The sequence below is a fragment of the Litoribacter ruber genome (genome assembly GCF_018449405.1).
GTDB classification, from domain to species: domain Bacteria; phylum Bacteroidota; class Bacteroidia; order Cytophagales; family Cyclobacteriaceae; genus Litoribacter; species Litoribacter ruber.
This window is the reverse complement of the sequence record NZ_JAHCMY010000015.1, coordinates 1-57,671: the sequence shown is the minus strand read 5'-3', so window position 1 is coordinate 57,671 and position 57,671 is coordinate 1. Positions and strand designations below refer to the sequence as shown.

General features: G+C 45.3%; 41 protein-coding genes. 11 read left to right on the top strand and 30 right to left on the bottom strand.

Annotated features, from left to right (window positions below; translation table 11 throughout):
- Window positions 1-141: 141 nt before the first annotated feature.
- Window positions 142-1,218, top strand: coding sequence for a class I SAM-dependent methyltransferase (locus KI659_RS16515; RefSeq protein WP_213946482.1), 1,077 nt, complete (start codon window positions 142-144; stop codon window positions 1,216-1,218).
- Between the two features lie 399 nt (window positions 1,219-1,617).
- Here the strand turns inward: KI659_RS16515 and KI659_RS16510 are convergent, their stop codons facing one another.
- Complete coding sequence (locus tag KI659_RS16510) at window positions 1,618-3,090, bottom strand: BCCT family transporter (protein ID WP_213946481.1); 1,473 nt, start codon at window positions 3,088-3,090, stop codon at window positions 1,618-1,620.
- 160 nt (window positions 3,091-3,250) lie between these two features.
- Between KI659_RS16510 and KI659_RS16505 the strand changes: the two genes are divergently transcribed.
- From KI659_RS16505 to KI659_RS16495, 3 genes are all read left to right on the top strand, one after another.
- Complete coding sequence (locus KI659_RS16505; protein WP_213946480.1) at window positions 3,251-3,637, top strand: PRC-barrel domain-containing protein; 387 nt, start codon at window positions 3,251-3,253, stop codon at window positions 3,635-3,637.
- Between the two features lie 879 nt (window positions 3,638-4,516).
- A complete protein-coding gene (locus KI659_RS16500; RefSeq protein ID WP_213946479.1) occupies window positions 4,517-7,705 on the top strand; it encodes a SusC/RagA family TonB-linked outer membrane protein in 3,189 nt (1,062 codons plus the stop codon).
- Between the two features lie 11 nt (window positions 7,706-7,716).
- A complete protein-coding gene (locus KI659_RS16495) occupies window positions 7,717-9,141 on the top strand; it encodes a SusD/RagB family nutrient-binding outer membrane lipoprotein (RefSeq protein ID WP_213946478.1) in 1,425 nt (474 codons plus the stop codon).
- A gap of 655 nt (window positions 9,142-9,796) precedes the next feature.
- Here the strand turns inward: KI659_RS16495 and KI659_RS16490 are convergent.
- Window positions 9,797-12,739, bottom strand: coding sequence for an FAD-binding and (Fe-S)-binding domain-containing protein (locus KI659_RS16490; protein WP_213946477.1), 2,943 nt, complete (start codon window positions 12,737-12,739; stop codon window positions 9,797-9,799).
- A gap of 629 nt (window positions 12,740-13,368) precedes the next feature.
- Window positions 13,369-14,067 carry a hypothetical protein gene (locus KI659_RS16485; protein ID WP_213946476.1) on the bottom strand — a complete coding sequence of 233 codons (699 nt, stop codon included), beginning with the start codon at window positions 14,065-14,067 and terminating at the stop codon, window positions 13,369-13,371.
- Window positions 14,068-15,779: 1,712 nt separating this feature from the next.
- Between KI659_RS16485 and KI659_RS16480 the strand changes: the two genes are divergently transcribed.
- Entirely contained in the window at window positions 15,780-16,715 is a 936-nt protein-coding gene (locus KI659_RS16480; RefSeq protein ID WP_213946475.1) for a lysylphosphatidylglycerol synthase transmembrane domain-containing protein, read from the top strand.
- A 630-nt stretch (window positions 16,716-17,345) separates the two neighbouring features.
- Here KI659_RS16480 and KI659_RS16475 read toward each other — a convergent pair.
- The 7 genes from KI659_RS16475 to KI659_RS16445 all read right to left on the bottom strand — a co-directional run bounded on the left by KI659_RS16475 (window position 17,346) and on the right by KI659_RS16445 (window position 24,792).
- Window positions 17,346-17,984 carry an FkbM family methyltransferase gene (locus KI659_RS16475; RefSeq protein ID WP_213946474.1) on the bottom strand — a complete coding sequence of 213 codons (639 nt, stop codon included), beginning with the start codon at window positions 17,982-17,984 and terminating at the stop codon, window positions 17,346-17,348.
- Window positions 17,985-18,210: 226 nt separating this feature from the next.
- A complete protein-coding gene (locus KI659_RS16470) occupies window positions 18,211-19,338 on the bottom strand; it encodes a hypothetical protein (protein WP_213946473.1) in 1,128 nt (375 codons plus the stop codon).
- A 261-nt stretch (window positions 19,339-19,599) separates the two neighbouring features.
- Window positions 19,600-19,974, bottom strand: coding sequence for an endonuclease domain-containing protein (locus KI659_RS16465; RefSeq protein ID WP_213946472.1), 375 nt, complete (start codon window positions 19,972-19,974; stop codon window positions 19,600-19,602).
- A 230-nt stretch (window positions 19,975-20,204) separates the two neighbouring features.
- Window positions 20,205-20,579: an endonuclease domain-containing protein gene (locus tag KI659_RS16460; protein ID WP_213946472.1), complete on the bottom strand. Its 375-nt coding sequence runs from the start codon at window positions 20,577-20,579 to the stop codon at window positions 20,205-20,207.
- A 243-nt stretch (window positions 20,580-20,822) separates the two neighbouring features.
- The gene (locus KI659_RS16455) at window positions 20,823-22,376 is read right to left on the bottom strand and encodes a helicase HerA-like domain-containing protein (protein WP_213946471.1); all 1,554 of its coding nucleotides are present in this window, start codon (window positions 22,374-22,376) and stop codon (window positions 20,823-20,825) included.
- A 335-nt stretch (window positions 22,377-22,711) separates the two neighbouring features.
- Window positions 22,712-23,152, bottom strand: a complete 441-nt coding sequence (locus KI659_RS16450; protein WP_213946470.1) for a DUF937 domain-containing protein — start codon at window positions 23,150-23,152, stop codon at window positions 22,712-22,714.
- Window positions 23,153-23,688: 536 nt separating this feature from the next.
- On the bottom strand, window positions 23,689-24,792 hold the full coding sequence (locus KI659_RS16445) for a polysaccharide deacetylase family protein (protein WP_213946469.1): 1,104 nt from the start codon (window positions 24,790-24,792) through the stop codon (window positions 23,689-23,691).
- Window positions 24,793-24,841: 49 nt separating this feature from the next.
- Here KI659_RS16445 and KI659_RS16440 point away from each other — a divergent pair, with 49 nt between their 5' ends.
- Complete coding sequence (locus KI659_RS16440) at window positions 24,842-25,006, top strand: hypothetical protein (protein ID WP_213946468.1); 165 nt, start codon at window positions 24,842-24,844, stop codon at window positions 25,004-25,006.
- A 154-nt stretch (window positions 25,007-25,160) separates the two neighbouring features.
- On the top strand, window positions 25,161-25,337 hold the full coding sequence (locus tag KI659_RS16435) for a hypothetical protein (RefSeq protein WP_213946467.1): 177 nt from the start codon (window positions 25,161-25,163) through the stop codon (window positions 25,335-25,337).
- Here the strand turns inward: KI659_RS16435 and KI659_RS16430 are convergent.
- The 18 genes from KI659_RS16430 to KI659_RS16345 form a co-directional block, all read right to left on the bottom strand.
- The gene (locus KI659_RS16430) at window positions 25,334-26,485 is read right to left on the bottom strand and encodes a hypothetical protein (protein ID WP_317195984.1); all 1,152 of its coding nucleotides are present in this window, start codon (window positions 26,483-26,485) and stop codon (window positions 25,334-25,336) included. The genes KI659_RS16435 and KI659_RS16430 overlap by 4 nt on opposite strands.
- A gap of 64 nt (window positions 26,486-26,549) precedes the next feature.
- Window positions 26,550-27,359 (bottom strand): wbuO protein, encoded by an 810-nt coding sequence (locus KI659_RS16425; protein WP_213946465.1) that lies wholly within the window; start codon window positions 27,357-27,359, stop codon window positions 26,550-26,552.
- Window positions 27,352-28,029 (bottom strand): haloacid dehalogenase-like hydrolase, encoded by a 678-nt coding sequence (locus KI659_RS16420; protein WP_213946464.1) that lies wholly within the window; start codon window positions 28,027-28,029, stop codon window positions 27,352-27,354. The genes KI659_RS16425 and KI659_RS16420 overlap by 8 nt, the downstream gene beginning before the upstream one ends.
- Window positions 28,016-29,146 (bottom strand): glycosyltransferase family protein, encoded by a 1,131-nt coding sequence (locus KI659_RS16415; RefSeq protein ID WP_213946463.1) that lies wholly within the window; start codon window positions 29,144-29,146, stop codon window positions 28,016-28,018. The genes KI659_RS16420 and KI659_RS16415 overlap by 14 nt, the downstream gene beginning before the upstream one ends.
- 68 nt (window positions 29,147-29,214) lie before the next feature.
- Window positions 29,215-30,315, bottom strand: coding sequence for a glycosyltransferase (locus KI659_RS16410; RefSeq protein WP_246535448.1), 1,101 nt, complete (start codon window positions 30,313-30,315; stop codon window positions 29,215-29,217).
- A gap of 66 nt (window positions 30,316-30,381) precedes the next feature.
- Entirely contained in the window at window positions 30,382-31,530 is a 1,149-nt protein-coding gene (locus KI659_RS16405) for a glycosyltransferase family 4 protein (protein WP_246535447.1), read from the bottom strand.
- Between the two features lie 23 nt (window positions 31,531-31,553).
- Window positions 31,554-32,498 (bottom strand): glycosyltransferase family 2 protein, encoded by a 945-nt coding sequence (locus KI659_RS16400; RefSeq protein WP_213946460.1) that lies wholly within the window; start codon window positions 32,496-32,498, stop codon window positions 31,554-31,556.
- A gap of 12 nt (window positions 32,499-32,510) precedes the next feature.
- On the bottom strand, window positions 32,511-33,443 hold the full coding sequence (locus tag KI659_RS16395; RefSeq protein WP_317195985.1) for a glycosyltransferase: 933 nt from the start codon (window positions 33,441-33,443) through the stop codon (window positions 32,511-32,513).
- A gap of 69 nt (window positions 33,444-33,512) precedes the next feature.
- The gene (locus KI659_RS16390) at window positions 33,513-34,376 is read right to left on the bottom strand and encodes a glycosyltransferase (RefSeq protein WP_213946459.1); all 864 of its coding nucleotides are present in this window, start codon (window positions 34,374-34,376) and stop codon (window positions 33,513-33,515) included.
- Window positions 34,373-35,341 carry a glycosyltransferase family 2 protein gene (locus KI659_RS16385; RefSeq protein WP_213946458.1) on the bottom strand — a complete coding sequence of 323 codons (969 nt, stop codon included), beginning with the start codon at window positions 35,339-35,341 and terminating at the stop codon, window positions 34,373-34,375. Before KI659_RS16385 ends, KI659_RS16390 begins: the two co-directional genes overlap by 4 nt.
- A gap of 66 nt (window positions 35,342-35,407) precedes the next feature.
- Window positions 35,408-36,226, bottom strand: coding sequence for a hypothetical protein (locus KI659_RS16380; protein ID WP_213946457.1), 819 nt, complete (start codon window positions 36,224-36,226; stop codon window positions 35,408-35,410).
- Window positions 36,227-36,379: 153 nt separating this feature from the next.
- On the bottom strand, window positions 36,380-37,276 hold the full coding sequence (locus KI659_RS16375) for a glycosyltransferase family 2 protein (protein ID WP_213946456.1): 897 nt from the start codon (window positions 37,274-37,276) through the stop codon (window positions 36,380-36,382).
- A gap of 59 nt (window positions 37,277-37,335) precedes the next feature.
- Complete coding sequence (locus KI659_RS16370; protein ID WP_213946455.1) at window positions 37,336-38,049, bottom strand: O-methyltransferase; 714 nt, start codon at window positions 38,047-38,049, stop codon at window positions 37,336-37,338.
- Window positions 38,050-38,086: 37 nt separating this feature from the next.
- Window positions 38,087-39,880, bottom strand: a complete 1,794-nt coding sequence (locus KI659_RS16365) for an ABC transporter ATP-binding protein (RefSeq protein ID WP_213946454.1) — start codon at window positions 39,878-39,880, stop codon at window positions 38,087-38,089.
- A gap of 588 nt (window positions 39,881-40,468) precedes the next feature.
- Window positions 40,469-41,812, bottom strand: coding sequence for a hypothetical protein (locus tag KI659_RS16360; RefSeq protein WP_213946453.1), 1,344 nt, complete (start codon window positions 41,810-41,812; stop codon window positions 40,469-40,471).
- A gap of 3,501 nt (window positions 41,813-45,313) precedes the next feature.
- A complete protein-coding gene (locus tag KI659_RS16355; RefSeq protein WP_213946452.1) occupies window positions 45,314-46,300 on the bottom strand; it encodes a GNAT family N-acetyltransferase in 987 nt (328 codons plus the stop codon).
- A 1-nt stretch (window position 46,301) separates the two neighbouring features.
- Entirely contained in the window at window positions 46,302-47,258 is a 957-nt protein-coding gene (locus tag KI659_RS16350; protein ID WP_213946451.1) for a hypothetical protein, read from the bottom strand.
- Window positions 47,258-47,677 (bottom strand): sugar 3,4-ketoisomerase, encoded by a 420-nt coding sequence (locus KI659_RS16345; RefSeq protein ID WP_213946450.1) that lies wholly within the window; start codon window positions 47,675-47,677, stop codon window positions 47,258-47,260. The genes KI659_RS16350 and KI659_RS16345 overlap by 1 nt, the downstream gene beginning before the upstream one ends.
- 685 nt (window positions 47,678-48,362) lie before the next feature.
- Between KI659_RS16345 and KI659_RS16340 the strand changes: the two genes are divergently transcribed.
- Together KI659_RS16340 and KI659_RS16335 are read left to right on the top strand one after the other, a co-directional pair.
- The gene (locus tag KI659_RS16340; protein WP_213946449.1) at window positions 48,363-48,950 is read left to right on the top strand and encodes a hypothetical protein; all 588 of its coding nucleotides are present in this window, start codon (window positions 48,363-48,365) and stop codon (window positions 48,948-48,950) included.
- An 829-nt stretch (window positions 48,951-49,779) separates the two neighbouring features.
- Window positions 49,780-50,133, top strand: a complete 354-nt coding sequence (locus KI659_RS16335; RefSeq protein WP_213946448.1) for a TM2 domain-containing protein — start codon at window positions 49,780-49,782, stop codon at window positions 50,131-50,133.
- Between the two features lie 589 nt (window positions 50,134-50,722).
- On the opposite strand, the gene KI659_RS16330 is transcribed toward KI659_RS16335, so the two are convergent.
- Window positions 50,723-53,767 (bottom strand): histidine kinase, encoded by a 3,045-nt coding sequence (locus tag KI659_RS16330; protein WP_213946447.1) that lies wholly within the window; start codon window positions 53,765-53,767, stop codon window positions 50,723-50,725.
- A 5-nt stretch (window positions 53,768-53,772) separates the two neighbouring features.
- Window positions 53,773-54,492: a LytR/AlgR family response regulator transcription factor gene (locus tag KI659_RS16325; protein ID WP_213946446.1), complete on the bottom strand. Its 720-nt coding sequence runs from the start codon at window positions 54,490-54,492 to the stop codon at window positions 53,773-53,775.
- Between the two features lie 633 nt (window positions 54,493-55,125).
- On the opposite strand from KI659_RS16325, the gene KI659_RS16315 reads away from it, so the two are divergent.
- Together KI659_RS16315 and KI659_RS16310 are read left to right on the top strand one after the other, a co-directional pair.
- Complete coding sequence (locus KI659_RS16315; protein WP_213946444.1) at window positions 55,126-55,674, top strand: helix-turn-helix domain-containing protein; 549 nt, start codon at window positions 55,126-55,128, stop codon at window positions 55,672-55,674.
- A 216-nt stretch (window positions 55,675-55,890) separates the two neighbouring features.
- The gene (locus KI659_RS16310; protein ID WP_213946443.1) at window positions 55,891-57,309 is read left to right on the top strand and encodes an SLC13 family permease; all 1,419 of its coding nucleotides are present in this window, start codon (window positions 55,891-55,893) and stop codon (window positions 57,307-57,309) included.
- The last annotated feature ends 362 nt before the right edge of the window (window positions 57,310-57,671 follow it).

Below are 57,671 nucleotides of genomic sequence, written 5' to 3'. Positions count from 1 at the left end.
CAGGGGACTCGGTGATTTTTAGATAGATTATTGGGTATCATGTAGTTACTTAAAGTATTGTTTTGTATTTTTATAAAGGCATATAATTATAATATCTTTTCACTATAAACATCTTAATCTTCACACGCAAGCTAAGCAGCCATGGAAACTACAGCACAGTTTGACCCGGCAAAAGCGGAACAGTTTGCCGGAAATCTAGCGGATGCCTTCAACAAGGCCTCCCTGACGATGATGATATCTCTGGGGCATAGGTCAGGCTTGTTTGATAGCCTGGCAGAAAACCATCCCTCCACTTCCTCCCAAATAGCCCAAGCTGCCAACTTACATGAGCGGTACGTCAGGGAGTGGCTGGGTGCAATGGTAGCTGGCGGGGTCATCGAATTTGAGACCACAAATGGAACCTATCGGCTACCGGCTGAACATGCCGCCTTCTTAACGCGTAAAGCCGGTCCGGAAAATTACGCTGTGTTTGCCGAGTTCATTTTCTCATTGGCAGCCAATGGGGACCAAGTGCTGGATTGTATGAAAAACGGGGGCGGCATTTCCTATGACGCATACCACCGATTTTATCATGCCATGGATGAGGACCAGTCAATTATCGGCACATTTTTCCAGCAGCTCCTTCCTTCAATCCCTGACTTGACTGCAAAGTTGCACCAGGGGATCTCGGTATTGGATGCGGGTTGCGGCACGGGCGGCTTGCTGTTACGATTGGCCTCGGAATTTACCAACAGCCATTTTACCGGAATCGACCTCACAGAGTTTGCGATTAATATGGCCAGGTCCCAAGCAGAGAAATCGGGCTTGGCCAATGTGGAATTTATCTGCAAGGACCTCACCGAATTCCATTCGGAAGCTATAGAGAACCGGTATGATTTAGTCATGAGCATTGACGCCATACATGATCAGAAAAGCCCCATGAATGTATTAAGGGGAATCTATAAAACCCTGAAACCGGATGGGACTTACCTCATGGTGGATATTAACGGTTCAGGTCATCTCCATCAGGATAAAGACAACCCCTTTGCCCAGCTGCTTTATGCCATTAGCTGTATGCATTGTGTTCCCGTATCGTTGGGACAGGGTGGCGAGGGATTAGGCGCCATGTGGGGCGAGACTAGAATCAGGGACTACACCAGGGAAGCCGGATTTTCCTCCATCACCCCTTATCAATTTCAATCGGATCCTTTAAATACCTATTTTATTATTGGGAAATAACATTATAAGAATTTACATCATTCAGGTTCCGTGGCGGGCTTGACATATTCTTCGTACCTCGTACTTCTAATTTCGTACTTATTATTTGGGTACCAAGTACCAGGTACCAAGTATTTTTAGGACAAGGCGCTTTTCGGAGTAGTTTGGAGGTCCTTCTGATATTAACCGTTTTTATTCCCGTGTCCCTCCCTTGAGCTGCGCTCTTCGGATGGGGTATCAAAAGATGTCTCGAGGCTGTGCCTCGGGACGATAGAATTGGAGGCCTACCATTGCCTGTAGGTAGGCTGTGCCTCCCAAACGTGCACCTCTGCCGCGAATACCTGGTACCAGGTACTTCGTACTTGGTACCCTTACCGTGACTGACTTAACACAAGTGACCAATTTTGTTTGCTTCTTACTTCATCTTCCCCTCACCACAAAGTACCCCATCATCCCCAGAAACAAAAAACTAAAGGGCAATGCGAAAAGGATCAGCAGGTTGCTCACAGCGTTGAGCAGCTCATCTTTGCCTAATATGATTACAGTCACTGTCACTGCCACCAGGGTTATGGCCCAGAAAACCCGCAGGGACTTTCGGGGTTCGGACCGGCCATGGTCGGTAAACATGCCCAGCACATAAATGGCCGAATCCACCGAGGTGACCAGAAAGGTGCAGACTAGGAAAAGGGACAACCAGCTGGTGAGTTCCGCCTGGGGAAGGAAGTCAAAAAACCTGAAAATTGCCGTGTAAAGGCTGTCAAACTCATTCCCCTGCAGCTGCCCGCTTCCCAGAAGGCGGAAGGCGGAGCTGCCAAATACTGAAAACCAGAGAAAGGTACCCAGCGAAGGGACCAAAAGTGCACCCAAAATAAACCCACGGATTGACCTCCCCTTGCTGATTCTGGCTATAAAAACCCCGGTAAACGGTGCCCAGGCTAGCCAGAATGCCCAATAGAAATAAGTCCAGTTTTTGAGAAATGGCCTCCCCACTTGGAATTCACCAAGGTTTAAACTCATGGGAAAGAAACCTATGAGGTATTCATATAGGGCAAGAAAAAAGTTCTGGAATATTTGGCCAACATTGCCCACCCAAATAGTAAAAAGCATCAACAGCAGCGCCAGGGCAATATTGAGGTTGGAAATTATCCGAATGCCTTTGCTTACGCCTAGGTAGGCCGACATCCCTGCAATTATCCCAATTGCCAATACTACCCAAGTCGCCGAGTGGGAGTCGAAGGGTTTCAACCCGCCCAAAAAGGACAACCCCTCCAAGACCTGCCTGCTCCCCAACCCCACTGCTGCCACCACTCCCAGCATGGTGCTGATCACCGTCACGCTGTCGATGGGCGCTGTGAAAACAGGTTTTTGGAATCTGTCTCCCAGAATGGAAGAGCTCAAAATTGTTTTCTTTTTACAAAATAGCTGATAGCCTACTATCAAACCAAACATGGTATAAAATGCCCAGGGAGTGAGGCCCCAGTGAAAAAAGGTATATTGAAGGGCGAAAACCTCCAAAGCATAGTCACCTTCCCTGGGTGGATTTTGAAAATAAAAGGCAGGTTCCTGCACCGCCCTAAGCAGCAGTCCCGCCCCCATTCCGGTGCTATACATCATGGCTATCCAGGAATACCAGGAATAGGCGGGCTTATCCTGACCGAACCTGATTTTCCCGAAGGGAGAAAAGGCCAAAACCAGCAGGAGCAGAACCGTAAGCAGTCCCAAAACAAGGTAAAACCCTCCAAACCAAGTCAGGACCACATCGGTGCTGGCCGCCAGCATTTTCTGAAGATTATCGCGCTGAATCCCCGCAAACACCAGAAAAACCAGGCAGGTCGATCCGCTCAGTAAGAGGGTTGGGTTGGCGAAAAGTTTTGGTGGTAGTTTTGGATTCAAATGTTTTGATGTTAGGGTGTTGGATGTCGGATGACCGATGTCGGATGGAAGACCGGAGACCGAAGACCGGAGACCGAACTGAATAATGGATAAACAATTAAAGTGTTGAGCTGTTCTAATAGCAACTTTAACTATTTTAAAACCACAAACCAAAAAAATTATGGACACTTCGAATCCAAACCCAAAAGTGATGGTTTCCAGTTCGGACGTAGTAGGCACCGACGTAAGAAATCTTCAGGATGAAAGCGTGGGGTCAATTGACCATTTGATGTTTTACAGTGAGACAGGCGAGATTGCCTATGCAGTTTTGAAGGTGAACACCGGCTTTTTGAACATGGATAGCAAGTATTTCGCCATTCCATGGAGAGCGTTGTCATTTACCAGAGCTTCCAGTTCCGGTGAAGACGTGATCACCTTGGATGTAGACAAGGAAAAACTAGAAAACGCCCCTGGCTACGACACTGACAATCCTCCATTGGGTCCGCAAACGGAGTTTGTCAACGAGATCCACCACTATTACGGAATCGAGTCACATCACAGAATGTAACCCCAAAAGCCTCCGAGAAATCGGGGGCTTTTTTTTTTTGCTGAGCTAGGGTAAGATTTCACGCCACGGCGCAACGGGAGCGCAACGATCGCAGCGTTTTCTCACTCCACCTTCCTTCGTACTTCGTCATTTCGTACTTTACTACGTGGTTGTCGGTCCGAAATCGCTCCGCTCTTCGGACTGTTGTCCCGCCGTTGTTCGGCTTCGCCTCACCGGCTCAGTTGTCGGAGTTGTCATTGTTCCGTGTCAGGTCAGCCACGGGCGGGGCTGAGAGTTCCTTAACGAGAACGCTTACGTACATCGTCCCGTGGCTGCGCCACGGGACGGCGGAGGCGCGGCTTTTAACGACGACGCCTAGGGTGTACTCAGGACCATCGTCCCGAGGCGAAGCCTTAGGGACGGCCGATTGCGTACTCTACGTTGCTGCGGCTGAAACGGAGATAATCTCCTGCTGGGCGCGAATGTAGAACAATGACAACCATGACAACCCAGGTCCCGCAGGGACCGAGACAACAGCCCGAACAGCGAAGTTTACCTCCCGGGGGAGGCGCTTTCGGGCGGACAACCACGTACGTACACAATAAAACGGACCTAGACTCCTGCTGGGCGCGAGAACCATGATACATATATACTATCGGAAATGTAATTTAAAAACAACTAAATACCGTTAATTTACATTTTCACACATTAACAAGTAGTTAATTTTTGATTCAAAGAAACTTATTAAAAGTTAGTTGAAAACATAATCCATTTATAACTATAAATTACCATAAATAATTAACATTTAACCATTAGAATAAACAGGTTGGAAACTGTCCGCTTTTGCAACAGTGCTACAAAATTTTGTCCCTATATTTTTTGCAAAATTTAACAACTTATATGAAACACAAATTACTAATCTTAACCTTCTTAGTTCTCTTTTCGCAATATAGTATTGCGCAGAGCAGGCTAATCTCAGGGGTGGTAAAATCCTCTGAAGATGGGCTCCCCATACCTGGAGCCAGCGTTATTGTACAAGGTACTACAATAGGTACCGTCACCGGTATGGATGGAGAATTCTCCCTGAGTGTTCCAGATGGTGGCACTTTTTTGAGAATCTCTTTTGTAGGTATGGCACCAAGGGAAATCGAAATAGGAAACCGCACAAGTTTCGATATTTCTCTCGAACCTGAAATTTCGGCATTGAATGAAGTGGTTGTGACCGCCCTAGGTGTTTCCCGGGATGAAAGGTCCATTGGCTATGCAGTGCAGTCAATCCAGGGCGATAAATTATCTTCCGTGCGCGAGCCTAATGTGGTCGGAAGCTTGGCCGGTAAAGTGGCCGGTGTACAAGTGATCGGCTCTTCAGGTGCAGCCTTGGGTGGCACCCAAAATATTCGACTAAGAGGAATAAATTCTCTTGGGGGCGGTTCCCCGCTTTTTGTAGTGGATGGAACTCCGATTTCCAATCAAAGCTTTTCCCCTAACAATGACAGCCCTGGAAGAGATTACGGAAACTTGGCCGCTGACATCAATCCAGATGATATCGAAAGCATTTCAGTGTTGAAAGGCCCATCTGCTGCCGCACTATATGGCAACAGAGCGGCTAATGGGGTAATCATCATTACGACTAAAAAAGGAACCTCGAAAAAAGGTATAGGTGTAGAATTCAATCAGAGCACCACTTTTGACCGGGTATATGTTCTGCCTAGCTATCAAAACGAATATGCAGGCGGTTATACTCAGGATCTTTTGACATTCAACTTCAACCCAGATGTGCATCCAGCTTCTTGGTCATCTTTTAATGGTCAGCCTATGCTGAACTATGCGGCAGATGAAAGCTGGGGACCTAGAATGGATGGCACTCCTGTGAGACACTGGGATTCTTGGTATCCAGGTGAAAACTTTGGCGAAATGCGTCCTTTGACCCCACAGCCCAATAACGTAAGAGACTTTTTCAACACTGGTGTAACATACAATACGGGTGTAGCTCTTTCTGGAGGAGACCAAGAATCGAATTTCAGACTTTCCCTCAATAATGTTTCCCAATCAGGTGTGATGCCTAACAGCTCATTGATGAAAAACAATGTGAGCTTTAACGGCTCCCATGCCCTTACTGACAGGTTTACAGCTGGCATCAATTTTAACTATACAGGAACGGAGGGTACAGGGCGTCCTGCCTCCGGCTACACAGGTAGAAACCCTGTTAACTCTTTCAATCAGTGGTTTCAAAGACAAATCGACATGGATAGACTTTCCAATTATAGAGCACCTGATGGAAGCTTTAGAACCTGGAATATCCGAGCTCCTAACGACCTTCGTCCTCTATATTGGGACAACCCGTATTACGAAGTAATGCAAAATGCCCCTGAAGATAAAAGAGACAGAGTGTTTGGTAATTTCAACTTGGGCTATCAAATTAATGACGATTTGAAAATCACAGGTTTTGCAAGAACAGATTTCTATAATCAAAAAATTGAGGAAAGGATTTCCTCTGGAGGACTGGACTTGGATCAGTACAGTGTGAGACAGATTGTAGGTCGAGAAGACAATTATGAACTTTTGGTCCAGTATAACAAAACCTTTGGCGACCTATCCGTTTCGGCAAATGGTGGTGGTAACATCAGAAGGGATTTCTATGATTTCATGTATCAACAAACTGTTGGTGGTCTTGCTGTTCCAAATTTTTACAATATCGAAGCTTCAGTTGACAGACCGGTAAACCAAAGTTTCAGCAGCAGAAAAACCGTTCGAAGTTTATATGGAAGCATGTCCTTGGGATATCAAAATACCATCTTCTTGGATGCGACTTTGAGAAATGATTGGTCTTCTGCACTTCCGGTAAACAACAATAGCTATATCTACCCTTCCTTATCTACAAGTTTTGTATTTTCAGAGCTAATGAGCAGAAGTGACAAGACCTTTAGCTATGGTAAAGTAAGATTGAGTTATGCCCAAGTAGGTTCTGATATCGATGCCTATCAAATTGCCAACATCTACAATGTGGGTTTGCCGTACCAGTCTTTGCCAAACCTATCAGTTCCAACGACATTTCCTAATCCAACCCTTCGCCCTGCCCTTTCTTCATCCTATGAGGCTGGTGTAGACTTAAGGTTCTTCAACGGAAGAGCTGGATTGGATGTGACCGTTTACAGAAATGACAACACTGACCAGATCATGACGCTAACTGTACCTGGGTCAAGCGGGTATACGGGAGCAATTGTCAATGCTGGTAACATCCGAAGCGAAGGCTTAGAGGTAATGTTAACGGGTACGCCTATTCAAAAACGTGATTTCAGCTGGGATGTAAGTCTAAACTTCTCCCGCTTCCGCAATGAAGTAGTGGAACTCGCAGAAGGATTAGAAAACAGACTTTTACAGTCGGCCTACTGGGGAATGACGCTGAATGCAAGAGTTGGAGAGCCATGGGGTACTTTGATTGGCAACGGGTTTACCACCAATGAGGCTGGGGTGCCGGTAATTAGAGAGGACGGTTCTTATGTTATGACTCAAAACAAGCTTTTGGGAACTGTATTGCCAAAAGCGACAGGTGGTTTTTCCAATACCTTCCGATACAATAACTGGGACTTGACCGCATTTACGGAGTTCCAGTTGGGCGGGAAGTTTTATTCAGTAACCAAAATGTTCAATGCCTATTCTGGACTTTCTGCTGAAACTGCAGGATTAAACGATTTGGGCAATCCAATGCGTGACCCTGTAGATCAGGGCGGTGGTATCCGAGTAGATGGAGTTTCTGAATCAGGACAACCATTAACCGTTTATATGGATCCTTATGACCACTTCAGTGGCATGTTTGGGCTACACGAAAGGTGGATCTATGATGCTACTTTCTTTAAATTAAGAGAATTGAGATTGGGCTATACCCTACCCTCGTCCATTATTTCAAGAACCCCATTCCACACAGCCAATGTAGGAATAATTGCCAGAAACCTTTGGTTGATCCATACCAATGTTGATGGATTGGATCCTTCTGAGTTCGGGTCCGGTGCAAATGGTCTTGCCTATTTTGAAAGCGGCCAGTTGCCGGGTGTTAGATCATTAGGTTTCAACATTAGACTAGGACTATAATCATGTATAAGATGAAAAAATTTAAATATATAGCTATGGGCTTGATCTGCGGTTCCTTAATGTTGGGAAGCTGCGGAGAGTTTGGAGACCTTAATATGGACCCCAATAGGCCTTCTGATCCACTTACTTCAAGTTTGCTCACCGGATCCCAAAGATTTATCACCAATGTGGTCGGTGATGCTACCAGTGTGTTGTATTCCCAACATCTTGCTGAAAAGCAATACACAGAAGCTTCCAGGTATCAGACAATCTATTTTGACTTTAATGCTTTCTATTCTGGTCCCTTAATGAATCTACAGAGAATCATTGAGCTAAACACAGATGAAGAAACCCGATTAGATGTCTCTAGTGCTGGTAGCAACAATAATCAAATTGCAGTAGCCAGAATCCTAAAGGCATATTATTTCTCTGTGCTTACAGACCGATGGGGAGAAATACCTTATAGCAATGCACTCCAAGGAGCCGCTAACTTTGCACCTCAATATGACACCCAAGAGTTCATATACAATGATTTGTTAAAGGAACTGGAAGAGGCTGCTGCTCAAATTGATGAAGGCCAGTCTGTACAAGGAGATTTCCTTTTCAATGGAAATATGGACAACTGGAGACGATTTGCCAATTCCTTGAGAATGGTTCTTTCCCTGAGGCTTAGCAATGTAGCTCCGCAGGTGGCGCAATCCAATTTTGTAAGTGCTTATCAGGGAGGTATTTTAACCGCTGACTTTATGTATCCATATTTGGCAGAAGCCAATAATCAAAACCCTTGGTTTGCCAGATATCTGACTAGAGTGGATTATGCCATAAGCAACACTTTACATGACTACATGGCTCCGTTGAATGACCCTAGGCTGCCGGTATATGCGGATCCTGCCGCCGAAAGCGGAAGCATAAACCCTATGCCTTATGGAGTAACCAATACGGTAGCTGGATCTATCACAAACGCGGAAGTATCCTATTTGGGCTCCTTCTATCGTGGACAAAGTTCCCCGCTACCTATCCTTACTGTTTCGCAGCTGAATTTCTCATTGGCGGAAGCGGCTCACAGAGGATGGATTGCGGAAAGCGCCGCTGACCTATATGAGGATGCCATCAGGGCGTCTATGGAAGCTAACGGCGTATATGATCCAGCCAGATTCGACGCCTTCATGGCCCAAGCTGATGTAGCTTGGAGTGATGCAAGAGCGTTAGAGTTGATCGGAAATCAGAAATGGGTAGCGTTGTTCCTGCAAGGTTTCGAGGCTTGGTCAGAATGGAGAAGATTGGGTTATCCAGAATTGTCCCCAGCCCCTGATGCTCTCAATCAAAGTAGGGAAATCCCCAGAAGACAGGCATACCCGACAACTGAAAGGGACATTAACACGAGTAGCTGGAATGAGGCTGTCAGCCGTCAGGGTCCGGATGAACTAGACACCCGTATTTGGTGGGATGTGAATTGATATAAGGTTTAATAGATAAGTTAAAAGCTCCAGCCGTTTTGGCTGGAGCTTTTTTTTTGATAGGGTTCACGTCACTCCTCCCATCATTTCGCCCAGTCCCGAGCAGCCCCGAAAACTTTCGAGGGCGAATCGGGAACCGACCGGAGGGAGCGCTTGCCCGCCGTGGCGGGGAGAAATCTAGATACGTTACACCTTTGGTGAGCGACGTGCCCGCCTGCCCAGGCAAGGCCGGCAGGGTTGTCATGGTTGTCCGCCCCGAGGGTCGGCTACGCCTCTCCGGGGCTGTTGTCATAGTTGTCATGGTTCTACCTATTTGCAGCCACGGGCGGGGATGAGAGCCGCTTAACGACAACATCCACGGGTTGGATTCTCGGGACGGGAGTACGTAAGTTACTTACGAGGATCCTTTGCAAGCGCAGCTTTGCAAAGACCAACGTACTTGTTCCCGTCAAGGCACCCTCATCAAATTCCCGTTAAGCGGCCTTCAGTCCAGAACGTGACTGACTTGACACGGAACAATGACAACTATGACAACTAAGTCCCGCAGGGACGGACAACCACGTCGCACTTACGTACGTAAGCACCTGCTGGGCGCGAAACCCCACCCTGACCCAAAAACTTCGTACTTCCAACTTCTTGCCTCTTACTTCCCCACTTAACCCCTATACGCTTCCCACAGCACCTCCACCGGATGCAGGGCTTTCCTTCCCGTACCGTCGGCGATCTGGTGGCGGCAGCTGGTGCCTGGGGCGGCGATGATGGTCTCCTCGGTGGCTTCTCTTACGGCAGGGAAAAGGACCATCTCCCCAATCTGCATGCTCAATTCGTAATGCTCCTTCTCATACCCAAAAGACCCGGCCATCCCGCAACAGCCCGAAGGAATGGTTTCCACCACATAATTCTCCGGCAGGGATAACAGTTTGTGGCTCCAACTCACGGCAGAAAGTGCTTTCTGATGGCAATGCCCGTGAAGCTTGATGGTCTTGGGCTCGGAGGTGAAATCTTCCGCCTTGATGTTGCCGGCCACTATCTCACGGCCAATGAACTCGTCCAGCATCAGGGTATGGAACTTCAGTTTTTTGGCATCCTCCACCAGGCTTTTGTCCACCAAGCGGGGATATTCATCCCTGAAACTCAAAATCGCTGAAGGCTCAATCCCGATCAAGGGATGCTCCCCGTCCACCAAGGGTCCAAATACCCTCACATTGGCTTCCGCATGCTTTTTGGCTTTGTCCAACAGCCCTTTCGACAGGGCAGACCGCCCGCTTTCCTCATGCTCGGGCAAGACTATCTCATAACCGAGTTTCTTAAGTAGCTGCACAGCCTTGATCCCTATCTCCGTATCGTTGTGGTTGGTAAATTCATCGGCAAAGAGGTAAACCGTCTTGATGGCCTTCTTCTTTCCCGGCAGGGAATCATAATTCTTCTTAAACCATGTCTTCAAACTCACCTTGCTGATCGCAGGCAGTTCCCTCTTTTCGGCCACCCCTAAAATAGTCTTCAGGGCCTTCCCTGTAATTTTATTGTCCAAGAAAAAATTGGACAGCCCGGCCATCTTTCCACCCAAATCATTTAAGGTGGCAATGTTGGCAAAGGCTTTTGACCTGAGCGGAATGCCGTGGGTTTTATGGTATTGATGCAGGAATTCAGCCTTCATGGAGGCCATGTCCACGTTGGAAGGGCACTCAGCGGTGCAGCCCTTGCAGGAAAGGCAGAGATCCAAGGCCTCTTTGATTTCGGGATGGTCAAAAGGATTTGGCTGGGTATCCTTGGTCAAGAACTCGCGCAAAGTATTGGCCCGGCCCCTGGTGGTGTCCTTTTCGTTGCGGGTGGCCTGGTAACTTGGGCACATGGTGCCACCTGAAGCAGGTAGCTTGCGGCAGTCCCCAGACCCGTTGCATTTTTCGGCCATGCGAAGGATGCCCCCTACCTGGCTGAAATCCAGTTCGGTTTTATGCACAGGGGTTTCCATATCTTCTTCGTACCTCAAAAAGGTATTCATGGGAGCAGCGTCCACGATCTTGCCGGGATTGAAAATGTTTTTCGGATCCCAAGTGGATTTTACCCTTCGGAAAAGCTGATAATTGGCCTCTCCTACCATCATGGGAATGAATGGCGCCCTTACGCGCCCATCCCCATGTTCCCCGGAAAGGGAACCGTTATATTTTTTCACCAATTCGGCCGAGGCCTTGGATATCTTGTAAAACTCCTCCCGGTCCTCTTTTTTCTTAAGGTCCAAAATGGGCCTCAAATGTATCTCCCCTGCTCCCGCATGGGCATAATGCACCGGCTCCTGCTTGAAGCCTTCCATGGTGCGGTCAAATTCATCTATGTAATCCGCCAGATCCACAATGTCCACCGCGGTATCCTCCACACAGGCCACCGCTTTTCTGTCTCCTGGGATATTGGCCAGCAGGCCTAGGCCCGCACTTCTCAAAGACCAAGCGCTGGCCGTTCGGTCCGGCTCGATAATAGGATAGGCATATCCGAGTCCAGCTGCCTTCAGGTCATCGACCAAGGCCTTTCCCTTGCCCAGGGCCTCTTCCAGACTCTGCCCCCTAAACTCTATCATCAGCAGGGCCATAGGATCTCCCTCTACGAAATAGCGGTTTTTGCTATACTCAATGCTCTCCTTGGTGCAGTCCAAAATGATTTTATCCATCAGTTCCACCGCCGTGGCCGGATGCTTCATGGCCACTTGGGAGGCCTTCATACTCTGGTGTATGCTCTCAAAATGGGCGGCAACCACAATGTCCACAGGTTCGGGAAGCGGATCCAGACTGATCTTGATCTCGGTGGTAAAAGCGAGAGTCCCCTCCGATCCGGTCAGCAATTTACAAAAATTGAACGGCTGCCCGGAGTCGGCAAACACCTCCGACTCCACCAAATAGTCCAGGGCATAGCCTGTATTTCTGCGGTGGATGGATTTTTTGGGGAAATGCTTATGGATATTCTCCTGGTTCTTTGGATCTGAAAGTTCCTTTTTGACCTGTCTGTAAAGGTCCCCCTCCAAACCGGTCAGGGTACACTTTTCATCAAATGCTTTCTTATCCAGCTGCCCAAATACAGTAGGTTTGCCATCACTTAATAGCACCTTGAGCTCGAGCACTTTTTCCCTGGTGGTGCCATATACGATGGAGGTTGTCCCGGAGGAATTGTTTCCCACCATGCCCCCGATCATAGCCCGGTTGGCTGTGGAAGTGACGGGGCTAAAAAACAGTCCGTGTGGCCTGAGAAAGCGGTTGAGTTCATCCCTCACCACGCCAGGCTGCACGCGTATCCATTTTTCCTCGGCGTTGAACTCGAGGATTTGGGTGAAATGCTTGGAGACATCCACCACTATCCCGTTGCCCACGCATTGTCCGGCCAGGGATGTTCCTGCCGTGCGGGGAATGAGGGAGGTTTGGCAAGCATTGGCAAAATCAATCAGGAGCTGTATGTCCTGTTCGGTCTGTGGAAATGCCACGGCCAAAGGGATTTCGCGGTAAACGGAGGCGTCGGTGGCGTAAAGGGTCTTGGAAAGGGAATCGAATTTCAGCTCCCCCTGCATGCGGGCAGCGAGTTTTTCCAAGTCAGGGATTAGGTTTGATGAACTCATATCCAAAATTAACCAATATCGCAGGACTTAGGGTCACTAGTTTCAGGGAATTTTTCGGATAAGATTTCACGCCACGCCGCAACGAGGGCGCGGCGATCGCAGCGGTTTCTCACTTCGTATTTCGTACTTCGTCATTTCGTACTTTAGCAACGTGGTTGTACGTAAGTTGTTACGTGGTTGTCATGGTTGTCCGTCCCGTGGCCCTGCTACGCAGGTCCGGGACCGTTGTCGTGGTTGTCATTGTTCCGTGTCAGGTCAGCCACGTTCATTACTGAGAGCATCTTAACGGGAACAGCTGAAAGTCCATTAACGACAACAATCACGGCTGTGCTATCGGTAAGGATTAACGTAAGTAATTCTCGGTTCTGCCGAAGGTCCTTTGCTAAGCGCAGCTTTGCAAAGATGCTCGTAAATGTTTCCGTTAAGGTACCTTCAACCCGCCCGTGACTGAAAATAGATAGAACAATGACAACAATGACAACTGATTCCGCGAAGCGGAAGAGACAACCAGTCCCGGTGAGCGGAGCGAACTCGGGACGGACAACCCTGCCGGCCTTGCCTGGGCAGGCGGGCACGCCGCACTTACGCAGGTAAGCTCCTGCTGGGCGCGGACACCCTCACCTTAATCCTCACTTTTTCACATTCACCTTAACGGAATTATAATACAGCTCCGTGAGGCCTTCAAACCCAGAATCAGTACCAAAAATAAGCCATAGGGAACCTTGATCGTCCGTATTGACACGCAAAGGGCGGTTGATGTTTTGGCGGGAGATGAGGGTGTAGGCAAACTCCTCCCCTTCTATGCCTACCGTCCCCATGTCGTACATATCCGCGCCATCGGCGGCCTGGTTGCCTTTGTCGAGATTCATCTGGAGGTAACCGTCGGCATCGGGTTCGGCGAGGGGCTCATAGTTTACCGCCCCGGCCTTGAGGAAGACCGATCCGCCTGGACTGCCCCCAATTCCGAAAGACTCCTCGGGATACTGGCTGGCGAGTTCGATTTCAAAGCTCACCTCATATTGGGTGTTGGGCTGGAGGCCGTTGATTTGGCGTTTGAAAAACATGAAAAGGTCATCGCTCCTGTTGTGCCCCTGAATGAAGAGGGCATTACCCTGCTGGCCCGTTTCCTCGGGAAGCGGTCGGTGGCCGTAATCGAGTTCATAGATATCCTGTCCCTCGGTAGGCAGGTCGGAAAAGCCGCCCTGCCAACCCTCCATGTCCTGTTCAAAAGTATAATTCAGTTCCATCCTCTCCTCCCCCTCCGGCACGGGAGTCTCCGTGCAGCCCACTGCTGCCAATAACATAAATACACCAATCATGCTTTTCATATTGAGTTCTTTAAGCATATGTATCAAAAATTGGGCTAAGGAATTTGGGTACTAAGTACAAAGTACCAGGTACCAAGTACAGTACAACAGCATCGGGTCAGTCACGGAATTAAATGATGAATGTTGAATGATGAATGATGCTTGCCCGCCGGGGCGGGAATGATGAAGTAAATTCTCGTTACACTGATACCCCATCTGAGGAGCGAAGCTCCGAAGGAGGGATACGAAAACAAGAACGGTGAATAACAGAAAAGCCCCCAATCTTCCCCGCAAAGCGTATTGTCCTGCGGTGTACTTGGTACTTGGTACCTAGTACTTGGTACCCATTCGTAAGTACGAAGTTAGAAGTACGAACATGGCAGGGCAGCCACGGGTTGAAATTAAGAATTAAGAATTAAGAATTGAGAATGGAGAATGATGCTTGCCCGCCGGGGCGGGAATGATGAAGTAAATTCTCGTTACACTGATACCCCATCTGAGGAGCGAAGCTCCGAAGGAGGGATACGAAAACAAGAACGGTGAATAACAGAAAAGCCCCCAATCTTCCCCGCAAAGCGTATTGTCCTGCGGTGTACTTGGTACTTGGTACCTAGTACTTGGTACCCATTCGTAAGTACGAAGTTAGAAGTACGAACATGGCAGGGCAGCCACGGGTTGAAATTAAGAATTAAGAATTAAGAATTGAGAATGGAGAATGATGCTTGCCCGCCGGGGCGGGAATGATGAAGTAAATTCTCGTTACACTGATACCCCATCTGAGGAGCGAAGCTCCGAAGGAGGGATACGAAAACAAGAACGGTGAATAACAGAAAAGCCCCCAATCTTCCCCGCAAAGCGTATTGTCCTGCGGTGTACTTGGTACTTGGTACCTAGTACTTGGTACCCATTCGTAAGTACGAAGTTAGAAGTACGAACATGGCAGGGCAGCCACGGGTTGAAATTAAGAATTAAGAATTAAGAATTGAGAATGGAGAATGATGCTTGCCCGCCGGGGCGGGAATGATGAAGTAAATTCTCGTTACACTGATACCCCATCTGAGGAGCGAAGCTCCGAAGGAGGGATACGAAAACAAGAACGGTGAATAACAGAAAAGCCCCCAATCTTCCCCGCAAAACGTATTGTCCTGCGGTGTACTTGGTACTTGGTACCTAGTACTTGGTACCAAGTACTTGGTACCCATTCGTAAGTACGAAGTTAGAAGTACGAGGTACGAAGTGAACATCGGTCAGGGTCAGTCACGGAATTAAATGATGAATGATGAATAATCCACGGTAAAAACCTTTCAGGTCCGATGAAAAAATCAGGAAGACCTGAAAGGTTGTATGTGGTGTTGCGTCGACTCGCGCTAAACCCCTAAACCTCCCGATCCCCGCAGGGATGATCGGGAAATAACCTTCTAAACTGCGGAGTTAATTGATACCCCATCTGAGGAGTGAAGCTCCGAAGGAGAGATACGAAAACAAGAACGGTGAATAACAGAAAAGCCCCAAATCTGCTCCGCAAAGCGAATTGTCCTGCTGTGGTGTACTTGGTACTTGGTACCTAGTACTTGGTACCCATTCGTAAGTACGAAGTTAGAAGTACGAACATGGCTAAGGGCAGCCACGGGTTGAAATTAAGAATTAAGAATTGAGAATGGAGAATGATGAATGGAGAATTGAGAATGATGAATAATGAATAATGAAGTAAAAACACGGTAAAAAGTATAACTTTGCCCACGACCAAAATTGAGAAAAAGAAGCAAATAAAGGTGAGTGAACAGGTAAAGAACAAATTGAAGCTGATAGTCAAGCTGGCCGTGACGGGGCTGGCCATGTGGCTGGTGTCCACCAAGGTGGATCTGGGCGAGGTGGCGGTGGCCATCACCAAGGCCCATCCGGGGTACCTTCTCCTGGCGCTGCTCTTCTTCGTGCTATCCAAGGTGGTCTCGGCGGTCAGACTGAAGTATTTCTTCCGGGAAATCGACGTGCACCTTTCCCATATCTACAACTTCCGCCTTTACCTGATCGGCATGTTCCACAACCTCTACCTTCCCGGCGGTGTGGGCGGGGACGGATACAAGGTTTACCTCCTGAACAAGGAAAGTCAAAAGCCCGTCAAAAAACTAGTCAGCTCCGTACTCTTTGACCGCATCAGCGGTCTGGTGGCCCTTATATTCCTGGCCCTGGTGCTTTCCTATATCAGTTCCATCCGGATGATTTTCAACGAATTTGAAGTTTACGGCCTGATTCTGCTCATTCTAGCCTATCCGGGCTATATCATCATCACCAAAAAGCTTTTCCCCGGGTATCACAAGAACCTCTACAAAACCTCAGCCCTCTCCCTTTTGACGCAAAACATGCAGCTGGTCTGTACTTATTTTCTTCTGAGGAGCTTGGGAGTGGAAAACCAAATTCTTGAATACCAGGCCCTATTCATGCTGGCCTCTATTGCCACCATTGTACCGATTACTTTCGGCGGCATAGGCGTACGTGAGATGGTCTTTATCGCAAGTTACCAAGTCTTGGCCCTTGACAAGGGAATCGGGGTGAGTTTCAGCTTGCTGTTTTTTGCCATCACCGCGTTGGTGTCTTTTTCGGGTGCGTTTCTCAAAGCCACCCCGAAGAAGGAGACGGATGTGGAGACCGCACAGAGTATCCATACCTAGGGGGGTGGTGGTGGTTCCGCGCCCGGCAGGAGATTACCTGCGTAAGAGCTGCGTGGTTGTCCGTCCCGAGTTCGCCTCCCCCGGGAGGTAAACTCTGCTCACCGGGACTGGTTGTCTCTTCCGCTTCGCGGAATCAGTTGTCATTGTTGTCATTGTTCCACCTTAGGTCAGTCACGTCTTGAAATGAAGGCCGCTTAATGGGAACAGGTACGGTGATCTTTTCGAGGCTGCGCCTCGAAAAGGACCTTCGTGTGTACTGAGAGTAACTTACGTACACCCGTCCCGAGAATCCAAACCGTGAATGTTGTCGTCAAACGGCTCTCATCCCGCCCGTGACTGTAAATAGGTAGAACCATGACAACCATGACAACCTAGCCGAGGAGGCGGAGCCGACCAACGGCGGGACAACAGCGCAGCGGACAACCACGTCGCTCACCGTTGGTGTAACGTATCTAGATTCCTCCGCTCCCTCCGGTCGGTTCCCGATTCGCCCTCGAAAGTTTTCGGGGCTGCTCGGGACTAGGCGAAAAGACGAGAAGGGCGAGGTGAAGGCGCCCCTCGGGGCAGACAACACGAGAAAAGTAATGGTCAACGGGAATTTGAGGAGAACTCCTAACCGGAAACAGGCCTTTACACCCAGTTAAGCTTGATGTTATCAATTTTCAGCCTTCTAATGGTCGCTTTTAGCTCAGCTACTTTATCTATGTGTCCGGGGATTTTGGTTTCGTGGGTTTCCACTAAAAGAATACCTATTTTTTTGTAAGTTTCATTTTGGATAAGCTTGTGCAGGATTTCAATCTCGGCACCCTCCACATCCATTTTAAGAATATCCACCGGCTGATCCAAATTGGAAATAAAACTGTCCAGATCGACTGTTTCTATCTCAATGCTGTCTTGTAGGTTAATATTTTTCTTATCCCCAATGATGGAGGAACTGACGGTAAAAGCTGAATTGCCACTTTCCTGTTGGTGCATATGAAAATATAGCTTGGCCACGCTGTTTTGATGGTCAACTGCCTTATTGATCAACTGCATATTTTTTTCATCCTTAAATCGGGTTTGCAGCATTTTATAGGCGATGGGGTCTGGTTCGAAGGCAATGACTGAGGCTTCTTTCTTCAAAAACAGCGCACTGATATCCCCTACATTTGCCCCACAGTCAATTACCAAAGAAAATTGGTTCACTTTTCTTAGTATAGGTATGAGTTTGATGTAACTTATCCAAAAGGCGGCTTTGTTAAGGACTCTACGTTTCAATAGTCCGGTCATGGTGATTGTTGGCTAAATTTTGGGAATGAATTAATCTTTTAATATACCGGAAATTTTGGTAAGCGCCAAATAGAAGTACATAGGACGTTTTACTCCGTAGTGTAGAAGGTTAATCCCGGCGCTGGCGCGCGGCGGGAGGGTTAGGAGTTTAGGTAGCTGAAAGTTGCCACCCCGTATCCCTTGGCGTCGCTAGGATCTATAAACCATAAGCCTTAAACCATAAACCTTAAACCTTAAGCCTAAATTGTATACAGCTCAAATAAAACACCACACAAAAACTCTTCATGCGCATCATGATGCCCAGATTGCCCAGGGAATTGGCGAAGAGGAAGGTGGTGGTGAGGAAGAAGAGCAGGGCGATCCAGTAGATGGGGGGAATGGAGGGGAAACCTGATTTTTTCCAGGTGTACATGCCATACCCGCTCAGCCCAACAAAAAGCAAATTCTCCACAGAGGCCAAATAGGTCTGCAGGTTGTAGGCATCAAAAAACAGGGGACGGAAAAGGTAGGTTCCGAGGCGCTGCAGGAGGTTGTATTGCTGCATGTCCACAGCGGAACCCACTTCGGCCCCGTGCAGGAAATCAAGTTGGAAGTCCATCAGAGTTTTCAATGAGGACCAGCTGAAATCCTCGATCACGAGGTAGCTTGTCAAAATGGGATATAGCAATCCCAGCCCCAACACCCCTACCCCTGCAATCCCGGTTTTCCAGCGCCGGTCAAGGGTAGGTTCCAGGAGGAAGAACAGGAAAACCAGCCCTGCCATCAGGAAACCTATATGCGGTCGGGCAAGAAACAGGAAGCCTAGGGCGAGGGGTAATTGCCAGCCGGAGCTCTTCCAAAACCTCAAGCCAAAAAACACCCAGCCCAAACCCAACAAAGTCAGGGCCTCCTTGCTGAGCCCGGCAGTCCAGAAGTGCATGTTGGGTAGGAAGAGGACCAGCCACCAGTTTCGGGAAAGGAAGCTGCCCGGTTTGTCATTTGGGATTGGGCTCTGGAACAGGGCCAGGTAAAGCAGTTTCACCCCCCTAAAACCCATGAGCCCGTAAATAAGATTCATCCCCAGAAAGGACCAGCCCCAGTGGTGGGGCCAGAAGTTGAGCCATTGCACAAACCTGGTGCTCAGCCCGAAATAGTCCATCCAGCGTTCGCTTGGGGCATCCATCACGTTGGTGCTGAGCTGCCAGTAGGCCAGGGCATCCCCGCCGTGCTTCAGGATGAAGTAGGTGAAAACGAAGGTAAACACCAGATGATACCCCATCAAAGCATGCAGCACCCTCCGCTCCTGCTGCGGGCGGGAGTGGTTGGTATAGGTGGTGCGCCCATAGGCAAGCGCTATGATTAGGGGTTCAATCATGTACAATTATAGGGAAAAATTGTCGGATGTTTCACGGATATAATGCCCCCTTCGAAGCTACAGTCCCGAGTAGCGCAGTGGATCGGGAGGGATTAAGGGGGATGTCGAGACGTGAACAATTCCCCCTTTAAAGGGGGTTAGGGGGATGTCGGGACGAGGATCTTTATCCCCGTTACACATCCCCCCTGCCCCCCTTCCAAGGGGGAGTTATTTACGGTGCCCCCTCAAAGGGGGAGTTGTTTACGGGGGGGAGCAAGGACATTACCTTCCATGCAATTCTTCAATTTTATTCCAAATAATATCCAGGCAAGCATTCATATCCCTTTTTACAAAGGAATCATTCAACCTTAGGAACCTTACTCCCATCATTTCCAAGATCCGCTGTCTTCGGGTATCATTTACAGCCACTTCCTCATATTCGTGAGTATTTCCATCTATTTCTATTGCCAACATTAATTCATGGCAATAAAAATCCACTATGAAATTATCAATGGGAACCTGTCGGTGGAATTCCACGCCCAACGCTTTGTTCTTAATCTGGATCCAGAGCAGTACCTCGGACAAAGTACTGTTCTTTCTGAGCTCTCTTGCCAGGGCTTTAAGTTTCGGGTTGTAGGGAAGAATTCTATTTTTCATATTTAAAAAGTTTACTTCCGAGAACAATTCTCTCAGCCGCACTCAATTCCCCCTTCGAAGCTACAGTCCCGAGTAGCGCAGTGGATCGGCAGGGGATTAAGGGGGATGTCGGGACGAGAATAATAATCCACTTTATTACCGTTACACATCCCCCCTGCCCCCCTTCCAAGGGGGAGTTATTTACGGTGCCCCCTCAAAGGGGGAGTTGTTTACGGGGGGGAGCAAGGACATTACCTTCCATGCAATTCTTCAATTTTATTCCAAATAATATCCAGGCAAGCATTCATATCCCTTTTTACAAAGGAATCATTCAACCTTAGGAACCTTACTCCCATCATTTCCAAGATCCGCTGTCTTCGGGTATCATTTACAGCCACTTCCTCATATTCGTGAGTATTTCCATCTATTTCTATTGCCAACATTAATTCATGGCAATAAAAATCCACTATGAAATTATCAATGGGAACCTGTCGGTGGAATTCCACGCCCAACGCTTTGTTCTTAATCTGGATCCAGAGCAGTACCTCGGACAAAGTACTGTTCTTTCTGAGCTCTCTTGCCAGGGCTTTAAGTTTCGGGTTGTAGGGAAGAATTCTATTTTTCATATTTAAAAAGTTTACTTCCGAGAACAATTCTCTCAGCCGCACTCAATTCCCCCTTCGAAGCTACAGTCCCGAGTAGCGCAGTGGATCGGCAGGGGATTAAGGGGGATGTCGGGACGAGAATAATAATCCACTTTATTACCGTTACACATCCCCCCTGCCCCCCTTCCAAGGGGGAGTTATTTACGGTGCCCCCTCAAAGGGGGAGTTGTTTACGGTGGCCCATAAAGAGGGCAACCACTACATTTATTTCTTCCCGGTCAGGGTACCCATAAAACTCCTGGTCAGCTCCCTGAAAATGGTTCTTCCGATCTGCCGAACCATGGTGTTTTTGCTGATCTGCTCGGCCATGGATTCTTTCTTCTTTGGCCGGGAGCTGCTGGGCTGGGACCGGGACGGCTGGGGCTGGCTCTGCTGTTGCTCCTTCTCTCTTTGGGCGGCCTCCTCGGCACGGAGGATCTTTTGGTCCAGGATTTCTTTGGCGCTTTCACGGTCCAGAGACTGGTTGTATTTGCCCACAAGTTCCGAATTCCTTACCTCCTCCTCTATTTCCCCATCAGAGAGAATGTCCATCCTGGAAACAGGCGCCCGCAAAAGCGTATGCACCAGGGGTGCCGGGTGGCCTTTTTCACTCAGGGCCGTAATCAGGGCCTCCCCCGTGCCCATGGCCGTGAGGATATCCTTGGTGTCGTAAAAGGCAGAAATCGGATAGTTTTCCGCCGTTTTGGTGATGGCTTTCCTGTCCTTGGCCGTAAAAGCCCGAAGGGAATGCTGTACCTTCAGGCCAAGCTGCCCCAGCACCGAATCGGGCACATCCGTCGGGGACTGGGTACAGAAAAACACCCCCACCCCCTTGGAGCGGATGAGTTTGACGATGGACTCAATCATCTGGACAAGGTCCCTGGAGGCATGGGCAAACACCAAATGGGCCTCATCAATAAACAGACAAAGCCTTGGTTTGTCCTGGTCTCCCACCTCGGGAAAGGTCTCATATATTTCGGAAAGCAGACTCAGCATAAAAGTGGAAAAAAGCTTCCGCCGGTTCTGTATATCGGTCAGCCTGATGATGGACAAAACCCCTTTTCCATCCCTGACACGCACAAAATCCTCCACCTCAAAGGATCGTTCCCCGAAAAACTCCTCCGCACCGTGCTGCTCCAGCTCAATGATCTTGCGCATGATGGTATTCACCGTGGCGCCCGAGACCGCGCCGTATTCCTTTGTGATTTCCTCTTTACCCTCATTGATAACATATTGAAGCACCTTTTTGAGGTCGCGCAAATCCAGCAGGGGAAGATGGTGGGTGTCACAATACCTAAAAGTCAGGGCGATCACCCCCTGCTGGGTGGCATTGAGCTCAAGGATCTGGGAAATCAAAACGGGACCGAACTCGGAAACCGTGGCCCGGAGCTTTACGCCCCTCTCCTTGCTGATAGTCATAAATTCTACCGGCAAGCCCGTGGCCTCAAAAGGCACCCCAACAGCCCCGCTTCTCCAAACAATATGATCGTTGCTGGCTCCCGGTCGGGCCAAACCGGAAAGATCACCTTTCAGGTCCATGAGCACACAGGGGACACCTTTTAGGGAAAGCTGTTCGGCGATCACCTGAAGGGTTTTGGTTTTGCCCGTGCCGGTGGCACCGGCGATGAGTCCGTGCCGGTTGAGCGTCTTGAGCGGGATCTTCACCTGGGTATCAGGCACCGCCTCCCCCCCCAGCATCCCCCCTCCGATCACAAAATAATCCCCTTTGGTGGAATAGCCTTGCTGAATATGCTGATGGAATTGTTGAGATTGATCCATGGTTTTTGTTGTACCAAGTACTAAGTACCAGGTACCAAGTACTTTTTGCCATTGAGGTTGTTCTTAGCCCTCTTATGTTTTAAATATTTCCATTGTCCTTACTACTTACCGGAGTCCTTTTCTCCGTGCCCTCAGCTTCTCTGCGGTTATTTCCCCCGGTCTTCGGTCTTCGGTCTCCGGTCTATAAGTTCTGTCGTACCAAGTACTATGTACCAAGTACTTCTTCTTTTCTCCGTGCCCTCTGGTCCTCTGTGGTTTTTTTCACTTCTGTGGTTATTTTTCCATTTCGCACCTGTTTGCTTTGCGGTTTCCCCCTTCAGTTCCCAGTCTCACACCTACTTTCCAAAGCCTTTCAAAAACCCTCCTACTTTATCCTTCACCGAACCCATTGCAGCCCCGCCGAGCAATTTGGTGAGATCGGCTTTGTCCACTTTGCCGCCGGTTTGGCCGGTGAACTTATTCAGGATAAATGGCAGGGCAAAACCTGTCATCTGTTCGGCAATGCCGTCGGGGAGCCCCAGTTTCTTGACATAATCCCCGGTCAGGTTATTGGCCATGTTGGCAAAAACAGTGTTTCCGGCCGCCCCGCTACCCTTGTTCAGCACCGAGAGTAACCCGTCAACATTTCCTTTGGTGAACTCACTGACCACAGAACCCTGAAGGGATTCCTTGGTCGTCTCCACCGCCTTCCCCGCCTGGTCGGCATTCAGCCCAAACTGGCTGGTGAATTTCCCCAGCAGCTCGGGACTCACTTGTTGTATCAATTTGTATATCATAGTGTTAGCTGTTTAATAGGTAATGAATTCAGGGGGAGAAAGTTTTGGGTTTTGTGGGTTATTTTTGGATTTCCGCGCCCAGCAGGAGAATTACTTACGAATGAAAAGACGTTCCCGCCTGCCCAGGCAAGGCCGGCAGGGTTGTCCGTCCCGTGTTCGCTCCGCTCACCGGGACTGGTTGTCCCTTCCGCCACGGCGGACTCGGTTGTCATAGTTGTCATTGTTCCACCTTAAGTCAGTCACGTCTTGGACCGAAGGCCGCATAATGGGAATTTGATGAGGGTCTTTTAACGGGAACAGGTACGGTGGTCTTTGCAAAGCTGCGCTTGCAAAGGAAATTCGTAAGTAACTTATGTACACCCTTCCCGAGAATACAACCCGTGAATGTTGTCGTTAAGCGACTTTCAGCAGTAAACGTGGCTGGCCTGACATGGAACAATGACAACCATGACAACTTAGCCGGGGAGGCGCAGCCGACCAATGGCGGGACAACAGCACAGCGGACAACCACGAAGCTAACCGAAGGTTGTACGTGTCTAGATTTCTCCCCGCCACGGCGGGCAAGCACTCCCTCCGGTCGGTTCCCGATTCGCCCTCGAAAGTTTTCGGGGCTGCTCGGGACTAGGCGAAATGACGAAAGAGGTTTCGCTTCTTGGCGTCCTTTGCGGTTCCAATTGTGCCTCAGCCACGAAATCACGCATGTTGCGGGACTGCATGGCGAAGGATTCGTGGAGGAATTGGAAATGCTGGAGGATGGCCTCGAGGTCGCGGAGGTTTTGCTGGGGGTGGTGGCCAAAGTTGTGGGGATGCCACCAGAGGTGGTAGGTTTCGCCAAACCTGGCCGCACGGGTCATTTCGAGGATGATGCGGGAAAGCCTCCAATGGTTCAGAATCCCCCTGCCCGGATGGTGGGGACGGAAGAAGCGGCTGGCGGGCAGCTGAAGAGGCAAAGCCGGATGGCTGGGGCAGAAATCCGGCACATAGCTGTTCCTGCCCCCTATGGGAAACAGGGTGTCTGCCGTGCGGAATGCCTTTTTTGCCCAGGTTTCCCGGTAGGTATCCTGCCAGAACCAGTCCTTGGGGTTGCTCCGCACGCAGGTAAAGCCCTCCTCGGCACAAACGGGCAGATAAAACTCATTGAGCTGGTTGCGGGGGAAGACCAGGGAGGTGAGGTCAAGGCCAAACTTGTCCATGGCAATCCTTTTGGCGGCCTGCAGGTCCGCCCTAAACTGTTGGGCCGTTTGACCGGGTTCGCAACCGTAATAATGGGAAAAGGTATGGCTGCCCAGTTCCTGGCCGGGAACGGCAATAATTTGCTCAACCATCTGAGGAGCAAACAGGAATTCCTTCGGGAAGTCATGGGAAAGAAACCAGGCGTAGGCGGAGTACTTGGATTTGGTATATAGGGGGAGTTCGTCGGGCATGTAGGTCCGCCACTCCTTTACGTTTTCGGCCATGAGCATGCCCACGGTTGCCCAGGTGGCACGGATACCGTATCGCTCGAAAAGCCCGAGGATATGGGGGATGTTTTCCAGGGTATTACGGTAGTACTGGTCAGCTCTCCGGCCGGCCACCTTCTCAAACCGCCCCCAGTGCAGTTCAAAATCCAATGAAACGACAAATTGCCCTGAGGAATCCATATATGACCTGTGAAAAAGTTTATATTACGTAGGTAAAATAGGGATAAATTTGGGAAATACAAATATAGAGGGGGAAAAAGAATGGGGATGGAAGAATGGAGACCGAAGACGGGAGACGGGAGACGGGAGACCGAAGATGGGAGACCGGGGAGTAGATGGTTGGTGGTTTAGGAGGTTATTTCCCGATCATCCCTTCGGGGATCGGGAAGTTTAGGAGTTTAGGCGCAAAGCGTCGCCAGGGGGATGCGGGGGCAACCTTCATCTGCCTTCTTCTGCCTTCATCCCTAAACTTCTAAACCTCCCGCCGCGCGATAGCGCCGGGAAGTAACCTCCTAAACTTCCAAATTAATCCCTAATGCAAATGCATATTGCTCAATGGAGGTTTGGAGGCCGAAGAGGGATTGGGTATTGGGGGTGGGGATTCTGTTTGGGGAGGTTGGGAGGTTTTGGATCCAGTGGATTGCTTCGGAGATGCGGTTGAGGTTATTGTGATCGTAGAGGTGGGCTTGGGGGATGTTTTGGAGGAGGGATTCGACCCTAATTAAGTAGCGCTTTTCAGCTCTAACCTTTCCTTTATTTTCATTAACCTTATGATCTTTTTTATTTTTTGTTCCTTTAAAAAACTATAATAAGAAAACAGTAAAAAGAACAAAAAGTAAATAAACGTCATGTTTTTCATCCTAACCATAATTCCAAAATTACTCATAGATCCAGCAAATGCCAGGGACGCTATTACAAATGTTATTAACATAATTTTGATGGCGTTGGGAGAGTTTTTATAGGTTTTAATTAAATTGGTTTTCATCCCAATGTGAATAGCCAAAAATAAGCATATAAAATTTTCAATTGAATTTAAGAAACTGGAGAAGTTATGTGCATCAAAAAACAAAGGCCGAAACAAAAATGTAAATACCTTTAAGGGATATGGGTACCCCGACATATCCACAAATGAACGCCCATAACTTAAATTTCCACTTGTGGTATTAAACAGTGCATCAATATTCTCTGTGCTCAATTCATCAATTTTCAAAAACTTCAATACCTCTCCATAAATTAAAACAAATCCAAAGACAGCAATGGTGAAAAAGATAATCTTGTAGGAGAAGTGCAACTTACTGTCCAATAATAACATCATGGAGGCGGAAAAAAGAATCACAAAGGCCATGTGAGGCCTTACGTGATAGATTAACAATGAGCTAATTGCCACTAAAACCACATATTTCCTTAGATCCCTAATGCCATAGAAGAACATTACCATAAAGAGGAAAATCAGAGAGTCCTTGCCTATGCCCGAGGACCAAAAATGTAAACTCGGCAATAATAGGATTCCGGGCCATATGCCAATCCCCAGTATCCGCATCTTTATTTTTTCTTTGAAAAAACCCTCACCAATTAAAAACAACAAGATAAATGCCCATGAAGAGACGCTGGAATAAAGAAATGTTCCTGTCCAGAAATCCAGTCCTAGAACACGTGAGAAAGGATAGTTTAAGAAAAACACAAAATAATTATGTGTGCCGTATGCATCAAACCACGACTCAAAATTGAATTGTCTAAACTTATCTCCAAGATTCCAATAAAAACTGGTATCGGTACCATAAGCAAACCAGCCATAGTAGAAGCCCATCAAGACATGATAATGATAGAGTAATATAGAAAAGTTAAGGCCTCTTACGCCCGTTCTCGGTTTCACAAACTCAGAGATAAAAACCAAGCTCAGAATATAAAGCAAAATGGAAAAGAATATATCCAGCATACTAAGAAACTACCCTCCTATAGGCTCCAGACTTGATCAAAAGAAATATCCCCGCGCGGAATAGAAAAAAATAGGTAAAAACATATAACCAGATGGGGTTCATCTTTAAGAAAAACCCTGCTATAAAAACTGATAATAAGCCTGATCCGTAATAAATAGCGCGGAAGGTATCGAGGGGTCCTATTATTGCCTGCCAATTTAACAATTCATACTTTGGCTTAACGGAATGTTCTATCGTACGTAGTACAGGAAATGAAAACAACAGAATGATATATGGCTCAAAACCAAATTCGAATCCCAGTATAAAATATACTGGGAACCAATATTTTAAAACACAAAGGACAAAGTAAGTTAATACATTGTACCTTGATCTGATCCTATTATGAAATTGAAAAGCAATACTTACTAGTGCCAGGTATATTCCACAATAAACCATTTTGGTCCACTCCATCAGGTTTGTAACCATAATTACCCCCACTATTGCTCCCAGGAGGCCAAATCTGATTAACATAATTGAAGGAAGATTCTTCCTAATGAAACTAACGTCATTTTGAGAAATTCTCCGGTTAGGATATTTTTCATAATCGACTGTAATAGAGTCATTAATCATATACCCAACTTCATAAGGCAACATCCACATGACTAGCAATAAAATAAATAGGATACCCTGCTCAGAAATGCTCTGTCCGTAAAACCCAAATAAATAAACAGCTAGAGCCAAGGGATAAATATATATGAGAGAATAAACTTCTGCTTTTATCCTCAACCTCGAAAAATAGAGATAATTGAAGGGAGCTATAAATCTAAACATGTATCAATTTGCTGTTGGGATAAGATTTAAGTTTTTTTTCCCAAAAATTAATATTTCGCTTTTTAGAAATCACAAAAGCCGAATCACAGCGTTCAATCAAATCCATATCATCTTTATTATCTGTAAATACGCTGGTCTTTCCCCATTCAATGCCTACCCCTTCGTTGGCAATATTCGCCTTATTCCCTTTTATATCTTTCGAGAATTTGCCTGTGAAGAAATTCTTCTCCATGACTTCTAATGTGGAACAAACAAAGAAACCAACACCTAAATCCTTTGCTATTGCCTTTATCACTGGGTCTATTGAAGCACTAACTAAAAGCACCTTCTTTCCCTCTGATAAAGAGCCTTGAAGCATACCATGGACGGCATCAATTTTTCTATGGCATAAAATTTCCTTAACAAACTTCTCAGCTTCCACCTCTACTTCATTCAGCCCTGTTCCTTCTAATAACCCAACCAAATAACTCCTCAGGGGCAAGTTCCACCCAATTTTATTTAAAGCTACTATAAACACTTTTACAGGAATCGAAAGAAGGAGGCTAATTTTCATATAGTTAACATAATTATTCCTTAAAAAGAAATATTTTAAAAAGTCATAAGTAGTATTAGAATGATACAGCGTACCGCACACATCAAAAATATACATTTCCTCCTTATCCTTCTCCATATTGCAAAGCTTGGTGATATTTGGATGCTGATCTCTCCAAAGAAAAATGTTCTTCAGCAAATTTGACAACTTGGTCTCTTCTATCCTGATCCAAAAGTTTTTTAATCCATAGACCCAAACCTTCAGGATCTTTAGCTTTCATCGGATCTAAGGATAAGCTAAATTCCTGAGTCCCCAAAAGCTCATCCAAATCTCCAATTCCAGGATTATAAATCACAGGCAGCCCTGCACTGAGGTATTCAACCACTTTAATCGGAGCAACTCCCCGCATGGAAAAACTTGGTTTGCGGAAAGAAATGCCAATATGCGCCTTTGCCAACTCTTCCTTTACTTTCGCCGCAGGCACAGACTTAACCTCAACACTGGATAATAAATCCGGATAATGTTGCTGAATATAATCCCTGGCTTGCTCGTTTTGAAAAGTAAGAATTTTAAATAGGGCATTGGGAAATGTTTTTTTGATGATTTGGAAAGTTTCCAGCATTTCTCCTAACATATATTGTGGTCCTAAGGACCCAGCATATACTAAAGTAAGTTGTTTTGGTTTAATTACCGAAGGATGACTTTCATTCGGTACAAAAGTCCCATTATTTATCACAAACACTTTATCCTTATCAAATCCTACTCTCCCATTTTGAGCAATAATTTCTTTAGCTTTTTGAGTTCTGCAAATCATGGAAACTGCTTGATAATAGGCCTGATGCTCCATTCTTTTATAATACTTGTAACGCCAACTCTCCTTGGATAAGCCAGCAAAATCCACCCGCTCTTCTAAAGGAAAGCCATCTGCGTCCCAGACCAACCTGTATTTCTGATTTTGACATAAGGCCTTTACAATAAAATAGGCATTGACTGCTCTGGGCATTATTACTTCTATTCCATGCCTTTCCGCATATTTTTTAACCCGAAAAGAATCAAGAAATTTAGCCTTCAACATTCCTACTAAAGCTGATTTTTGGAAAGTAGGAATACCCAGATAATGAATTCCTCTTGATGCTAATACTTCATTTCTTTGCTTGATTCTTTCTTTATTAGCTGAAGTAAATTGGATAATATGAAATTCGTACCCATACCTCTCTATAAGTTTAAAAAAAATAGGGGCAAACAAGTTTTCCAAATAGGTCACTAGTGGCCCATCCCATGTCACAAACAAAATCTTAGTATACTTCTTGATATGGGTAGTTTTCAGGAAATTAATTTCTTTTCTTTTAAGAGTTGTAAGTACAAATTTTCCACCTCTTGACAGTAACGTTCAGCAGTATAATTCACTATGGCCCTTTCATAGCCTTTTTCTCCCATTGATTTTCGCAATTCAGTATCTTCAATCAGGATTTTCAACTTTTCAGCAATTTGATCCGGTGAAAAAGGAGGCACTAAAAATCCTGTTTCTCCATCTTTAACAATATCTTGAAGCCCTCCTACTCTAGTGGCAATTACAGGCAATCTGTTTAGCATAGCTTCAGCAGCTACTAAACCAAATCCTTCATGGGCGGATGTAATACAAAAAAAATCCATCAACCCATAATAAAGGTAGGGCCTATCTTGGTAACCCACTGAAATAAATTGCTCAATTAGTCCTAAGCTCGAAATCTGCTGTTTCAGCTTTTCAAGGTCGGGGCCTTTACCAACCAAAAGAAATTTTACCTTCTTACTATTCAGTAAACCAATGGCATGAATTAAATCTGAGTACCTTTTGATATCATCATAAACCCTTCCAACAGAGCCAACAATTATGTCATCTTTTTTAATACCTAAATCTTTCCTAAGCCTTTCAATTTCATCATCTTTTGAAATCTCTGGCACTCTTACCCCATTATTTATTAAGATGAATTTGTTCTTAGAAATCCTAACTTTGGAATTTAAGTACCTAAGAACTGAGGGCGAGATTGCAATCACTTTATCAGAAACAATTGAAAACAGCATTTGAAGATAAATAGCCTTTTTTGATCTCGTCTGAGGGTCAGAGGTTTCTTCAATTATTTTTATTGGTACTTTTCCAAATATTCCTCCAATAGAAGCCATACTCATCCCCTCAAAGACAGCCCCATGAATAATATGAGGCTTAAATTCTCTGATTATTCGAATTACCTTTTGGTATTTTCCAATATGAAATGGATGGGAAAAACTTCCAACTGTAAAAATTTCAACTCCTTCTCTTTCCAGCTCATTTGCCAAATAACCAAAAGAGTTGGTACAGACAATCTTGATTTCATATCTATTTTTATCAAGCCATTGAGCTAAAAATAAACGCCTTTGCTCCACACCGCCTGAGGCAATGGTTTCCATACAATAAAGAATCCTGATTTTCTCCGAAGCCACTTTATACATTTTTAATTGAACTTCCTGCTACATTTAAAAGGAATACACAGAAAGGAGCTTCTCTAGGTAATTTTCCACGGAAAACCTCTTTGATTCCTCTTGGGCTTTTTCTCCTAAATTAATTCTTTTCTCATCCGAAAAACTAACACTAATAAATAATGCTCTGAAAATTGAATCTTCATCGACGGGATCTATCAGTATACCTGAATATGATTCTCCTAAAATCTCGGTTGTTCCGCCAATTTTTGTCACGATGGACGGCAAACCTATAGACATGGCTTCCACCAAAGACACAGAAGAACCTTCACTTAGCGATGGCAGCACAAACACATCAGCACTTTTTAAAAATTGGAAAACATTCTCCTGAAATCCCCAAAACTTCACTTTCTCTGATATTCCTAGGTCTTGGGTTTGATGCTCTAAACTTTCTTTTAATGGACCATCTCCAACGATCCACAATTTCATTGATTTTCCAAAGGATTCCTGGGATAGCTTTGCAAAAGCATTGATTAACCTTTCCAAATTCTTCACTGGAACCAACCTACATGTAGTTACAAACACGAAGGGTTTGTCTCCCTCTTTCACATTTTTGAAAATGTCACTCTGAGGGAAACGAAGAGTCTCCTCTTCATGTGACAGTCCTATTAAATCCTTATCCCCTACTGAAATTTTTTGGGACGGGTTTTTTATCTTTTCGCTATTACTTAAATCAACCGGATTATACACTACCACCATCTTTTCCGATTCCACTTCCCCCAATTCCACTATTCTTTCCTTTACCGCCTGAGATATTGCAATAACTTTGGTGGCGTTTTTATACACTGTCTTAAAAATATACTTCCAATAAGAATGATGATTTGGAAAACCTATTTCTTCACCTATCCTAAGGGGTACACCTGCGATTCGTGCAGCAAGCAATCCATGGAAATTGGCCTCTGCACCTTGACAATGAACCGCATCAGGTTTTATCTTGGAAATAAGATTTCTCAAGATATTTAACAGTTTGAAATTGGGAATTTTCGGATATTGGTTCAAAACTTTGACTTGGATTCCCTGTTCAACCAATTGTTGCTCCACCCTTCCTCCTTTTCCCAATACGATCAAACATACCTCTATATTAGGTAACATGGATAATCCAGGAATGGAATTGGCCAACACCTGTTCAACTCCACCAAAATCCAATTCAGGTACAATTCTTACAACTTTCATCTATAGATATACCTGAAGCAAAATTTTATGTAATTTCTGAAGCCTTTGCTAAAAGTCCTATTCAGAAAAAGTTGATGCAAAAGAGTAAAAGGTAGCATATAAAAAATTCGGACCAAAAGAAACCTGGATTCCATTTTATCCAAAACCTCCTGTATCGCTTTCCTATTTTCAGCCAACTTATAGTGGGAAAATAAAGTGAAGTATATCCACTTGTCCCTAAAGTCTAAAAAATTTAAACGCGAACAGTTAGATTTTTCTAAAGAATCTTCATAATACCTCTCCTCCAAAATCTTGGGAATAAGCGTGTTTTCGAGTAAGTAACTTTGCTGGGTTGCCCTTTGGACATCTTCACTTCCATAATATACAAGTGTATTCTGGACATAAATCCCATCCCCAAAAAAAAGAGATGCCCTCAACCAGACATCTATATCCTCTCCTAGCTTAAATTGTGGATCGAATCCAGGCTTCTTTTCAAAAAAAATCCTTTTGACAATTGTAGCTGAAGTAAAAAAATAAGTATTTCTAACTGCCTGCTTAAAATAGCCCTTGAATAAAAAATACTTCAATTTTGGGCTTTCAGCCAAATTGAAGCTGTCGTAATTTGCTCCAAATATTCCAACTTCAGGATTTTCTGAAATTGCCTGGGCCATTAAGAGAAGGTATTTAGGGTGCCAATAATCATCAGCATCCAGAAAAGCTATCCAAGGAAACTGGGCATGATGGATACCAAGATTTCTTGCCGCTGAAACTCCAGAGTTGGCTTGGTTAATTAGATAAACTTTCTGACTATAAGTTTCCTTAACCAAATTTTCTCCCCCATCAGTGGACCCATCATTTACAACGATGATTTCATATTCCTTAAATTCCTGATTCAGTACACTATCAATTGCCCTATGGATAAATGGGCCTTTATTGTACAAAGGAATGATAACAGAAAACAACAGGAATTAGGATTACTTTTTTTGAAGATATTTTTTCAGCCTTAAAGCGTTTTTAAAGCCCAGTATTTTTGACATATTTTGGAATTTTGGACCCCCAATAAAAGTCCTCTCTTTTACTCCCAAACTTTCCATATAGCTTTCAGCGATTTTAATCAATTGAGTATGTTCAGGGAATGCATCATAAATAAATTTCTGATATACTTTTTTCAAAGCTTTTCTTACCCTTAAAGAATCTTCAAATTTTAATACTTCTATCTCGTAACAGCGGTAAGATTCCAAGAGTGATTGGAAAGCTTTGGGAGATTTCTGCTGACTTACGTTTGATTCTCCCGGTATTCTATAAAAAACTTTCCCGTTTGGCTCATAGGCAATCCCTTTACATTGCAACAAAACCCGACAAAAAAACTCCCCATCCTGATTTATGATCAAGCTTTCATTCCAAGGTCCTGCTTTCAAGATCAAATCTAGATGGGCCAACCACGCCGCAGGCTGCATCATTTCCTGATGGTTCCAAGCGCGAAGTAACCAATCCAAGCCTGAAGGAAAATCACCAAAAACACCATAAGGTACATGCATCTGATTAATCAAATCATCTCTAAACATCACCCACTCACAGCAAGCTATAATAGCTGATGCCTTTCCTTGAAGCAGGGAAATCTGTCTTTCAATTTTATCAGGTGAAAGGCAATCATCTGCATCCAAAAACTGGATATATTCTCCCTTCGCCCTTTTAATTCCAAGGTTCATTGCTGCGGAAACTCCTTGATTGATTGAGTCTATCAATTTGATTTTCTCTGGATATTGTCTAGCATAGCTTTCTAAAATAGGTAAAGAACCATCTGTAGATCCATCGTTGATTACTAAAATTTCAAGATAAGGATAAGTTTGATTTAAAGCCGAATCAAGTGTCTGCTTAACAAATGTGACTTTGTTATAAACAGGAATAACTATAGAAACAAGTGATTTGATATTCTTAAAATTAAAATTGATGAATAGGCAAAAGTTTGAAGAACCTTATCGTTTTGGTTCCCCTCCGTCAATCAAATGGAAAAATTCTTGGAGGACACCTTTATTGATTTTATGACAAACTTTGAGGATTGGCAAAGATTCTCGAGGAGGAACTGTAAGTATTTTTTTCAAAGCAAAGCGATACCTTCTAATCAAAAAATCATATATATATATTCTAAATCCTGCAGGTTTTTCTTTAAATCTCCTATGAAAGTTTCCTCCAATCACTCTTCTGTATTTATCCACGAGTTCTTTAGTTTGATATCTTGCGGGATGAAAAACTTTTACCTCAGGGGAAAAAACAACATTATATTTTTTGGAAATTTTACCAGATAAATCTGTATCTCCATTTGACATAAGTTCCGAATTAAAGCCACCAAAATCTTGAATCACCGAGGCATAAGAAAACCAATTTGCTGTTACGGCAAAACCTTCTTGGGCATATTGCTCTGTTTTAAATGCTGTATATTTTTCATAAATCTCTGAGGGTGATAGCCTATTTGTATCCTTGAAAAAAAGTGGAACCGGCCCGGTTAATACTCCTATTTCCTTTTTCGTATCCCTATCAAAAAATTCTTTTGCCAGAAACAACCAATTCCTATCAGGTAAACAATCTGAATCAGTAAATGCTAAAATTTCACCGTTTGCCTCTTCAATTCCTTTATTTCTAGCTGCATAAGAACCTTGTTTTTCTTCGGAGGTTACTATTAAATTCAATCCTTCAACTTGGACTTTAACTTCATCTGAAGGATAATTATTTACAACAATTACTTCGAACTTTGATTTTTCCAGGGATTGAGAATACAAAGATTGAAGACATTTATTTAGTCTTTCATCATCCCGAAAAGTAGGAATAATAACAGATATCATTTGAAAACTCTTCCCAATTTCAACTTCGCATGAATTGCGGATGCTAATCCTATATACTGTGCAAAAAACAAAAGCTTTGAATCAAAAAAACCATAAGGCCTTTTCTTCCCAAATAAAGCTTTTATTTTTTCAAAAGCTTGGCAGCATAATTCCGGGCTAATAGCATTCATTCTATAGATAAAATGCTCATAGTTTTTAATAAGACCTCTTTTAACTTTCTTACCTTGATCCACTTTAAATATATTATTTTGATAATTTTCAAAAGTTTTATACAATGATTTTGATGCCTCTTGGTCCTTTCTAATTGATATATTGTTCTTTTTTGGTTTTCTATAATAGCCTTTTGCACTCTTATCATATTTAAGAAGACCACTTGCTAAAATAACTCGAGAAAAAAAATCCCCATCCTGATTTAAACACAATGATTCATCCCATTTACCACTTTTTATAAGGATTTCTCTTGGAACCAACCAAGAAAATGAGGCTATCATTTGTTGGCTTGTCCATAATTCAACTAGAAGTTCAAATGGCTTAGGATATTCCCTATAAAATGGGGATTCTTCCGCAGCCAAGTCACCTATCTGATGATCAAAATATTCCCATCTACCAAATATTATAACGTCTTTTGGTTGCCAATTTAATTTTTCTACCTGAGATTTAATCTTTTGGGTATCCAAAACATCATCAGAATCTAGAAATTGGATGTAATCACCTTTGCTTTCTTGAATTCCAATGTTTCGGGCATGACAAGCACCTTTATTTGTCTGTTGGATTAATTTAATCTTGGATGGGTACCTTAACGCTAAATTTTTAAGTATTTTTGTTGAACCATCTATTGAACCGTCATCAATTAAAAGTATTTCTAAATTATCATAGGTTTGGTTTAATACAGAATTAACCGCTTCCTCAACAAAATCCTTCTTGTTAAAAACAGGGATAATAACTGAAACTAAGGGTAACATCATTTAGGATATTCAGATTAAAAATTAAATTTTATAATTTTTTAGCTAGTCGTTAGCCTTGACAAGGCTTTATTTATGAATCAAATAAGCCAATGATTCTCCCTTTTTTTCGTATTTACCAACCATGCTTACAAAAGGAAAACCGGCATAAATCAATTCATTTGCAGCTATTCCTTCTTCAGAAGACACCAAATCATATTTCTCCTCCTTGTATCCTTTCTCAAGTTTCCTGGAAATCCTATAAAGTGCATAAAAATACAAATTTGCAATCCAAAAAGGAATGATACCATCCCAGATGGAACTTTGTGGATAATAGCGCTCCTTCATGATAAGATTGAAAACCTGCATATCGTAATTCCCATCATCTCCAAGCTCTGAAAAAAGTTCAATCATCTCTTGATATACTTTTTGTACAAGCTCTTTTTTCCCACCGACTGTCCCTGGAGTAAGTACAGGATAATTAAAAAAACTTACCGGCAAACTTCCTTTGAATTTTCGATTAAAGCTAAATAGCGCTTTAAGTGGCCACTTGCCATTTTTCCACACTTTTCGCTGTCCTCTCCCCACATACAATAAATGTGGGTTGGTTTCAAATAAATCCAAGGGATTTTTGTTGATGATGACATCATTGATATCTGTGGAAACTACAAAAGAATCAGGCTTTAAGCCTTGAACAAATTCATGAAATATAAAAAACCTTTCATCATTTAAAGAGTGTGGGCCTAGTTGGCACCTGACAAATGAGATTTTATCGGTTTCGTATTTTTTCTTGAACTCTTCTGAAATAGTATCACAAAATATAACCGCTCTTATCCCTAACTCATCTATGCTTTCATACCAGTTTCTAAAATACTCAAAGTTATCTCTAGCCTGCTTTATCTTTCGCATCGGGTCCAACTTGGAAGTGAAGTAGGTAGAAAGAAATATCAGTTTTTCACTGGAGGTGCTAAAATCGGAAATAATTTGCTCAATATCTGAAATTATTCTAATCATTTTTTTAATCAACCAAATTAATTAAAGGATAATAGAAGTAGATAAATCTTAATTTTGAGATTTACGTAGTATAAACCATTTAGTCCTTGAAAAAACAAAAAAAATATAAGGGGTGTAAAACATTATGTACTCCTTAAATGAAAATTTATAGTCTTCTTTCCTTAAAACATTTCTAAAGTAAGAAGCTAAGTTATTTTTATAATTTCCTCTTATGGATAACGAGGTAATTCTTAAAATATACTTATGCCTGGTTCTTTTATTTTTACTCTTTTCCCAATGTTTTTCATAAAATGGTATACAGTTGTAATAGTTTATCTTATTTATGTTTGGTCGTGTCCAATTAACTTTTACATCATAGTTTTCGAAATATTTCCATGGTTTTATCAAATGAGCCCTTATAAAAAAATCATAGTCTTGGTGTCTCTTTAAATCTTCATCAAATAAAACTTCTTGAGCAAGGTCTTTTTTCATAATTAAAGAGGGTGTCGGGCAAAAAACATCATCGCTAAATATGAAATCAAAAACCGATTCACCTTCTCTTATATCTCTCGAGGGCAATTTTACAATAGAGTTCGGTCTTATTACATGTGCTCCACTAAAAATGGATTCAAAATTGTGAGAATTTAAATAGTTTAATGCTAATCTAAGTCTATCTGGATTCCAATTATCATCTGAATCTAAGAAAGCAACATAATTACCTTTTGCATTTTCAATTGCATAATTTCTTGCCCCATTTCCTCCAGGTTTTCTATTTTCCGGCCTTTTAAAAATTCTTACCCTTTTGTCTTTTTTTGAAAATTTTTCCAAAATTTCCCATGAATCATCTGTACTATGGTCATCAACAATAATACACTCCCAATTTTCATATGTCTGAAGAAGGACAGAATCTAAAGTTGACTTTAAAAAAAGCCCTTTGTTGAAGTTTGGAATCAGAATTGAAACCATAATCATTTAAAATTAATCCATGAACGAATTTTTGGGGTTGAAAAGTCCTGGGTTAAATTTCAAGAAGGTGTAGTATTTATTCCATCATGGAAAGATAGTCTTGAATATTTATAAAATGATTTACAATGAGTAAATCCTAATTGGTCTCTCATACTATTTAGAAGGAATTTCTCGTCATTCCTATTTGTATCATCCAAAAATATTATTGACGACTTACTTAATTTCCCTTTCAGAAAATTTAAAATACCAAATCTTGCAAATCTAGATTCAAATCCTTTCGGTCCATCTACGATAACTAAATCAAAATTGTATTTCAAAAGATCCGAATCATTTGGAATATCAAACCATTTAGCTTTCCCTTCTTTAGAGTATACATTTTTTTCTGAAATTTCAAAATTTTTGAAAGTTACTAAATCACAATATTTGAGTAAATGTTTTTGCCAATTCTCGTCTTGGTCAAGACTGATAAATTCAGGCCTATAACCTAATTCCTTAATAAGATTATTTAATATCATAGTTGAAAGCCCTGATCCAATTTCTAAGATTATTTTAGGTTTATGTATAACAATATCATTAGCAATGTGTTGGATAGTTTGAAATGATAATGAAAATTCAGATTCAAAAAGAAATCCCTTAGGAAAGTATGGTTTCAAAATCTCAATAGCCTTTAATTCTTTTGTTCTAAACCAAACTATTTCTTTAACTTTTTCCTGAACTAAAAATCCTGTTTTTTGAATTCCTAAAATCCAATCCCTCAAGTTAACTAACTTCATATTTTATTTTATCTTGTAAAAACAAAATTGCATCTATTCAAATATTTTGAAGAGCAACAGAGTTCTTAAATTTTTCAGAAATATTTATTAAACTTTTGAAGGTCCCCATCCCTTCAAACTCTCCATTCTCCAACAAAATAACTTGATCAGCATTTTTAATTGTTGAAAGGCGGTGAGCAACAATTAAAATTGTCATTTTCCCTTTTAGCTTTTCAACACTTTCTTGAATCTTAATTTCGGTTTCCACATCCAAGGCAGAAGTTGCTTCATCCATAACTAATACATCTATATTTTTAAATAATTCTCTTGCAATAGAAAGTCTTTGTCTTTGTCCACCTGATAGATTAATTCCATTATTTCCTAATAACTCCTTTTCTTGCAAAGACAATTCTTTTACAAAATCTGCAATCGCCGCCTTTTCTAAGGCATCCCAAAAACGTTCAATATTTTCGTTGCTAGGTAGAGCCCAGAAAGTGACATTATTAAATATTGTATCATTAAAAATCACTGGTTCTTGGGTTATATATCCGATTTTTGATTGATAAGACCTAATATCTAAGCATTTTAAATCTTGACCATCTATAAGGATACAACCAGAATTTGTAGGCATTAATGCAACTATTAAATTAACCAAAGTTGTCTTTCCAGAACCAGATCCCCCTACAAATGCATAAGTCTTTTTTGCCTCAAGTTTGAGATTTATATTTTTCAATATCTCTTTTTCTCCATATTCAAACTTTAAATTCTTTAATTCAATACTTTCATAAACTCCTTTAAGTTTTTTACTTGCATAATATTCTTTCGAAAGAGCCATTTCCTTTTGGAAAACTTTCATGTTTTCTAAAGAACCTGATACGTTTAAGAAACTATTCCAAACAGTCTGTAAATGCATTAAATAAGTTAAAGATCTAAAAAAAAACAGAAGAGAAAGGATGATCAACCCTAATCCAGAGTTAAAGACTTGAGTTTCAACTAAAATAACACCTACTACAACAATAATCGTCAAAGGCTCCCTTGAAGCCTCGAGAATAGAACCGTAAAAACCAATTTTTCTATTATTAGCCTCAATGGATAATATTGATTTCTTAAGTTTTTCAGCAAATTTCTCGTTCATTGATGTAGCCTTCAAATACTTGAAGAAAGAAACTTTTTGAATCAATAATCCTTGATAACCATGAGCGTCTCGAGTTATATTTTTTGATACAGAATTAGTACGCCTATATAATTGCTTGAAAAGAAAATTAGAAATTAACCCACCAATTGCAACTAATAAAGCAAATTGTGGATTTGCTAAAAAAGCCAAAAATACATAAACAGTCAACATTATAGCCGACTGCAAAGTTTGTATGTAATAACGATAAGCACCGGCCACCCTTTCGGTTTCTCCACTTAAAGTATTTTGAATACGACCTGCATCAGATGTTACAAATGATTTATATTGATAATGGGTTAATTTGTCCACATTGTCAATCCGCAGTTTAGAGTTGAAATACTGCTGCACAATGACCTTATAGTAAGATTCTGCAAATTTGGCGATACCTTTTAAAGTGAAAAAGAATACTAGTGTTGTTAAAATAGTTATCAGGTTAAGCTCAAGACCTAAGTAAGTAAGACCATTGATTAAGAAAGCTAAATTTCCTAAGCCTTCTGCAGATGCCCCTCCATCCCCCACCATTTCCAGCATGGGAATAAACATAGCCAATCCGAACCCATCCAATAAACCCACCAAAATACTTAAACCTAACGCAATCCATATCCTGTGCCGAAGATGGGTATAGAAATAGGTGAAATGGCAAAAGTGTTTTTTTATAAAGGATTTTAATAAATCCATGAAGTGTAATATGTTAATTAGGTTCTATTTTATTTATTTTAAGGCCCCTCTATCCCCAGCTTTACCCTAACGTTACCCCTACTCTGGTATAAGGTAAGGAGCACTGAGCACTGAGCGCTGGGCACTGAGCATTGAGAACTGGGCGGTGTTTCTCATTCCTAATTCTCCATTCCTCATTCCATCGTCTCCCATGGATGTCCTAGGTGTGAAGCAGGGATCATGGCTATGTGTGTTAGGGATGTCAATGGGGTCTCCCATGGGTGTCCCTATGGTTCGTTAGTGGTTGGCTAAAATCCAAGAAACCGTTGTACTTTTTTGAGGACGTTTCAGTTTCACGCAAAGGCCGCAAAGGAGGCGCAAAGAACGCGGAGTTTTTTTTGAGATGGAGGTCCTTTCCGAGGCGAGGCCGGGAAAGATTGCCGTGTTCTCACCTGACATTTCTTACGTGAATGTTCTCGTTAAGCGGCCTTCATCCCGCCCGTGGCTGTTAATAGGTAGAACAATGACAACTACGACAACCTAGCCGGGAAGGAGGAGTTTACCTACCTCGGGAGGCCGACCGACGGCGGGACAACAATGACAACCACGTCATTTAACCGAAGGTTGTACGTGGCTAGATTTCTCCCCGCCTCGGCGGGCAAGCACTCTGCTTCGCTCCGGTCGAAAAGACGGTGGAGGCAGTTCTGCGCTCCGGTTCCCGATTCGCCTCGCTGCTCGGGACAGGCTCTTCGAAGGGGGAGTTGACCTCGTGTCGAAATGACGGAGGAATGCTGGCCGATCGAAAACACGATGAGATATTAAGCCCTTCACTCCCCCTCCCGCTGCAAGGAATACCATCGGCAGCATGGGCATGAGGAATCGGCTGTTCCAGTCTATGGTCAATAGGGTTGGGCTGAGGGTGCAGATGGTGAGGTAGGTCCAGAAGAAAACGGCTGGATAGCCTTTTAACCTGGCCGCACCATAGATCGCCAGCCCATACACGGGAATCAGAAATGCCAGTGCCGTCAAATTATGTAATGCCGAATAATACGGCCGGATATACAGAAGAAAATAAAACAGTTTGGTACCAAAAAGCTGTATTGAGTACAGCGGATTGAACAGGATCAGACTGACAAACTGCCATAAAGCCGGGTCTTCTGAATTGGGAAGGTAGAGGTTTTCCGGCGCTTGGATGATCAAGGATTTTGCGTAATCCATGTGGGCCATCTTATAGATGTTATAAACCACCTCCCCTTTCTGGTAATCCTCCACGAATCCAAAGGTACTCAGCATCTGGTTGAGCAAAAGTATGAAACCAAGTACTCCGAAAGTCAGTAATCCGATTTTAAGTTTGCGGTATCCTTCCGCCTTCCACACCCCATATGCCGCCACCGCCCCTACTGCAACTAGCATTGCCACCCCGGTAGGTCTGGTCAACACTGTCCACCCAATGATCATCGATCCTAAAACAAATAAAGCCACACCACTAAATAGTTTTTTCTCTGAGCTTTCTACGCCTTTGCGGTTATTTCTCATTGCTATCAAAAACCACATGGAAAGGCATGTCAGGCTGATGTAAAGGGATTCGGCGTAGAGATACAGGTTCCAAAAAGGCAGCATCACAAAGCCCAGGAAACATGCTCCTGTGATCAAGGCTATAAATCTATTATTGCATAGCCTCAGCGAACTGTCATAAAGACTAATCAGCGCCAGATATGAAATGGCATATTGTACAAGCACAACTGCCTCCAGTTTTGGACTGAGCATCCCCACCAAAAGCAGAAAACCCACATACCCAATGTACCAGAAATCGTGGGGCTTATAAAAGAATCCCCTTTCTTTCAGTTCCGAGGCATACAACACAAATCTCTCGGTATCCGCATCCACCATCACGCCCATTTTATAAAACCAGGCACCGTTGACCACTAGGAACAGTATAGTGAGAATCGCCATGTTTAGGGCATTTCTCGAGGCAATTATGGGGACTAGATTGGAATAGGTCACGAAGTCGATTTCAACAAATGGTCACAAAGTAGCACAAAGTTCAAAAGAAGTAGCGCTAAGTTTAAGATTTATAAGAGTTCCCGCGGCGGTCCTGCCTTTGCTGGCATGCAGGCGCGGCGGTCGCTGCGAAGCTTTTTGAATTAAAATTGGTCACAAAGTCGCACTAAGTAATAAAGAAGTCGCACGAAGTTTTAAATTGGTCATATTCTGAAAGTGGTCTCGCGGAGGGCGCGGCGATTGCGCGGCGAGCCTGCCTTTGCCGGCAGGCAGGCGCTGCGAGACCTGTTATTCATTCCTAATTCTCCATTCCCAATTCTCCATTCCCAATTCTCCATTCCCAATTAAAATTCCCAATTCCTAATTTTTGATTCATTCTATTACCACCTTAGGGCAAGATGAGTGCAGGATGTCTAAAGGATATAGGCTGTATGCTTAATGGGTTCCGGCAGGATACTTAAGGGATGTCGGCATGATGTCCTATACATTCCCGCCTAATTCGCTAAAATCCAAGAAACCGTTGTACTTTTTGGGGGCGGTTCAGTTTCCCGCAAAGGCCGCAAAGGAGGCGCAAAGAGCGCGGAGTTTTTTTTTTTGAAACGAAGGTCCTTTCCGAGGCGCAGCTTGGAAAGATCACCGTAACCCTGCCCGTGATCCCTTCCGTGAATGTTGTCGTTAAGCGGCCTTCATCCCGCCCGTGGCTGCAAATAGGTAGAACAATGATCCGCCGCGGCGGAACAACAGTCCCGGGGAGGCGAAGTTTACCTCACACGGGAGGCCAACCCACGGGACGGACAACCCTGCCGGCCAGCAGGCGGGAATGACAACCACGTCATTTAACCGAAGGTTATACGTGTCTAGATTTCTCCACTCCCTCCCATCGGTTCCCGATTCGCCCTCGGTAGCTATAAGTAGGGCTGCTCGGGACTAGGCTAAATGACGGGGACTAGTGTACCCCCCGAGGACCCTTCGGGGACCGGTCGAGGGGCGGTGGACCGGTGTCCGAGCCTGATCCGTCCGGTGTCCAGCCCGTGGCCGACTAGAAGTAAGTTACCTTATGTTCCCGGTACGGTCCAGGTATGGGTCTAGCATGGACCCCGAAATATTGCCCCACAGCTTCGCCCGGTCAGCCACATGTGGTGCTTAGCGGGGATGGGGAAGCCTGCCAGGTTTAAATCTTCCTTAGCGCCTTCGCGCCTTAGTGGCTATTAACCTTCGAATCTTTAGTTTTGGTTTTATCGACAATTATAAGTGTAAAATATCGCATATCCATCGGATAACAATGAGATTTTGGCGATTTGAAAAATATTTTTTTGTCCCCATATTATGCCTAAAAGTCCCAAGCAGTGCGCTTTTGCATAATACCCATAATTTACAATCTAATTCGCATATTTAAAAATGTATTTTGTACTTATTGAGTAGGAGTCCGCGCCCAGCAGGAATTTACCTTACGTAAGTACGACGTGGTTGTCCGTCCCGATCGTGAAGTTTACCTCCCGGGGAGGTAAACTTCACGATCGGGACGGGTTGTCTCGTCCCTGCGGGACTGGGTTGTCATGGTTGTCATTGTTCCACCTAAGGACAGTCACGTCTTGGGCTGAAGGCCGCTTAACGGGAACGGGTACGTTGATCTTTTCGAGGCTGCGCCTTGAAAAGGACCTTCGGCACTACCGAAAGTAGCTTACGTGAATACGTCCTGAGGCAAAGACCGTGCATCCACCCGTGAATGTTGTCATTGAGCGGCTCTCAGCTGTTCCGGTTGAAGGACTCTCATCCCCGCCCGTGACTGCAAATAGGTAGAACAATGATCCGCCGCGGCGGAACAACCTAGCCGGGGAGGCGGAGCCGACCCACGGGACGGACAACAAGGACAACCACGAATTTGAAATGGAGAAATAGTATTTAATAATGAATGATGAATATCGAAGGATGAATAATGAAGTGGATGAAGGTTGGGATACGGAAGCATTCAGCCCGCTCCTAAGTAATTTTCCTGCTGGGCGTCAGGATCGAACAATGATCCGCCGCGGCGGAACAACAGTGCCGGGGAGGCGAAGCTGACCCACGGGACGGACAACAAGGACACCCACGAATTTGAAATGGAGAATTAGTATTTAATACTGAATGATGAATATCGAATGATGAATAATGAAGTGGATGAAGGTTGGGATACGGCAGCATTCATCCCGCTCCTAAGTAATTTTCCTGCTGGGCGTCAGGATAGAACAATGATCCGCCGCGGCGGAACAACAGTCCCGGGGAGGCGAAGCTGACCCACGGGACGGACAACAAGGACAACCACGAATTTGAAATGGAGAATTAGTATTTAATAATGAATGATGAATATCGAATGATGAATAATGAAGTGGATGAAGGTGGGTTGCGGCAGCCTTCATCCCAGCCGTAGGTAAATTCCTGCTGGGCGCGGAAGAAGAACAAAGACAACAACGACAACAGTCCCGGGGAGGCGAAGCCGACCCACGGGACGGACAACGGCGAAGCGGACAACTACGAGGTAAAATACACCTTAGGTCTACATATCCCCAACGTTACCCTAACGTTACCCCAACGTTGATGCTAGACTGGTATAGGGGAAAGGCAGCGGGATGACAGCGTTTAATCTACTTATCCCCAGCTTTACCCCAGCTTTACCCTAGCTTTAGTGCTACTTTAGTAAGGCGTTTCTATTGGGTGTAGGCTCCCCCGACTGTCCCTGTTATATAAGGCTAATCAGAAGCAGACTGGGTCCAGTCTAGACGTTATTTAGGTCCAAGGGGAAGAGGGAGTTGATCCACGCCTAGACTGGAAGTGATAGGGAGATGATCCGAAGAGAATAATCCTTTGGGTGCGGGGATATAAGCTGCGCTGAGCGCTGGGTGCCGGGTAGGATTCTCGCGCCCAGCAGGAGGTTACTTACGTAAGTATGACGTGGTTGTCCGTCCCGAGCTCGCCTCCCCCGGGAGGTAAACTCTGCTCACCGGGACTGGTTGTCTCGTCCCTGCGGGACTAGGTTGTCATGGTTGTCATTGTTCTAAATTAGGTCAGTCACGTCTTGAGCCGAAGGCCGTTTAACGGGAACAAGTACGTTGGTCTTTTCGAGGCTGCGCCTCGAAAAGGACCTTCGGCAAGGATGAGGGTAGCTTACGTGAATCCGTCCTGAGGCAAAGACCGTGAACCCACCCGTGAATATTCTCGTTTTACGGCTCTCATCCCGCCCGTGGCTGCAAATAGGTAGAACCATGACAACCACGACAACCTAGCCGGGGAGGCGGAGCCGACCAATGGCGGGACAACAGCGCAGTGGACAACCACGTCATTATTTACGTTATAGATTTCTCCACTCCCTCCGGTCGGTTCCTGATCCGTTTTACTTCTCGGGACTAGGCGAAATGACTCGGGGGGCGATGTGGTTTCTTATTCCTATCATGCTCGGTACATAGCAAAATGCCCCATCTACCCTAATGCACTTTTAAGGCTGAGCTTAACTTTTCTTCTTATGCTTTTACCTAATTTCAGCATGAACGGAAGCTCGTCATACTGCAACTGGGGAAGTATTTGCTTTTCTGACCCAAAACTCGCGTAGAATTGGGTGATTGAGGCGAACTCCTCTGCAGGGCTTTCAAAATCCAAAATGTATGGCTGGTTGCTGAAGTCTTGGATTACATGGTCCAAAATGAGCGTGTTGCCGTTAGACTTTTTGCCTGCTGGGGTGGAAGCGTTGAAAAGGTAAATGATTTTGTTCTTGTAGATCAGAAAGAGTCCCCCCGTCAGGATATTCCCATCACCATCATGAGTATAAAAAAGTTTTGCGAGATCCCTTTCGATAAATGCTGAATAAAGGTCTCTCAATTGCTCGTAGGCATCTTCCGAAACTCCCCCGTAGATTTTATGCGACGTATGCTGTTGAAATATCTGAAGAAGGGGCTCCAAATCCCTACTTTTAATGACCTTCAGCCCTGATTTGAAGCCGCGGCCTAAATTAAGTTTTCTATCTCTAGTATAACCCTTTTGAATTTCTAAATAAGGTCTATTCAGATCCAAATAATAAGTAATGGCGTAAGTCGGGAAACTTTGGGCCTGGCCTGAAAACCGGCTGGAAAAAGTATAATCGATCACATAGTTGAACAGCTTTCTTAATTTTTGCAAGAAAGCTTCCAGAACTTCATGGTCGGTGGCCCTTTTTCCAAAAACACCCAGCTGTTGGCAAAAGAACGGCTGTTGTAGATAGGCTATCCAGAATTGTTTTCGGACTGGAAGCGGCATTACAGTGTCATAATTCCCTTGGACATCCAACAGGATAAGTGCCTCCCAACCCGGGCTTACAATATCCAAATACCAGGACAAACCATACGCCTGTCCCTCCCAATCCTCATTAATGCAGCAGTCCCATTTTTCTTTATCAATATTTTTGCAATTAATATGTGATATTTCTAAGCCCATCTTAAATCAAGGATATCTGAAGTGTTTTTTGGAGAAAGGGCTGCGCACCAAAGCTTTCTTTCCATTGGACCAGCCCCCTATTCAATTGATTTGTGTTGGAATCCACATTTCTACCGAAATCAAACCATCTTTTATCTTTATAAACCTGGTGAACAAGTTCATCTATCAGATAGTCCAATGCCCTAAGTTTTTTACCTATCTGGCTGGCGGCAATATACTGAAGATGGGCCACGCCTTCGGTTTCAAAAACACAGACTCCTCCCAAAACCTCATTTCCCTGGCTTGCCAAAAAGAGTTTGATTTCATTGGGAAAAAGCTTTTTCAGTTTCAGCACTTCCTCAAAAGTATGGGTTGGTTTGACCCCATATCTTTCTTGCAGGTTGGGTTTCAGCAAATTCTCCCAAAAAAACTGGTATTCAACAGATTCAAACACTTCAAATTGCTGTAAGTGGCTTTTTCTGATTTTCCATCTCTTCGTTCTGCCTCTTTGTTGAGCAGGCATCGGGATGGCATAAGTTAGATCAGAAAATATTTGTTCGGCGCCTTTGCTGGTCAGTAAATACTCCAAACTTTCTAGATTTTCCTGGCTGTATATCTGCGGGCCAAGACGGAATTCAATACTTTGGACACTTAAGGAATAATAATGTTCGAGCAAAGCATCCAGGGCTGCTTCTAATTGGGCGAAAGTGGTTTTATTTTTCAAAATCAACCCTCCAAAAGATAGACCCTGATGGGAATAAATCCTCTTTTCTCTCTGGTTGGCTGGAAATATGGCGAAGGGGGAATTTTTGTAATACAGTATTGCCGAAGCATCCTCAAAACGCCCTCCATGGTATTGGATGAATTTACGGGAATGAAAAAATGCACCATTCACACTATTTTCCAACACCTCCTGCCAGTCAGGTTCCAAAGTGTGGGAATATGCTTTGATCTCAATGGATACAACTTCCTTTAGCATTAAGATTTGCTTATATTTTTAATGGCTAAAAATTCTTGGTAATCTTTGATATAATCTTCTGCATCATATTTCTCAGAGCAGATTACCAAACATACTGCATCTTGGGTTAAAGAATGTACGGTCCGCCAAGTTTTTTCTGGAATCAACAGCCCTTTGGATGGAGAGTTGACCGTGAAGGTTTCCTTAACCTCACCATCATCCACGGTCACCTTAAAACTTCCTTTGACGGCAATCATTACCTGCTGGTTTTTTATATTGGCATGGTTGCCCCTCGTCTGCCCTCCTTTCTGATCAATAAGGTAATAAACCCGATTGATCGGGAATGGAATTTCTTCATCCCGATTAGCAACCACCAACTGGCCAGAATCGGATTTAACGCTTCGAAGTTGGATGTATTTACAAAGGGAGGTTTTTGGCATTTTTTTTAGTTGTTAAGCTGTCGGATGTCGGATGTCGGATGCATGATGTCGGATGTGGGGGTCCGCGCCCAGCAGGTTCATACGTACGTAAGGGCGGTGTGGTTGTCTCTTCCGCTTCGCGGAATCAGTTGTCATTGTTCCACCTTAGGTCAGTCACGTCTTGGACCGAAGGCCGCTTAACGGAAACAGGTACGGTGGTCTTTTCGAGGCTGCGCCTTGAAAAGGATCTTCGTTTGGACCGAAAGCCACTTACGTGCACCCAACCGTGAATGTTGTCGTTGAGCGGCTCTCATCCCACCCGTGGCTGCAAATAGGTAGAACAATGATCCGCCGCGGCGGAACAACCCAGCCGGGGAGGCGAAGTTTACCTACCTCGGGAGGCCGACCAATGGCGGGACAACAGCGCAGTTTACCTCCCGGGGGAGGCGGACAACCACGTCATTATTTACGTATCGAGATTTCTCCCCGCCCCGGCGGGCAAGCACTCCCTCCGGTCGGTCGAAAAGACGTAACTATGGACTATATACTGCCGACTGCGGACTGTCGACTCTAATCTTGTTCACCCAAACCCCCGTTTTGTTTGTCAAAAGGGGCGTTTGTCAATTGGGGATGGGAAGATTATCGCTGTTGGGTAGGTTTGTAGGGTAATAATTCCAGCAAGGAGCTATGATCCCGATTGTATTACTTGAAGACAGCAGTTTTATGTTTACCGGCACCAAGGGGTTTTGCCTCTTTGAATCGGGGGGAGCAGAGCGTGTCCTTGGGTTTGCTGGGACTGGAGGAGAGGCCGAAAAACGTTTTGGCGGATTACCTCCACAAGGTTTCCCTGGTCAAAAAGATCAGCTCCTACAACAAGCCGAGCCGCAACCGGACGGTGCTGGTGGATGGGGACCGGAGGATTGAGCTGGAGGACCCGCTGGTACACAGGTGGGAAGCCAACTGCATGAGGGAGGAACTGGAAAACCGGGATGCCTTTATTTTCATGTTTGACGGCAGGGAGGCGCTCGAGGATGTGGATTATGCCATCAACGTGAAGGTGCACCTGCAGTTTATCAACCGAGTGGTCAACGGCCTGAAAATCATCGTGCCCATCGCCACGTTCCGCAACCGGGATGAGGAGAAGTACCTGGGCACACACAAACTGGAATCGAAATTTTTCCTTGAAAACCAGCTGGGCAGCAGTCTGCTGGGCTTCAAGATACATGATATTGTCCTGGCCAACATGGAGTCTGAGGCTCATTTGGCTGAGATTAAAAAAGCTTTGTTTCATTAGGGAAACAAGGGTGGTTGAACAACGGGAAAAGGTGGCTGTGATACGGCTGCCTTTTTTTATGTCGGAAGTCGGTGGAAATGGGCCACAAAGGCCACCAAGTTTTCACGAAGTTTCACGACTTGTCCCGAGCAGCGTAGCGAATCGGGAAAGGCCACTTCGCGGAGAAAAATTTAAAGTTTGAGAAAAAAGTGTCAAGTAATTTAGGACTTGACATTGCTCGCTACGCCACGGCGCACAGGCGAGGCGGGTCGGATGTCGGATGTCGGATGCATGATGTCCGATGTCCGATGTCGGATGTGGGGGTCCGCGCCCAGCAGGTTCTTACGTGCGTAAGTATGACGTGGTTGTCCGTCTCTTCCGCTTCGCGGAATCAGTTGTCATTGTTGTCATTGTTCTACATAAGGCCAGTCACGTTTTGGACCGAAGGCCGCTTAACGGGAACAGGTACGGTGGTCTTTGACAAGCTGCGCTTGCAAAGGACCTTCGTAAGTAACTTACGCACTCCCGTACCGAGACCCCACCCGTGAATGTTGTCGTTATGCGGCTTTCAGCTGTTCCCGTTAAGGGACTCTCATCCCGCCCGTGGGTGCAAATATGTAGAACCATGACAACAATGACAACGGCCCCGGGGAGGCGGAGCCGACCCACGGGGCGGACAACAATGACAACCACGGAATTACAACGAGACTAGAAGTGCGGGTACGGGGTGGCTGGTTCGTTGGAAGGGGGCTTTTGTTTGGTGTGGGGGGGTGTTTGTACAATGGGTTTAGGGGGATGAGGGGAAGGGATTATTTTTAGGTTTGAAAAGCCTTTATGAAGAGATTAACTAATGGAGAAATTTTTGTCTGCTCAGACGCACCTATCGACTGATGTCCGCAAGTATCTGACCCCTGCGCTGATGGAGGAGCTGAGCCTTTTCCCCAGCAACAGGAAAATGGAGTTTTTGGAACTCTACCTGGCTCAGGCCAAATCGCTGACTTGGGCATATCTGGCCCTGGTGCTGGTGTTCCCGTTCCATTATGCCTATCAGGACCGCTGGGGCAAGCAGGTGCTCTTTTGGGTCACGGCCGGGGGACTGTTTGTCTGGTGGGCGGTTGATTTTTTTAGGATCCCGGGGATGATTAGGGAGTATAATGAGAATTTGGGGTTTAGGATTTTGGAGAGGTTGGAGAGGGAGGTTTGAGGTTTATGGGTTATGGTTTATGGGTTATGGGTTATGGGTTTCGCGCCCAGCAGGGGATTAATTACGTAAGTAGGGTACGTGCCCGCCTGCCAAGGCAAGGCCGGCAGGGTTGTCTCTTCCCCTTCGCGGAATCAGTTGTCATTGTTGTCATTGTTCTACATAAGGCCAGTCACGTTTTGGGCCGAATGCCGCTTAACGAGTATTTGATGAGGGTCGCTTAACGGGAACAGGGACGGTGGTCTTTGACAAGCTGCGCTTGCAAAGGACCTTCGTAAGTAACTTACGCACTACCGTACCGAGACCCCACCCGTGAATGTTGTCGTTGAGCGGACTTTCATCCCCGCCCGTGGCTGAAAATAAATAGAACCATGACAACAATGACAACAGCCCAGGGGAGGCGGAGCCGACCCACTGGACGGACAACAATGACAACCACGTTGCTATTTACGGATCCAGATTTCTCCCCGCCCCGGCGGGCAAGCACTCCCTCCGATCGGTCGAAATGATGAGGGAGGAACGATGGGTGAAAAGACAAGGGATGGGTGGCGCAGTGCTCAGCGCGCCATGCCCAGTGCTCAGCGCTCCGTGCTCAGTGCTCAGCGCTCACCACGTACTCCCGGACCGCAAACTCGACCACGAATCTGGATGGGAGGATGAGCTGGATGGTGGTGCCCTCGCCTTGAACGGAATTGAAGTAGTACGGAGTGTCGACTTTCCCACGCATAAGATCCATACGCTCTTTGACCAGGAACGTACCCTTGGACTCATGCAGCTTCGGGGCTTGGACAAGGGGGATGCCCTGGCCGTTGTCTTTTACTACGCAGAGCAGGTTGCCCTCTTCAGTCAGGCGGAAGGTTAACTGCAGCTCAGGATTGGGGTGGTGGCGGTCAAAGGCGTGGACGAATACGTTTTCGATGAAGGGCTGCAGAAGCAAGGGTGGAATCTGCGTTTCCCGCACGTTGATCCTTTCCTCCACATTCAACAGGAAGGTGATTTTGTTTTCAACCCGCATGTTTTCCAGGCTGATGTAGTTTTCCAGAAACTCGATTTCTTCCTTTAGGGGGATGGTTTGCTGCGAACTGAAATACAGGGTGTTGCGGATCAGGCCGGAAAAGGATTGGAGGAATTCCGAGGCCCTTTCCACTTCGTTGGTCAGCATGTAATACTGGATGGAGTTCATCGCGTTGTAGATGAAATGCGGATTCATCTGGCTGCGGAGGGCCTCCAGTTTGGTTTCGGCTATCCGGGTTTCGATGGCTGCCTTTTTCTTTTCCTCCTGGGTGACTTTTCTAAGCCTATAGCGGTAAACACCATAAACGATCAGCACCAACCACACTCCTGCAAACAGGTTAAACCACCAGGTCATATAGAATGGCGGATGTATGGTAAAGGCCAGCAGGTCATGTATGCAATTGGTATCGCTGTGCAGATCCTGCACTTCCACCTGCACCTTATAATCCCCGACGGGCAGATAGGGCAAGGTAATTTTGGATTCTGCCTGATAAGGGCTCCACTCCCCTTCCGGCTTTAGGCGGTAGCGGTAGCGGAGTTTGCCTGGATAAGGGTGGCCATGGGAGGAAAATTCCATGGTAAGGGTATTTTCATCATGGTCTAAATCCAGTTGCTTTTGCTGGAAGACAAACCATTTGTACCCCCCTTTTTCATAGGGTTGGTGGTTGACATCAAAGCGGTGAAGGCCCAGGTTAAAGGTATAGGTTTTACTCTCCAACAACCGGTCAAGTGCTACTTTGTAATACCCCTTATGCGTGCCCACCAGCAGCTCGTCGCCCACCACTTTGGCAGCGGTGAAAATCCTTTCCGTGAAGCCCTGCTCCTCGTCAAAAAACCTTACCCGGCCATCTTTATAGAAATTCAGGCCTTTTTCGGTGGCGATGATGAGTTGGTCGCCGTAGGATTCAACAAAAAGAACCGTGTTGCCCTGGATCACCTCCTTGTTGATTTTTTCCACGATGTGGAAAGAGGGTTCTTCCCGGGCCACAAATACCTCCCCAAATTCCGAGGCAATGACCATTTGCCCGTTTTTGGCAAAATGGAGCCTTTTCAGCTTGGCTTCCTCCCACTGTAGTGAATGTTGAAGGGATTGGAACTGCCCATCCTTATAATAAAACAACCCATGGAAAACGGAGGCTAGATAGGTGGCGTCTGTGCTGCTTTGGATCCGGGCTATTTGGGCAGGATTGTTTGGCAGAGAGTTGGGAAAATAGGTATACACCATGTTTCCGGGATCATCATAGATCCGCGTGCCCCCGTAAAAGTTGGACTCTATGAGCTTTCCCCCAGGGGTGAAACCAATGTGGTAGGCATGTACGGGCACATAGGTGAGGATCTCTGCATTTTGGTTGAGTTCGAATACACCGATATTGCTGTTGATCCAATAGTGGTCTCTATTGGTGTGCAGCTCGTAAAACTCTATATCCTCGGCCGGCAGGTCAAACTGCAGTTCAAAGAAATCATCCTCATGTTTTGGAAGCAGCCTGGCGTTTTGGGAGATGTAGTCTTGCTGGAATTTTTTGAACCGCTCCAGGCCAACTTCATGAAGCCTGAGTTTTTTGGAAAGGGAAAGTCCCTTTTCGTGCAAGACGGCCTTTTGTCCGTTGATTTCTGCAAAGGCTTTTACTTTTTGGTCGGACAAGGATTTATAAACTATGGTTTCGTCCAAATAAAGTTTAAACAGGCCTTCATCGTTGGAGCCCACATAAAGCACGTTTTCAAGTTTGTCGTAGGCCAAGGCCAGAATGGTTTTGGAGGCAATGTTGAAGTTGGCGCTCAGGTCCAGCATCTGCCCATCCCTGATTTCAAAGAGGCCCCCGTCTTTGTTGAACACCCCCCATGCGGCGGCATATTGTTTGCCGGTGTTGGATTTGGCCAGGTCCCAGATTACGGACTGGCCAAAAGATTGGCTTGCAAGTTTTTTATCCAAGAAATCGGCCTCGCTTACGCTGCAGACCTGCCCCTTGTCAGCCATGAATATTTCCCCATCTTGGGCCTTGCTGAAATAGACCAGCTGTTGGTCGTTGTGTTTTTGGCTGGCAAAGCCATTCTTCCTTTCCTTGATTTCAAAGGTTCCAGCCCCATAGGTGGTATAGAAAATCCTGTTTTCCAAAAACAGGAATGAAGATACGTAGCTTCTGTCATGGTCCAGTTGGGAATTCAGGACGTTGGTGATTTCCTGGGTTTGCTCGTCAATGATGGACACGCCGTTTTCGGTGCCCACGTAGATTTTCCCATCCCTATAGGCCAGTTTTCTCACCTTGTTGTTGATCAGGCCGTTGTTTACATCAAACACCTTGAACCTTTTGCCATCAAAAAAGCTGATTCCTCCCCCATAGCTTCCAAACCACATGTTGCCCTGGCTGTCTTCGGTGATGGCCCAGCAGTTGTTGAAGGCCAGCCCGTGGGATTCGTCAAAGTTAAGAAAATCACCGTTGCGCATTTTGGACACGCCGTTTTCGGTCCCGATCCACAGGACACCACGGGAATTGAAATACAGGGACCGGATGCCGTTGTTGGGCAGTCCGTCCAGGGTGGTGAAATGCTTGACAGGATGCTGCTGGGCCAGGATAGGCCAGGCCATTAGCAGCAGCAGCAAGGCGGCGAGAAACTTCTTAGCCAAAGCTTTTAGACTTTAATATTTTTGATGGTATTGGTGCCGGGATCCAGGGTCAGGCCGTCCTTGAGGTAAAGCTTGTTCTGTTTTTTATCATAGCGGACCACATTTTTGATGTTGAGGGCAAGGGACTTGCTTACCCTGAGAAACTGTTTTTCGGGATAGTTTTCCAGTACGGCCTTGAGGTTTTTGGACACCATCAGGTCGGTCCCATCGGTTTTGAAGATGGTGGTATAGCCCCTATCCCCCTTCATGTAGGCCACTTCATCATTATGGACAAATTCGATGCAGTCGTTGGTGGAAAAAAGCTGTAGTTCCAGTGATTCCGAGTTCCCGATCAGGGAGTCGAGTTTGCGGTTGATGTTGACCTCGTCGTGATATTCGATAAATTCCTCCACCTTGCTTTTGAGCAGGTATTGGTTGATGGGTTTGTGCAGGTATCCGAAAGGGCGCAGGTTGATGGCCTCGCGGGTCATGTCGTGGGCGGTGGTGAAGATGATCTCAAAATCCCGGTGAGGGACTTCCTGGAAGAGCTCGAAGCCGCTTCGGTGGGGCATCTGCACGTCGAGGAACACGAGGTCGGGGTGGCCGACTTCCCGCAGGTGGGTAAGGGCCTCATCCAGGGAGTAGCATTTTCCCACGATCTGGAACTGGCTGGGGAAGTTTTTTTTGAGCAGGATTTCGAGGGTATCCTGGGCGTGTTTTTCGTCGTCTACGATAAGGACTTTCATGTAGGGAGGGTATTAGGATTATTCTGGGATTGAGGGGCAAAATAATGAAAGAATGTTGAACTAAAAATTATATGGTGAAGAATTACATCTTCTCCGTCATTTTCGAGGCACTATATGTTGCAAACACACCCAATGCTATGACGATATGATTTCTCGCGGCGGCGCGGCGAAAAACGCTGCGACCGCTGCGAGAACTTTTACACGTCATAAGCACCTGAGCGCCAGCGGAGCGGAGCGGAGAAATCTGGATACGTACAACCTTCGGTGAGTCACGTGGTTGTCATTCCCGCCTGCCGGCCTTGCCTGGGCAGGCGGGTACGTCGTACTTACGTAAATAACCTCCTGCTGGGCGCGAAAATAGTGCTGTAACTCAACGGAATTAATGTCTAAACTTCATATATTTAATGAGGAGCTTCTACGAAAGTTATGTTCCAAAATTTTTAGAACTTTTTATGAGTTATTTTTTGTTATTTATGAGGCTTATTGGACGGAAGATTTTAGAAAAATATAGGACTATGATTTTGATAGAGTTTGAGGACCAAGAGGCAACAGTGGTATGGGCAGGAAACCATCAGGAATATGAATCGGTGTTTAGGAACAATAAGGTTACAATAAAAAAATGGTTGAGGAAAAATGGATGGATTCAATGAGATGGAAACAATAGGGGCTGACTTGAGGACGATTTTGAAAAAGGGAAGAATTGAGGATGAATTGGAATTGGAAAGGGCTCTCGGGATTGAGAGGAAGTTGCGGCTTCTTTCGAAAGACAGCCCTGACTTAAAAAAAACGAGATCAGATCTCCGGGATTTGATTGCAATGTATGAAAAAGAAACCTGGGCTGATCAAGAAGTAAATATTTCCAAGATAGAGGCCAGCGACAAGGCCGAGGAATTAGTTCAAAAGGAAAACCTATTTATAGAGAACAGAAAAAAGCTTATTAAGCAAAAATTACAAAAGCATAGTTTGACCCAACAACAGCTTGGGCAAATTCTCGGGCATCACAAATCTTATATTTCTGAACTCATGAATGGGATCAGTCCTTTTTCCATGAAAGATTTGATCATCATCCACAACCTACTAAAAATCAAACTTTCGGATTTGATTCCTACTGCTTTATCCCTGGAAGATAAACAAAAACTAAATACAAGAATTAAGGAGCTGGGATTGGAAAAAATGGTTTAGATCTCTATTTCTGGATTGGTGCTGTGCACATCCGTATTGGTTTATGGTTTATGGTTTATGGTTTAAAGTTTATGGCTTGGGGATGAAAGGAAGCTCCCGCTGTGCATCAGCGCCGGATAATTAACCCTGACTGCCAGGCAAGCTCTAAACCACCACGATACACTTGATTGTCTTCACTTAGTTTCCTAATTTTATCAGGTAACTACTACCTGAAATATGTTTGATAGCGATTCGCGGTATGCCGCCCTGAAATGGTATAGGAAATTACGTTTGGGGTGGATTTTTAATACTTCTACCTTTATTGGCAATTTTGTGATCGCCTTGGTGGTCACTTATTTTTTTGATGGGCTGGGCTATGGGGAGGCGGTTAATTATGTGTTTTTCCTCTCCATGCTTTCCATAGGGCTTTGGGTGACCGAGGCCATCCCTCCTTTTGCCGTTGGGATATTCATCATTGCTACCCTGTTGCTTGGATTTGGAACCGACTATATCATAGAGGAAAGCAGTCCCGTGGACCTCTATGTGGGTACCTGGACGAGCAATGTGATCTGGCTGCTGCTGGGTGGGTTTTTCTTGGCCGAAGGGATGCGGGTGGTGGAGCTGGACCGCTCACTGTTTAGGTTTACGATCCGCAGGTTTGGAAGCAAACCTGAGCAGCTGCTTTTGGGTTTGATGTTGACCACCGGGGTGGCCAGCATGGTGATGTCGAATACGGCCACCACGGCCATGATGATTTCGAGCATTATTCCATTGGTTCACCTGATGGGCAAAAAATCGCCTTATTCTATAGCTTTGTTGACCGGAATCCCCGCCGCGGCATCTGTGGGCGGAATCGGGACCATCATTGGGAGCACGCCCAATGCCATAGCTGTGGGTGCCCTTGCCGAAAAGGGCATCAACCTCACCTTTATGGATTGGATGATCTTTGGGTTTCCGGTGGGGATTTTCCTTGTGCTGGCTTTTTGGAAGTTTCTAGTCTCCCGCAACCATATCAAAGGCTTGGAGATTGACCTTTCCAAGCTCCCCAAAAGCACCGACAAGGTGGATCCCTTCAAGCGGAAGGCGGTGATCTTCACCCTGATTGTCACCATCCTGATGTGGCTTACCGAGCCTGTTCACGGCATTCCTGTAGCCGCTACTTCTGCCGTTCCGATTGTCTTGCTCACCATGACCCAGGTCATCATGGCCGATCAGGTGCGCACCCTGCCATGGGACACACTAATGTTGGTGGCAGGGGGTCTGGCCCTGGGTATAGCCTTGGTGGAAGTGGGTCTGGCCGACATTGTCATGAATGAGGTCAACAGTCTTCCGATTCCGACGTTTGGAATCGCCATTGTGTTCAGTTTGGTGGCGGTGCTGCTTTCGAACGTGATGAGCAATACGGCCGCGGCTTCAATATTGGTGCCGCTGGGTTTGGCGCTGCCTGCCCCCTATTCGGTGGCAGTACCGCTTATTGTGGCGATCAGTTGCAGTTGCAGTTTGCTGCTTCCGGTATCCACCCCGTCGAATGCGATCAGCTATGCTACGGGGTTGATTGAGCAGAAGCAGTTTCGCCCGGGAGGGCTGATGCTGATCCTCCTTGGCCCGGCCACGGCGATGGTGGCGGTGATGTTGTGGAGTTTGGTGTTTGTGTAACTAAAGTTGTCCGCTCCGCTGTTGTCCACCCCGTGGGTCGGCCTCCCGCGGGAGGTAAACTGCGCCTTCCCGGGGTTGTTGTCGTGGTTGTCATTGTTCTACTTAGACGCCCAGCAGGGGATTACTTAGGGAGGGATGAAGGCTGCCGTACCCCAATCTTCTTTGCGGTGCCCACCTTCATCCCTCCCTATTCTCCCGCGAAATAGAACAACGACAACTCGACAACAGAGGACCGCAGTCCCGAACAGCGAAGTTTACCTCCTCGGGGGGGGCGTCTTCGGGACCGACAACCACGGTACTCATTTGTTGTCAGGGTTGTCGTGGTTGTCCACCCCGTGGGTCGGCCTCCCGCGGGAGGTAAA

Bases quoted from the DNA above. Each gene is read 5' to 3' on its own strand.
- KI659_RS16515 (WP_213946482.1), top strand. From the start codon at position 142: ATGGAAACTACAGCACAGTTTGACCCGGCAAAAGCGGAACAGTTTGCC.
- KI659_RS16505 (WP_213946480.1), top strand. From the start codon at position 3,251: ATGGACACTTCGAATCCAAACCCAAAAGTGATGGTTTCCAGTTCGGAC.
- KI659_RS16500 (WP_213946479.1), top strand. From the start codon at position 4,517: ATGAAACACAAATTACTAATCTTAACCTTCTTAGTTCTCTTTTCGCAA.
- KI659_RS16495 (WP_213946478.1), top strand. From the start codon at position 7,717: ATGAAAAAATTTAAATATATAGCTATGGGCTTGATCTGCGGTTCCTTA.
- KI659_RS16490 (WP_213946477.1), bottom strand. From the start codon at position 12,739: ATGAGTTCATCAAACCTAATCCCTGACTTGGAAAAACTCGCTGCCCGC.
- KI659_RS16485 (WP_213946476.1), bottom strand. From the start codon at position 14,067: ATGAAAAGCATGATTGGTGTATTTATGTTATTGGCAGCAGTGGGCTGC.
- KI659_RS16475 (WP_213946474.1), bottom strand. From the start codon at position 17,984: ATGACCGGACTATTGAAACGTAGAGTCCTTAACAAAGCCGCCTTTTGG.
- KI659_RS16470 (WP_213946473.1), bottom strand. From the start codon at position 19,338: ATGATTGAACCCCTAATCATAGCGCTTGCCTATGGGCGCACCACCTAT.
- KI659_RS16465 (WP_213946472.1), bottom strand. From the start codon at position 19,974: ATGAAAAATAGAATTCTTCCCTACAACCCGAAACTTAAAGCCCTGGCA.
- KI659_RS16460 (WP_213946472.1), bottom strand. From the start codon at position 20,579: ATGAAAAATAGAATTCTTCCCTACAACCCGAAACTTAAAGCCCTGGCA.
- KI659_RS16455 (WP_213946471.1), bottom strand. From the start codon at position 22,376: ATGGATCAATCTCAACAATTCCATCAGCATATTCAGCAAGGCTATTCC.
- KI659_RS16450 (WP_213946470.1), bottom strand. From the start codon at position 23,152: ATGATATACAAATTGATACAACAAGTGAGTCCCGAGCTGCTGGGGAAA.
- KI659_RS16445 (WP_213946469.1), bottom strand. From the start codon at position 24,792: ATGGATTCCTCAGGGCAATTTGTCGTTTCATTGGATTTTGAACTGCAC.
- KI659_RS16425 (WP_213946465.1), bottom strand. From the start codon at position 27,359: ATGTTTAGATTTATAGCTCCCTTCAATTATCTCTATTTTTCGAGGTTG.
- KI659_RS16420 (WP_213946464.1), bottom strand. From the start codon at position 28,029: ATGGAGAAGGATAAGGAGGAAATGTATATTTTTGATGTGTGCGGTACG.
- KI659_RS16410 (WP_246535448.1), bottom strand. From the start codon at position 30,315: ATGGAAACCATTGCCTCAGGCGGTGTGGAGCAAAGGCGTTTATTTTTA.
- KI659_RS16390 (WP_213946459.1), bottom strand. From the start codon at position 34,376: ATGATATCTGTTATTATTCCTACTTTTCGGGATGATGAAAGACTAAAT.
- KI659_RS16385 (WP_213946458.1), bottom strand. From the start codon at position 35,341: ATGATGTTACCCTTAGTTTCAGTTATTATCCCTGTTTTTAACAAGAAG.
- KI659_RS16380 (WP_213946457.1), bottom strand. From the start codon at position 36,226: ATGCGAAAGATAAAGCAGGCTAGAGATAACTTTGAGTATTTTAGAAAC.
- KI659_RS16375 (WP_213946456.1), bottom strand. From the start codon at position 37,276: ATGGTTTCAATTCTGATTCCAAACTTCAACAAAGGGCTTTTTTTAAAG.
- KI659_RS16370 (WP_213946455.1), bottom strand. From the start codon at position 38,049: ATGAAGTTAGTTAACTTGAGGGATTGGATTTTAGGAATTCAAAAAACA.
- KI659_RS16365 (WP_213946454.1), bottom strand. From the start codon at position 39,880: ATGGATTTATTAAAATCCTTTATAAAAAAACACTTTTGCCATTTCACC.
- KI659_RS16360 (WP_213946453.1), bottom strand. From the start codon at position 41,812: ATGGCGATTCTCACTATACTGTTCCTAGTGGTCAACGGTGCCTGGTTT.
- KI659_RS16355 (WP_213946452.1), bottom strand. From the start codon at position 46,300: ATGGGCTTAGAAATATCACATATTAATTGCAAAAATATTGATAAAGAA.
- KI659_RS16350 (WP_213946451.1), bottom strand. From the start codon at position 47,258: ATGCTAAAGGAAGTTGTATCCATTGAGATCAAAGCATATTCCCACACT.
- KI659_RS16345 (WP_213946450.1), bottom strand. From the start codon at position 47,677: ATGCCAAAAACCTCCCTTTGTAAATACATCCAACTTCGAAGCGTTAAA.
- KI659_RS16335 (WP_213946448.1), top strand. From the start codon at position 49,780: ATGGAGAAATTTTTGTCTGCTCAGACGCACCTATCGACTGATGTCCGC.
- KI659_RS16325 (WP_213946446.1), bottom strand. From the start codon at position 54,492: ATGAAAGTCCTTATCGTAGACGACGAAAAACACGCCCAGGATACCCTC.
- KI659_RS16315 (WP_213946444.1), top strand. From the start codon at position 55,126: ATGGATGGATTCAATGAGATGGAAACAATAGGGGCTGACTTGAGGACG.
- KI659_RS16310 (WP_213946443.1), top strand. From the start codon at position 55,891: ATGTTTGATAGCGATTCGCGGTATGCCGCCCTGAAATGGTATAGGAAA.